This is a genomic window from Paracoccus sp. NFXS7 (assembly GCF_040148865.1).
Classification (GTDB): Bacteria; Pseudomonadota; Alphaproteobacteria; order Rhodobacterales; family Rhodobacteraceae; genus Paracoccus; species Paracoccus marcusii.
In genome coordinates, this window is the sequence record NZ_JAKEKV010000001.1 from 729,625 (window position 1) to 785,370 (window position 55,746).

Genomic DNA, 55,746 nt, shown 5'->3' on the forward strand with positions numbered 1-55,746 from the left:
GCGCTTGGCCTCCTGGACGGACCCGAGGCCGCCGCCGCGACGGCCCGCATGTCCACCGACCCGGATTTCGCCCACATCGTCCACGACTGGTACGAACGCATGGCCGGCATCGCCGAGGCGCTGACCCCGGTCATGGCCCCTGCCCGCGCGCGCCAGGCGATCCGCGAACGGTTGGGCCACGTCACCCCGCCCCTGGCCAACGACCCGACCGAACGGCGGGCCTGGTGGCGCGGTCCGATGGGCGCGCTGGCCGGGTTGCTGGCCGTCGCCGCGACCGCCGCGTTCCTGTGGCTGCCCGGGCTGCAGCAGCCCGCCGCCCCCGCCTATCAGGCACAGCTTGCGACCCAGGATCAGGTCCTGCGCGTCGCTGCCCGCATCGACGGGCGCGACATGGAGATCGCGCTGGAAAGCGGCGCCGCCCCTGATGACCGCGACTGGGAGATCTGGTGGGTAAAACCCGACGGCTCGGCCCCGGTATCGATCGGGCTGGTCCCGCGCGACGGCACCCTGCGCATGACGCTGCCGGATGGACTGGACCCCTCGGCCGACATCCAGATCGCGCTGTCGGACGAACCGGCGGGCGGATCGCCGACCGGCCAGGCGACCGGGCCGGTGGTGGCCATTGCACCGCTCACGTCCTTGTGATCGCGGATTGACCGGGGGGTTGCGCAACTAACCCGCGCCTGCCGCGTGTTTGGTACTGTCGGGCGCAGAAATGCCGCCCAGAACCAAAACCGGAGGAAGTCCATGACCACCCGCTTTACCAAAGTCGGCGCTTCGATCATCGCTGCCACCATCGCGCTTGGCGCACCGGCCTTTGCCCAGAACACCATGGTGGGCGGCGCCGAGATGTTCCCGAACCGCAACATCGTCGAAAACGCCGTGAACTCGGCCGACCACACCACGCTGGTCGCCGCCGTGCAGGCCGCGGGCCTGGTCGAGACGCTGTCGGGCCCCGGCCCCTTCACCGTCTTCGCCCCCACCAACGCGGCCTTCGAAAAGCTGCCCGACGGCACCGTCGAGGACCTGCTGAAGCCCGAGAGCCTGCAGACCCTGCAGACCATCCTGACCTGCCACGTCGTCCCGACCGAGGCGATGTCGTCCGCCGTGGGCCGCATGATCCAGCAGGGCGGCGGTTCGGCCCAGCTTGAGACCGTGGGTGGCTGCACGCTGACCGCCAGCATCCGCGCCAGCGACAATGCCCTGCAGATTACCGACGAGAACGGCAACGTCGCCACCGTGCTGATCCCCGACGTGGACCAGTCGAACGGCGTGATCCACTCGATCGACACCGTGCTGCTGCCGGCGTCCTAAGACGCCCCGCAGGACCTGCCGTCCCCCGACAGGCAGGTCATGGCCCGCGCAGTCCCCTCTGCGCGGGCCTTTTTGCATGCCGATCCGTGAGTGATGGTGAAACCGCTTGCCTCGACGCGCGTTGCCGGGTGCTGATGGGCTGCGGCGCGGCGCCGCATCGGGCCAATTTCCGAAGGGACACTGCATGAGCGGGTTGATCGCGCTTCTTGACGACGTAGCGGCAATTTCAAAGGTGGCGGCGGCATCGATCGACGACGTGGCGGGCCAGGCGGCCAAGGCGGGCGCCAAGGCCGCGGGCGCGGTCATCGACGACGCGGCGGTGACGCCGAAATACGTCCACGGCTTCGACGCCAGCCGCGAGATCCCCATCGTCTGGAAGATCGCCCGCGGATCGCTGTTCAACAAGCTGGTGATCCTGCTGCCGGTCGCGCTGCTGCTGTCGGCCTTTGCGCCTTGGGCCATTCCGCCCCTGCTGATGCTGGGCGGCGCCTATCTGTGCTACGAGGGCGCGCACAAGGTCGCGCACCTGTTCCACAAGACCGACACCCATGACAGCGAAAAGCACACCCATCCCGACACCGACGGTGCCGCGCTGGAGGAGGCCCGCGTCGCCGGCGCCATCAAGACCGACTTCATCCTGTCGGCCGAGATCATGACAATCGCCCTGTCCACCATCCCGACCGACGACAGCCTGCTGATGAAGGCGGTCATCCTGGCGCTGGTCGCCGTGGCGATCACCGTCGCGGTCTATGGGTTCGTGGCGCTGGTGGTGAAGGCCGACGATGTCGGGGTGCACCTGGCACAGCGCCGCACCGGCGCCGTCGCCGCCCTGGGCCGCGGCATCGTCAAGGTCATGCCCGGCTTCATGAAGACGCTGACCGTGGTCGGCACCGCCGCGATGATCTGGGTCGGCGGGCAGATCATCGTGCACGGCCTGGAGCAGCTGGGCTGGGGCGCGCCCTATCACCTGATCCATGACTGGGCCGAGGCCGCCGCCGCCGCCGTGCCCGCGGCCCCCGGCGTGGTCGCATGGGTCGTCACCGCCTTCTGCGACGGCGTCATCGGCCTGATCCTGGGACTGGCCCTGCTGCCGGTGGCGACCAAGGTCATCAACCCGATCATCGGCGCGGTGATGGGGGCATTCGCGCAACTTCGTAAAAAACCGAACGCCAACGAAACCCGTTGACCCAAACCTCCCGACGTCACAAGACTGTCACATGAGCGTTGCGATGCTGTCGTGAACTGCCGATAGGCGGGGTCAGCATCGCAACTCTGTAAGGGAGGGAAGACAACATGATCCGATACGGAACCGCATCCGCGGTGGCGCTGGTGGCGTCGCTGACTGCCGCGCAGGCAGAAACGAACATCGAATGGTGGCACGCCATGGGCGGCGAGCTGGGCGCGAAGCTGGAAGAGATCGCCCAGGGCTTCAACGACAGCCAGGATGAATACACCGTCACCCCCGCCTACAAGGGCACCTACCCCGAGACGATGACCGCCGCGATCGCCGCGTTCCGCGCGAACCAGCAGCCCGCCATCGTCCAGGTGTTCGAGGTCGGCACCGGCACCATGATGGCCGCCCAAGGCGCCATCGTCCCGGTCCACGAACTGATGGAGCAGCACGGCCAGGCCTTCGACCAGGCGGCGTTCCTGCCGGCCGTCGTCGGCTATTACACCGATTCCGACGGCAACATGCTGTCGATGCCCTTCAACAGCTCGACACCGATCCTGTACTACAACAAGACCGTGTTCGAGAAGGCGGGCCTGGACCCGAACACTCCTCCCAAGACCTGGGCCGAGCTGGAGCAGTTCAGCAAGCAGATCATGGAATCGGGCGCCGCGACCTGCGGCTTCACCACGCAATGGATCAGCTGGGCCCAGACCGAGAACCTGTCGGCCTGGCACAACCAGCCGATCGGCACGCTGGAGAATGGCTTTGGCGGTCTGGACGCGCGCCTGTCGCTGAACGGTCCCGTTCAGGTCAAGCACTGGGACAACCTCAAGCGCTGGTCCGACGAAGGCATCTTCAAGTACGGCGGCCCGGTGGGCGCCGACAACGCGGCCCCGATGCTGTACTCGCAGGAATGCGCGATGATGATGGGCAGCTCTGCCAGCCGTGCAGGCGTCATCGCCAACTCGACCGCCTACGAGGTCGGCTATGGCATGCTGCCCTATTACGACGACGTCGAGGGCGCGCCGCAGAACTCGATCATCGGGGGCGCCTCGCTGTGGGTGCTGTCGGGCAAGACGGACGAGGAATACGCGGCGACCGCGGCGTTCTTCGACTACCTGACCCAGCCCGAGGTGCAGGCCGATTGGGCGTCCTTCACCGGCTACCTGCCCATCACCGCCGCCGCGCGTGAGCAGATGGCCGGCTATTATGCCGAGAACCCCGGCGCCGACACCGGCATCAACCAGATCACCCTGAACGAGCCGACCGAGAACTCCAAGGGTCTGCGCTTTGGCAGCTATGTCCAGATCCGCGGCATCATCGACGAAGAGTTCGAACAGCTTCTGTCGGGCGACAAGGACGCGCAGGGCGCGCTGGACGCGGTCGTCAGCCGCGGCGACGCGCTGCTGGAAGAGTTCCAGGCGCAGAACCAGTAACCGCCCCACCTCCTTCGGCCGGGGCCGCGCATCACGCGCGGCCCCGGTCTTTTCCCGTTTTCGCCCCAAGGTCCCGCGATGAAGCGCACCATTTTCCGAAACCAGCTGCTGCCATGGCTGCTGCTGGCCCCCCAGCTGATCATCACCTTCATCTTTTTCCTGTGGCCCGCCGGTCAGGCCATCCGTCAAAGCTTTCTGCGCGAGGATGCCTTCGGCACCCGGACGACCTTTGTCGGACTGGAGAATTTCGCCCGCCTGTGGGGCAGCCCCGAATATCTCAACAGCCTGCAGGTGACGGCGGTCTTCGCCATCTCGGTCACGGTGCTGTCGATGGGGCTGTCGCTGCTGCTGGCGATCGCGGTGGACCGGATGATCCGCAGCACGCGTGTCTATACGACGCTGCTGGTCTGGCCCTATGCGGTGGCGCCTGCGGTCGCGGGCATCCTGTGGTGGTTCATCTTCAACCCGACCATCGGCATCATGCCCTATCTGCTGGGGGGCTTGGGCTATGACTGGAACCACATCCAGGACAAGGGCGACGCCATGACGCTGGTCGTGATCGCCAGCGCGTGGAAACAGATCAGCTACAACTTCCTGTTCTTCCTGGCAGGGCTGCAGGCGATCCCGGCCAGCCTGCGCGAGGCCGCGGCCATCGACGGGGCGGGTCCGGTGCGGCGGTTCTTCGACATCACCTTTCCGCTGCTGTCGCCGACGACGTTCTTCTTGCTGGTGGTCAACATCGTCTATGCGATGTTCGACACGTTCGGCGTGATCGACGCCACGACCGAGGGCGGCCCGGCACAGGCCACCAACATCATGGTCTACAAGGTCTATTTCGACGGCTTCGTCGGGCAGAACCTGGGCTCGTCCGCCGCGCAGTCGGTGGTTCTGATGGCGCTGGTCCTGGTGCTGACGGTGATCCAGTTCCGGTACGTTGAGAAGAAGGTGGCCTACTGATGATCGAGAACCGTCCCTTCCTGAACCTGGCCGCCCACCTGACGCTGATCCTGGGCGTCTGCGTCGTGGCGCTGCCGGTCTGGGTGGCCTTCGTGGCCTCGACCCACAGCGCGACCGCCTTCATGTCGGGCACCATCCCGATGTGGCCGGGCGACCAGATGATCCAGAACTACAGCCAGATGCTGGGCGCGGGCGTGTCCACCAGCGGCACGCCCCCGGTCGGCGTGATGATGTTCAACAGCCTCGTCATGGCGCTGGCCATCGCCATCGGCAAGATCGTCATCTCGGTTCTGTCGGCCTTCGCGGTGGTCTATTTCCGCTTTCCGCTGCGCGGCCTGGCCTTCTGGTGCATCTTCATCACGCTGATGCTGCCGGTCGAGGTGCGCATCGTGCCGACCTTCCAGGTGGTCGCCGACCTGGGCATGCTGAACAGCTATGCCGGCCTGTCGATCCCGCTGATCGCGTCGGCCACGGCCACGTTCCTGTTCCGCCAGGTCTTCCTGACCATCCCGGACGAACTGACCGAGGCCGCCCGCATCGACGGCGCCGGGCCCATGAAGTTCTTTCGCGACATCCTGCTGCCCTTGTCGCGCACCAATATCGCAGCCCTGTTCGTGATCCTGTTCATCTATGGCTGGAACCAGTATCTCTGGCCGCTACTGATCACGACCAGTTCGGATTATTACACCATCGTTGCGGGGATCAAGCGCATGGCGGATGCCGTGGACGGTCTGCCGCAATGGCACCTGGTCATGGCGACCGCGATGCTGGCGATGATCCCACCCGTGATCGTGGTGGTCGCCATGCAGCGCCTGTTCGTCAAAGGTCTTGTCGAGACGGAGAAATAAGATGGCATCCATCACCCTCAACAATGTCGGCAAGGTCTATGCCGGCGGCGCCCGCGCCGTGGGCGGCGTCAATATCGACATCGCGGATGGCGAATTCCTGGTCCTGGTCGGCCCGTCGGGCTGCGGAAAATCCACGCTGCTGCGCATGGTCGCGGGGCTGGAGAGCATCACCGAGGGCGAGGTCCGGATCGGCGACCGCGTGGTCAACGAGATCGAGCCCGCCGATCGCGACATCGCCATGGTGTTCCAGAACTATGCCCTGTACCCGCACATGTCGGTGCGCCAGAACCTGGCATACGGCCTGAAGAACCGCGGCACCCCCAAGGCCGAGATCGAGCGGCGCGTGGGAATCGCCTCGGACATCCTGCAGATCGGCCCGTTCCTGGACCGCAAGCCGCGCGCCCTTTCGGGCGGCCAGCGTCAGCGCGTCGCCATGGGCCGCGCCATCGTGCGCGAACCGGCCGCGTTTCTCTTCGACGAGCCGCTGTCGAACCTGGACGCGAAACTGCGCGTCGCCATGCGCCTTGAGATCAAGGAGCTGCAGAAGCGCCTGCGCACGACCTCGATCTATGTGACCCACGACCAGCTGGAGGCGATGACGCTGGCCGACCGGCTGGTGGTGCTGAACGGCGGGCAGATCGAACAGATCGGCACGCCGCTGGAGGTCTATCGCCGCCCGGCATCGGCCTTCGTCGCCAGCTTCATCGGCAGCCCGGCCATGAACCTGATCGAGGCCAGCGCCGTTCCGCACCTGCCCGGCACCGGGCATGCGGGCCATGTGGGCATCCGCCCCGAGGATCTGAGCGTCACCGCCGACGGCCCGATCGAGATGTCGGTGCTGGCGGTCGAGGAACTGGGCGCGCAGCGGCTGGTCCACGGCAAGACCGGCGATGCCCGCATCACCATCACCCTGCCGTCCGATGCCCCCCTGTCCGATCACATGCGCCTGTCCTATCGCCCCGGCGGGCTGCACCTGTTCGACAAGGTCAGCGGCAAGCGCATGGACTGACGTGAATGAAACGTGAACATCCGACCCTTGCGGGTCGGGCGTTCCGTGCTACCTTGGGGTGAACCAACGCGGAAAGGTCGCCCCATGTGCCTGTCGTTCGGCTGCTCTCACCACAATCCCATCGCCTGCATCGTGCCGCCCTATATGCTGCGGGTGCTGGCGCTGCGGGGTGACCCCGCGACGGCGGACATGGCGCGCACGCTGCTGCGCCATGACGAACAGCTGCGCGGGGAGCGCGCGGCCTGGGCCAGCCTGCCGCCCGCGCCGCAGGGCATCGCCCCCGATCCCGACCTGTGCTGCCCCGACCGCCGCATCCATGACGGTAAATTCCGCGCCGCCCTTCCCGGCCGCCTGGTCCGGGCCGAGGGCGACGCGCCGTCCGGCATCGCGGATGCCGACCTGGCCTATGACAGCGCCGGCCAGGTCTTCGCGATGTTCGCCGAGGAATACGGCCGCAACTCGCTGGACGGACGCGGCATGCCGCTGGTGGCGACGGTCCAGCACCGCCGCAACTACAACAACGCCTTCTGGGACGGGCAGCAGATGGCCTATGGCACGGGCGACGGCAAGATCTTCCGGACCTTCCTGCAGCTGTCGGTCATCGCGCATGAGATGACCCATGGCGTCATCCAGCATTCCGGCGGGCTGATCTACGAGAACCAATCCGGCGCGCTGAACGAACATGTGGCCGACGTCTTCGGCGCGCTGGCCGAACAGCGGGTGCTGGGCCAGACCGCGCATCAGGCCGACTGGCTGATCGGGCGCGGCATCCTGGGCGCGGGCATCAACGGCGTGGCGCTGCGCAGCATGAAGGCACCGGGCACGGCCTATGCCGACGACTTGCTGGGCACCGATCCCCAGCCCTGGCACATGGATCAGTTCAACACCACGACCGATGACAATGGCGGCGTGCACATCAATTCGGGCATTCCGAACCACGCCTTCTACCTGTTCTGCAGCTATCTGGGCGGCAACGCGTGGGAGCTGCCGGGCCGCATCTGGTACCGGACGCTGCAGGACCTGAACAACCCGATGGCCAGCTTTTCCGACTTTGCCGACCAGACCCTGCGCAGCGCGGCGGCACTGGCGGGCGCGGGCAGCCAACAGGCGCTGCTGCTGCGGCGCGCGTGGAAACTTGTGGGAATCGCGGTCTGATCCTATGATCCGCGGACCGGAGGACCGCATGATCATAGAGATCCGCAGCCATGGCGGCTTTGGCGGCATCACTGCCGCCACCTCGCGCCGCATCGACACCGACGCCCAGCCCGAACCCCGGGCGCAGGAGCTGTGCGCGGCCTTCCACCCCAAGGCGTTGGCCGACATGGCGGCCACCCCCTGTCCCGGCTGCCCGGATCGGATGCGCTATGCGATCACCGTGACGGACGCGACCGGCCCGCACGCCATCACCCTCTCCGAGGGCCAGATGCCCCCCGAGATGCTGGACCTGCTGGACGATCTTTAGATCCAGCCCTTCCAACGCAGGAATAGCCATGTCCCCAAGGTCGTCCCGCCCATCAGGATCAGGGCAAAGGCATAGCCCCAGGGCTCGTCCAGTTCCGGCATGTTCGTGAAGTTCATCCCGTAGACGCTGGCGATCAGCGTCGGCGGCAGGAACAGCGCCGCGACGACCGACAGGATGCGGACCGTGTTGTTCTGTTGCAGGTTGATCAGGCCAAGCGTGGTGTCCACCGCCAGGCTGACCCGCCCGCCCAGGAAATCGGCATGCACCTCCAGCGCCTGGATGTCGCGCATCTGGGCACGGGTGGCGGCGCGCAGGCGGCCCTCCTCGGGGCGGTCCTCCAGCGTGGCGGTATAGAACGCCTGCATCCGCTCGACCGTCAGCAGCGCCAGGCGGACGCGTGCCATCGTCTCGGCCTCGCGTCCGACATCCTGCAGCGCGGCCTGCAACCGGTCCGAGGCCGCGGCGACCGCGCGGCGTTCGAACACCGCGGCGGTGGTCTGGTCCAGCGTGCGGCCGGCCCCTTCCAGGATGTCGGCCAGCCGGGCGATGATCTCCTCGACAAGGCCCAGAAACAGGCGGTCGGGCGTGCCGCAGCCCAAGGTCGAGCGTTCGGCGCGTTCGGGATAGGTCAGGAACGGCCGCGGCGAATGGTGGCGCACCGTCACCAGCCGGTCCGTCGACAGGATGAACGTCACCGGCATCGAGATCCGGTCACCCCCGGCGCGCTCTCCCGGCAGCATCGCGGTCATGTAGTCCAGCCCGTCCTCGCGATAGAGGCGGTTGGACAGCTCGATCTCCTCCATCTCGGCCAGGCTGGGAACAGGCACGCCAAGCACGCGCAGCTGCGCGATCTCGGCGTCGTTCGGCTGGATCAGGTCGATCCATGCCGCGTCCGCGACATCGCGTTCTGCGGCAAGGCGCACAAGGCGACCGTTCTCGATGGAATAGGCGTAGTACATGCGACGCTCCGGTCGGTTCGCCCCTGTGGTGCCCTACCGCGGACAAACGATCAAGCGGATGTGGAAAGGGGCGCCCCGGATGGGACGCCCCTGATCAGCCGGTGCGGCAGAGCGATCACTTGTCGCGATAGTAATCGTCGATCTCGCGGTCGGCCTCGTCCTTGGTCCAGCCGTATTTTTCCTGCAGCTTGCCGGCCAGCTTGTCCTTGTTGCCGTCGATCTGATCCAGCTCGTCGTCGGTCAGTTCGCCCCATTTGACCTTGGTCGCGCCTTTCAGCTGCTTCCATTTGCCTTCGATGATATCCCAGTTCATTTCCGCCTCCTTTTCAGACGTTCATATGCCGGAATAACGCCCGCAGCCGTGGCAGGTTCCTAGCGGACAAGGTCCGGCGGAACGCCGCCGTCGATATGGGCCTGCAGGTTCGCCAGCGCGCGCAGGCCCATGCGCGTGCGCGTGTCGTCGGTGGCCGTTCCCAGATGCGGCAGCAGCGTGGCATTGGGGGCATCCAGCAGGGCCTGGGGCACATGAGGCTCCTGCGCATAGACGTCCAGGCCCGCGCCCGCGATGCGGCCGTTCACCAGGGCTGCGATCAGCGCATCCTCGTCCACCACGTCACCGCGGGCGATGTTGACCAGCACGCCCTGCGGGCCCAGGGCCTCCAGTTCGGCCGCGCCGATCAGGCCGCGCGTGGCCGCACCCCCCGGCACGGCGATCACCGCCACGTCGCAGGCCGCCAGCATGGCGCGCAGATCGCCGATCTGGCGGGCCGGAAAGTCCAGCCCCGCGACGGTCGAGCGGTTGAAGAACACCACCTCCATCCCGAAGCCCAGATGCGCGCGCCGCGCGATGGCCTGACCGATCCGGCCCATGCCGACGATGCCCACGGTGCGGCCCGACATCTCGGCGCCCAGCAGCTGCGTGGGGTTCCACCCGGTCCAGCCGCCCGCCCGCAGCAGGCGTTCGCCCTCGGACGCGCGGCGCAGCACCATCAGCATCAGTGTCAGCGCGATGTCGGCGGTCGCGTCCGTCACCACGTCGGGCGTGTTCGTGACCGCCACCCCCGCGGCGCGGGCCGCGGCGATGTCGATATGGTTGAACCCCGCGCCGAAATTGGCCAGCAGCCTGCAGCGCAGATCGCCCTGGAAGGCCTCGGCCCCGAAGGCGTCGCCAAGCGTCGGGATGATCGCGTCATAATCGCGCATCGCCTGGCCCGCCTGATCGACGGTCAGGGGCGTGTTGTCGCGGAATGTCGCGTCGCAGGCCGCGCGGATGGCGGCGGTGGCGCGGTCGGTCATCGGGCGGGTGACAAGAACCTTCAATAGAGACGGCCTCCGTTGGGGACGGTCAGGTCGGGACGGATCAGCACGACCTCTCCGTCGGGGTCGGGCACGCCCAGGACCAGCACCTCGGACATGACGGGGCCGATCTGGCGGGGCGGAAAGTTCACGACGCACAGCACCTGCATGCCGACCAGCGTCTGGGGGTCGTAATGACGGGTGATCTGGGCCGAGGACTTGCGCTCTCCCAGATCGCCCAGGTCCAGCCACAGCTTGATCGCGGGCTTGCGCGCCTCGGGGAAGGGTTCGGCGCGGGTGATGGTGCCGACGCGGATGTCGACCTTCAGGAAATCGTCAAAGGTGATCATCCGCGACCCAGCTCCCGCCCGCGTTCGGTCGCGGCCGCCACGGTGCGCACCATCAGCGGCATCAGGCCGGTGCCTTCGTCCATCAGCACCGCCAGCCCCGCCGCGGTCGTCCCGTTGGGCGAGGTCACATTGCGGCGCAGCACGGCCGGGTCCTCGTCCGCATGGACGGCCAGCGCACCCGCGCCGGCCACGGTCATGCGCGCCAGTTCCAGCGACAGCGCGGGCGACAGGCCCTGCGCCGCGCCCGCGGCGGCCATCGCCTCGATCAGGTGGAACACATAGGCCGGACCGCTGCCCGACAGGCCGGTGACGGCGTCCATCTGGCCCTCATGCTCCAGCCGGACGACGCGGCCCACGGCGCGCATCAGCGCCTCGGCCAGGTCCAGATGAGCGGGCGTTGCGGCACCGTTGCCGATCATCGCGGAAATGCCCTGACCGATGGCCGCGGGCGTGTTGGGCATCACCCGGATCACGGGGGCGCCGGGAAAGGCCGCCTCGAAGGTCGCGATGGTCGTGCCTGCCGCGACCGATATCACCAGGCTGCCCGACAGGTCCGGCATGGCAGACAGCGCGCCGCCCATCATCTGCGGCTTGACCGCCAGCACGACCACGGCCGGATCAGACGGCAGGTCCGCATTCACGCGCAACCCGCGGTCCTGCCATTCCGGTGCCAGGTTCGGGTCGATGACCGTGACCGCGCCCGCGTCCAACCCGCGCGCCAGCCACCCCTGCAGCATCGCCCCGCCCATGCGGCCGCATCCGACCAGGACCAGTCCGCGCGCGTTGATGTCGTCGAAATCGTTCATGTCAGGCCCGTCCGTAGGTTTCGCCCAAGGCAATCTCCAGCGCCGCGGCGGGCGAGGTGCCGCCCCACCCGGCCAACTGGAACGAAGGATAGAACCGCTCGCACGCGGCCAGGGCGGTGCCGATCATCCGGTCCACCTGTTCCGGCAGCGCGATCGCGTCCCCCGCCAGCACCAGCCCGTACCGCCAGACCATCTGCCGCTGCGGCGCGCAGAAGGTGAAGGCCCCGTCCCAGACCCGGTCATTGGCCAGGTTGATCGTCTGATAGATGGCCGGCATGCGGTCCGCCGGCGGGTCCATGTCAAAGCTGCAGATCAGCCGCAGGACCGCGTCGCGGGGCGACCATGCCAGGGTCAGCGCATAGCGGCGCCACTGGCCGTCCACATCCATGACGATCTGATCCTCGGCCAGGCGGTCGAACTCCCAGGCGTGATGCGTGGCCACGGCCTCGACGATGTCGATGGGGTGGATGTCGTCGATGCGCATGGAGGAATCGATCTGCGTCATGGTCTGCCTGTGGCTGCGGTCTTGCGCCGCGGTGGTCCTTGGGTGGCCACACAACACCGGGGGTCGGCGGCCATGGCGCTTACAACATATCGTGGTCCGCTTTACCACTGGTGTAAAGTCCGAATTGCCCCCGCGGCGGTGGTGTCCTAGCAGGGGCGGACAGGACCAAGGGGGCGGCATGGCACGCGATCACGGCGGCAATCTGGATGCGGCGCAGGCACGGTTCGGCACGGGTGACTGGATCGACCTGTCGACCGGCATCAACCGCAGGCCCTGGCCGGTCCAGCCCCTGTCGGACACGGCCTTTCGCGCGCTGCCGATGGCCAGGGCGGAACGGGCGCTGATCCGGGTCGCCGCGGAATGGTTCGGCTGCGCGGACGACCACGTCCTGCCGATGGCGGGGGCCACGGCCGCGATCCAGCTGGTGCCGCGCCTGCGGCCCGCGGGCCACGCGGCGGTGCTGATGCCCAGCTACAACGAACATGCGGCCAGCCTGACCGCTGCGGGCTGGCGCGTCACCCCCGCCCCCGACCTGGACAGGATGGATGGCGCCGACCTGGCCGTCGTCGTGAACCCCAACAACCCCGACGGGCGGGAATGGTCGCCCCTGGTCCTGGCCGCGCTGGCACGGCGGGTCGGCCTGCTGATCGTCGACGAAAGTTTCGCGGATGCGCGCCCCGACCTGTCGCTGGCCCGGTCCCTGCCCGCCAATGCGGTGGTGCTGCGCAGCTTTGGCAAGTTCTGGGGTCTGGCCGGGCTGCGGCTTGGATTTGCGCTGGCGGACCCAGCCCTGCTGTCGCAGCTGCGCGAGGCAGCGGGCCCCTGGTCCGTCAGCGGCCCCGCGCTGGAGATCGCGACCGCCGCCATGGCCGACCGGGCCTGGGCCGACGACACCGTCACCTATCACGCCGAAGCCGCGCTGAACCTGGACCGGCTGGCCGCGCTCGCAGGCTGGCGGCCCTTGGGCGGGACGCACCTGTTCCGCCTGTACGACACACCGGACGCGCAGGCGGCCCAGGACACGCTGGCCCGCGCACATGTCTGGACGCGGCGCTTTCCCTATTCGGACCGCTGGCTGCGGCTTGGCATTCCCGGCAGCCGGGACGAGTTCGCCCGCGTCGGGCAGGCCCTGACCCGCTAGCGCTTGCGCAGAAATTCCGTGCGCAAGACCAGGCCCCTGATGCCGTCGTGGCGACAGTCGACCTCTGCCGGGTCGTCGGTCAGGCGGATGCCGCGGATCACGGTGCCCTGCTTGATCACGGTGCTGCTGCCCTTGACTTTCAGGTCCTTGATGACGACCACCTGGTCGCCGTCGGCCAGCGGCGTGCCCGCGCTGTCGCGCACGATGCCGGCAGCGGCGGCCTCGGCCGCGACCTCGGCGGCGGGGCGCCATTCGCCCGTGGCCTCGTCATAGACATAGTCGTCATCGGCCATGGTCTGCCCTTTCGCGGCTGGCGGCGCAGGGTGCCGCCCGTCACGCCTTAGGCCGCAGGGGCGGGCCGCGCAACCTCTGGCGCAGGGCGCGGGGTTTGGCCATGATGGGCCTGCGAAAAGGATGCCCCCGATGATGCGACTTGCTCTGTTCCTGACGATGCTGGCCGCCCCCGCGGCTTTGGCCGACGCGCCGCTGATGGTGCTGGACCGCACGCAGCTGCCGTTCGACCTGGGGCCCGGGAACCCCGCCAACAGCCCCGCGCGGCCGGGCAATGCGCCCCATGCGGCCTGGAACTCGGCCGGAAACACCGCGAACGCGCCGACCGCACCGGGCAACCGCCCCACCGACCGCGTGAACGAGGGGCGAGTGATCTTCACCTCGGACGGGTCGGTGGTGGGCTATTACGCGCCGAACGCGGTCGGGGTGCTGAACCTGTTCGACACCCAGGGCCGGCGCATCGCCTATCGCCCGGCGCGGGGCACGAAAAGCCTGTTCACCGTGCAGGGCGCCTGGTGCGGCACGGTCGACGGCCTGCGCGACGGCAGTCTGGTGCTGGCGGTCACGCCGGATTGCGCGCGCCAGTTCATGCGCTGACACCCTATCGTCACATTCCGTCCCTAGACCGCAGCAAAGCCACCGGAGACGCAGATGAACGACTACAAGGACTGGCTGCAGGCAGAACTGCAGGAGACCCTGGACGAGGATATCGAGCTGGAGATGGAGGACGCCGCCCTGTCGGCCGAGATCCGGCGCATCTATCGCAGCCACCATCCCGACCAGATGGACCGCAAGCTGTATTTCCGCGAACTGCTGCGCCTTCAATCCGAATTGATCCGCCTTCAGGACTGGGTCAGCCACAACAACGAACGCGTCGTGGTCCTGTTCGAGGGGCGCGACAGCGCCGGCAAGGGCGGCGCCATCAAGCGCATCACGCAGCGGCTGAACCCGCGCGTGGCCCGCGTCGTCGCCCTGCCCGCCCCGTCCGACCGGGAGAAGACGCAGTGGTATTTCCAGCGCTATGTCCCCCACCTGCCGGCGGGCGGAGAGATCGTGCTGTTCGACCGCAGCTGGTACAACCGTGCGGGCGTCGAACGCGTCATGGGCTTTGCCACCGAGGATCAGGTCGAACAGTTCTTCCAGGACGTGCCCGAATTCGAACGCATGCTGGTGCGGTCGGGCATCCGGCTGGTCAAGTACTGGTTCTCGATCACGGACGAGGAGCAGCAGATGCGGTTCCAGATGCGCATCCACGACCCCCTGAAGCAGTGGAAGCTGTCGCCCATGGACCTGCAGTCCCGCGTCCGGTGGGAGGCCTATACCAAGGCCAAGGAGGACATGTTCGAACGCACGAACATCCCCGAGGCGCCCTGGTACATCGTGCCCGGCAACGACAAGAAGCGCGCGCGTCTGAACTGCATCGACCACCTGCTGGGCCTGATCCCCTATGGCGACGTGGACCACGAACAGATCACCCTGCCCGACCGCGTCTTCAACCCCGATTATGAGCGCGACGCGGTCCCCCGCGAGCTGTATGTTCCGCAAAAATACTGAACCGGGGCGATGATGCTAGAATATCATGTCTATGACGTCTTCACCGACCGGCCCTTTGCGGGCAATCCGCTGGCCGTGGTCATGGGGGCCGATGCCCTGAGCACGCGGCAGATGCAGACCATCGCCCGCCAGTTCAACCTGTCCGAGACGATCTTTGTCATGGCGCCGCGCCATCCCGCGCACCGCGCTCGCGTCCGCATCTTCCTGCCGCTGGCAGAGATCCCCTTCGCGGGTCACCCTACCATCGGCTGCGCGCTGCACCTGTCGGCGGGCGACGGCGATCTGGTGCTGGAGGAGGAGGCCGGGCCGGTCCCCGTGACCATCCGCAACGGTCTGGCCGAATTCGCGGCCCCCGTGCTGCCGCAGCTGGGCGATGCGGTTGCCGCTGACCTGGCGGCGGCGGGCCTGGGCCTCGGCGCGGATCAGGTGGGTTTCGACACGCACCGCCCGGTCGTGGCCCATGCGGGTCCGGCCTTCATCTTCTTGCCGCTGCGCGACGCGCAGGCCCTGGCGGATGCCCGCCCGGCCGGGGCCGCATTCGAGGCGCTGACGGCACGGGTCGGCAAGGTCTATGCCTATGCCCCCGACGGCGCAGGGTTTCGCGCGCGCATGTTCGCCCCCGGCAGCGGCGTCCCCGAGGACCCCGCCACCGGATCGGCCACCGCGACCCTGGCCGCCCCCCTGCTGGCCGCAGGCGTCCTGCCCGAGGGAGAGACGCGCCTGTCCCTGCGCCAGGGGGTCGAGATGGGGCGCCCGTCGCAGCTGGGCCTGCGCATCACCGTCAGGGGCGGCGCGCTGGCGCAGGTCCGCGTGTCGGGCCGTGCCGTTCCCGTGGCCCAGGGCCGCATCCGCATTCCGGAGGACACATGACCAAGGCCTATTGGATCGCCCATGTGACGATCGACGACCCCGACGCCTATGATGCCTATCGCCGGGCCAATGCCGCCCCCTTTGCCGGATACGGCGCGCGCTTTCTGGTGCGCGGCGGGCCGCAGCAGGTGGTCGAGGGCCAGGCCCGCCCCCGCAGCGTCGTGATCGAGTTCCCGTCGCTGGAGGCGGCGCAGGCCTGTTACGACAGTCCCGGCTATCAGGCGGCCAAGGCGCTGCGCGAGCCGGTCTCTGCCGCAGATGTGATCATCGTCGAGGGCTGGCCCGGCTAGACCGCGGGCGCCTGCGGGGGCATCCTTCGGCCATGTTCATGGACCTTCTGACACGCCTGATGGGCGATACCGCCGCGCCGATCGACCGCGACGATGCCGAACTGGCCATCGCCGCGCTGCTGGTGCGCGTGGCGCGGGCCGACGATCATTACGATCAGGCCGAACGCGACCGGATCGAGCAGGTCCTGTCCCGCCGCGGCCTGACCGCGGCCGAGGCCGCCGCCCGTCGCGCCCAGGCCGAGGCGCTGGAGTCGGAGGCCAGCGACACCGTCCGCTTCACCCGCCAGATCAAGGACCGCATCGCGCTGGAGGATCGTCGTGCCGTTCTGGCCGCGCTGTGGGAGGTCGCCTATGCCGACAACAGCCGCGGCGCGGATGAGGACAGCCTGATTCGCCTGGTCTCCAGCCTTCTGGGCATGACCGACCGCGAATCGGCCGAGATCCGTCAGCAGGTGCTGGCCCGGACGGGCCTAAAACCCTAACCGGTCGCGCAGCCCGAACCACGCCATCCCCGCCACCAGCAGCGGCTTGCGCAGGGCCGCACCGCCCGGAAAGGGCCGGGTGGGAACGGCGGCCATGGCGTCGAACCGTTCGGCCTGGCCCGCCACGGCCTCGGCCATCAGCCGCCCCGCCAGCGTGGCCATCGCCACGCCATGCCCGGAATAGCCGCTGGCCGACAGGCAGTTCGGCGCGGGCCGGGTGAAGCAGGGCATGCGGTTCATGGTGATGGCCAGCGTCCCGCCCCAGGCATGGGTCAGGGGCACATTCCGCAGCTGCGGATAGACCGACAGCAGATGCGGCCGCACCACCGCCGCGATGTCACGCGGAAAGCGGTAGGTGACCGTCTCTCCACCGCCGAAGACCAGCCGCCGGTCGTCGTCGACGCGCCAGTAGTTCACCACGAACTTCGTGTCTGCCACCGCGATGCGGTCCGGCAGGATCTCGGGGTGATCATCCAGCGGCGGGGTCGCGACGATATAGTTGTTGATGGGCATGACCCGCGCGGCGACGCCCCGGTCCAGATCGCCCAGATAGCCGTTGCAGGCCAGGATGACGTGGTCGGCCCGCAGCACGCCCTGATCGGTGCGGATGATGCTGGGCGCACCATGGGTCAGGCCGGTGACCTGCGCGCGCTCATGGATCACGACGCCCGCATCCCGCGCCAGCCGCGCCATCCCAAGGGCCAGCGCCAGCGGCTGCACATGCCCCGCCCCGCGGTCCAGATCGCCGCCGACATAGGCAGTGCTGCCCAAGGCCGCCGCCAGCCCGTCGCGATCCAGGGGCGTGACCCGGTCGTAGCCGTAATGCCGTGCCAGATGGTCGGCCATGTGGCGGGCGTGATCGACCTCGGACGCGGTACGGCAGGCATGTGCGATGCCGTCGCGGACCCGCACGCCCGCTTCGGCGGCGATGGTGCGGACGGCGGCCTTGGCCTCCTCGGCCAGGTCCCACAGGCGGCGGGCCGTGTCGCGGCCCAGCTGCGCCTCCAGCCAGGCGACCTCCTGCCGCTGGCCGGACCCGATCTGTCCGCCGTTGCGGCCAGAGGCGCCGAACCCCACGCGCTGCGCCTCCAGCACCCGGACCGACAGGCCCCGCCGCGCCAGATGCAGCGCGGCCGACAGGCCGGTATAGCCCGCCCCGATCACCGCAACATCCGCCCGCGCCTCGCCCCGCAGGGGCGGCAGGTCGGGCTGCGGCCCGCACTGGTCGGCATAGAGGCTGGGCGGATAGGCCCCTAGCCCGTCGTTCAGGTGCAGCAGGTTCATACGTTCAGCAGCAGATGTTCGCGTTCCCACGGGCTGATGACCTGCAGGAACTCCTTGTATTCATTGCGCTTGACCGATTCGTAGACGGCGCAGAAATCCTCGCCCAAGACGCCGCGCATGGGCGCGCTCTCCGACATCAGGTCCAGCGCGTCGCCCAGGTTGTAGGGCAGCTCGTCCTCGGACATGTAGGCGTCGCCCAGGCATTCGGCGCGCGGGTTCTCGGCCTCCAGAAGGCCCAGATAGCCGCAGGCCAGGCTGGCCGCGATCCCCAGATAGGGGTTGCAGTCCATGCCCGCCAGCCGGTTCTCCAGCCGCCGCGCCTCCGGCCCCGAGATCGGCACGCGCAGGCCCGTGGTACGGTTGTCGCGCCCCCATTCCAGGTTGATCGGCGCCGCGAAGTCCGGGACATAGCGGCGATAGCTGTTCACATAGGGCGCCAGCAGCGCGATGGCCGCGGGCAGGTGCTTCTGCATGCCGGCGATGAAATGCAGGAAGGCCGGCGTCTCGCGGCCTTTTTCGTCGGAAAAGATGTTCCGGCCCGTTTCGATATCCGTGATCGAATGATGGATGTGCATGGCGCTGCCCGGCTCGCCCTCGATGGGCTTGGCCATGAAGGTCGCGAAGCAGTCGTGGCGCAGCGCGGCCTCACGGATCAGCCGCTTGAAGTAGAAGATCTCGTCGGCCAGGGCCACCGGATCGCCGTGGTTCAGGTTGATCTCGACCTGGCCCGCGCCGCCCTCCTGCAGGATGCCGTCGATCTCGAAACCCTGCGCCTCGGCAAAGTCATAGATGTCGTCGATGACCTTGCCGTATTCGTCCACCGCCGACATGGAATAGGCCTGCTTCGCCGCAGCCCTACGCCCCGTGCGTCCCATGGGCGGGATGATCGGCTGGTTCGGGTCGATGTTGCGGGCGACCAGGAAGAACTCCATCTCGGGCGCCACGACCGGGTTCCAGCCTTTCTCGCGGTACAGCTGCACCACGCGTTTCAGCACGTTGCGCGGTGCGATGGGCATGGGGTTGCCCTGCTGGTCGGTCGCGTCATGGATGACCTGGATGGTCCAGTCCGCGGTCCAAGGCGCGGCGGTGGCGGTGGAATAGTCGGGGACCATCACCATGTCCGGTTCGGTGAAGGCGCCCGACGGGTTGTCGGCCCATTCCCCGGTGATCGTCTGCAGGAAGATCGAATTGGGCAGATAGAACTGGTTCTGACGCGCGAATTTCGACGCGGGCATCGCCTTGCCACGGGCCACGCCCGCCATGTCGGCCACGATGCATTCGACCTCGTCCAGGCGGCGCCCCGACATGAAGTCGCGCGCGGCCTGGGGCAGTTTCTCGGTCCAGTCGCTCATGCGGCACCTTTGTCGGCTCGCGCCAGGGCGCGGGGTTGCTTGAAGAAGGCCTCGATCCGGTCGGCCAGCAGGGACGCGCCATCGGCCTGCCCCATGCGGGCCGCAGCCCCGGCCAGCAGGTCGTCCGGCACGACACCCTTGGCGCGGGTGTCCATCAGGCCTTGGATGAAATCGTCGCCGAATTCCGGATGCGCCTGCACGGTAAAGGCCCGGTCGCCATAGATCAGCGCGGCATTCTCGCAGAACGCGTTCCGGCCCGCGACCTGCGCGCCGGGCGGCAGGGCCACGACCTGATCCTGGTGCCAGGCGTTCAGCGTGACGGGCTGGCCGCCGAAATCGTAATCCTGCGCGCCCACGGCCCAACCGCCGGAATGCTTGACCACGGTGCCACCCAGGGCCTGCGCGATGATCTGATGACCAAAGCAGATGCCGACCATCGGCACGCCTGCGTCATGGACGCGGCGGATGAAATCCTCCAGCGGCGGGATGAAGGCGTGATCCTCATAGGCCCCGTGGCGCGAGCCGGTCAGCAGCCAGCCGTCGGCATCGTGGATGTCCTGTGGAAACTCCATCCCCTCGACATGCCAGGTGGTGAAGTCGAATCCGCGCCCGGCCAGCAGGCGCACGAACATGTCCGGATAGTCGCCCAAATCCCGCTTCAGCTGCGCCGGCGACTGGCCGCATTGAAGGATGCCGATCCGCATGAAAAACCTTGATGTTGCTTGTGTCCGAAGCCTAGTCGCCCCGCAGGGGGGGCCGCAAGGGGGGGCGTTTGCGCCTTTTGGCGGTCTGGCCGCGCGGACCCACAGGCGCTAGGCTGCGCGCAACGGAAAGGATGCACCCATGCCCCATCAACGCCCCGAGATCGACCCGGACGGCCTTGACGAATTCTCGGTCGTGTTCACCGACCGGTCCCTGAACCACATGTCGAAACGCTTTCAGCAGGTCATGCGCGATCTGTCGGCGGGTCTGTGCGAGGTCTATGGCGCCGCCCAGGTGGCGATCGTGCCGGGCGGCGGCAGCTATGCGATGGAATCGGTCGCGCGCCAGTTCGGGCGCGACGCGCATGCGCTGATCGTCAGGAACGGCTGGTTCAGCTATCGCTGGAGCCAGATATTCGACGCGGGCGCATTTGCGCGCGAGGTGACCGTGGTCAAGGCCCGCCCGCAAGGGAACGCGCCCCAGCCCGCCTATGCGCCCCCGCCCATCGACGAGGTCGTGGCCCGCATCCGCGAGACGCGCCCCGACGCGGTCTTTGCCCCGCATGTGGAGACCTCGGCCGGGCTGATCCTGCCCGACGACTATATCACCGCGCTGGCCGATGCCGCGCATGAGGTGGGCGCCCTGATGGTGCTGGACTGCATCGCGTCGGGCGCCATCTGGGTCGACATGCGGGCCACGGGCGTGGACGTGCTGATCTCGGCCCCGCAAAAGGGCTGGTCGGCCTCGCCCGCCGCAGGCCTGGTCATGCTGTCCGATCGCGCCGCCGAACGACTGGCCACCACCGACAGCGACAGCTTTGCGCTGGATCTGAAGAAATGGCGCGCGATCATGCAGGCCTATCTGGATGGCGGCCATGCCTATCACGCGACCATGCCCACCGACGCGCTGCTGGGCCTGCGCGACGCGATGGAGGAGACCCGCGCGATGGGGTTCGCCGCCGCGCGCGACGCGCAATGGCGCCTTGGCCGGGCGGTCCGCGACGAACTGTCCGCGCGCGGCATCCGATCGGTCGCGGCCGAGGGGTTCCAGGCGCCGGGCGTCGTGGTCAGCTATACCGACGACCCCGAGGTCAAGTCCGGCAAGGCCTTTGCCGCCCTCGGCACCCAGATCGCGGCGGGCGTGCCGTTGGCCGTGGATGAGGGGGCCGACTTCTCAACCTTCCGCATCGGGCTGTTCGGTCTGGACAAGCTGCGCGATGTCGACGGCACGATGGCCCGGCTTGTGCCGGTGCTGGACCAGGCGACCGCCCCGCGCGGCTAAGCCTTTGACGCGCGCGTCACGGCGGGATAGTGCCCCGCCGTGACCATGTGGCGACAGGACCCCAACATGACGCTGACGATCGACCTGGAAAGCCCGCTTGGGCCCGACCTGGACCTGCTGTTCCAACGTCACACCGACGAGATGCATGTCGATACCCCGCCGGGATCGATCCACATGATGCCCAAGGAGGCGCTGGAGAACCCCGCCATCGCTTTTTTCGTCGTGCGCGACGCGGGCCAACCTGTCGCCATGGGCGCCATCAAGGATCTGGGCGCATCCGAGGGAGAGCTGAAATCGATGCACGTGCTGTCCGAACAGCGCGGGCGGGGCGTGTCGCGGATGCTGCTGCGGCACATGCTGGGTCACGCGCGGAATGCGGGCTATGCCAAGCTGTCGCTGGAAACCGGCGTGCAGCCGGGATTTGTCGCGGCGCGTGGCCTCTATGCCCGCGAGGGGTTCACGGAATGCCCGCCTTTCGGCAGCTATCGCGCCGACCCGCATTCGGTCTTCATGACGCTGATGCTTTAATGCAAACGGCGCGCATCCTGCGATGCGCGCCGTCGTCTTCCTGTCGAACAATCAGTGCTCGTGCGTGGGCAGAGCCTTCAGATCATCCTTGGTCCAGTTGGTCCGGGCATGCACGGTGCCGCTTTCGTCGCGCATGAAATCCAGGTCAGTCGCCGGAACCATGACCGGTTTGGCGCCGATACCCAGGAATCCGCCAACGTCCAGAACGACCTTGGCCGAAGCGCCCATGCCATGCGTGTGCGACACGCTGCCGACGGTTTCGTCGCCCGGGCCATAGACGGTCGCGCCGTCCAGAACGGCCTCGGTCAGTTCGTCGTGGGTCAGTCGCGTGTGATTTGCGTGGTCCATGTCAACCTCCTTCAGGTGGTGTGGCACATCAACACCGGCCCCGCGGGTGCCGTTCCATGGTCATGGGATGGTCCTGCGCACAAGTTCGTGCTTGCCGAGGCGATTAGCGTCTGGATTGCCGATGCGCCTGCCGCTAAGAAAGGCCAGCCCGCGGGCCCCGTAGCTCAACTGGATAGAGCAATTGACTTCTAATCAATAGGTTGCAGGTTCGAATCCTGCCGGGGTCGCCATTTTCCGTTTACGCTCAACCCCTTACCGCACCAATCGGTGCATCTTTTCCTGTCCATAAGGACAGGATGACGCCGCTGAAGACTTCAGACAAAAGAGGCTTATCGGCCGGGCGTCCTTGGTGGTTGGTTTAAAGAGTTCAGACGCCCGGCCGATCTGTCACCCCTGTGGTCAAGTGCCATCCGCGGGCGTCCCCAGATCCCACCACAGCCCCGCCATGATCGCCAGCGCCTGCCGCGACAGGCCTTGCAATGCATGTTCGTCGGGCGCGTGCTGACAGCAGCCGCGATAGGAATGGGGCACCCAGATCGTCGGTAGGCCCAGGATTTCCGCAAAGCATTCGTTGGGCAGCGACCCGGCCAGGTTCGGCAACAGATGCGGATCCTGCCCGGTCGTCCGCCGGACCGACCCCGCGACCCGGCGCACCCAGTCGTGGTCGGGCATCAGCCGCGTGGCATGGGCGGGATCGCCGTCCCGCGGCACGATGCGCACCGCGTGATGGCCGTGGCGGTCCAGGTGGCGGCGCAGCGCCGGCAGGATGTCGCTCGGATCGGTCCCCACGACATAGCGCAGCTGGCAGGTCGCCCGCGCGCGGCCCGCGATGGCGTTCACGGGTGCGTCGGGCACGCCGGCGGTCATCGCCAGCACCGCAAAGCTGTTCCAGCCAAAGGCGCGTTCGGTGGGTGTCAGCCCGACCTCTCCCCAATCGGCATCGACCTGGGGGCCGCCCGCCTCGATCACCGGCAGGTCGCGCAGGGCGTCGCGCAGCGCGGGCGTCAGGCTGTCGGGACGCCATTCCGGGATCTGGATCTGGCCGCGCCGGTCGCAGATCGTGGCCAGCGCATGGGCCAGGATCATCGCCGGATCGGCCAGAAGGCCGCCCCAGTTGCCCGAATGATGCGCCCCCGACCGCAGCTCCAGCACCAGGTCAAAGGCCAGCGCGGCGCGCGATCCCATGAACAGCGTCGGCACGTCGGCCTGCAGGCGCGGGCCGTCGGACGCGATCAGCACATCGGCCGCCAGCGCATCGGCATGGTCCCGGCAGACCTGGGCCAAGCCGGGCGATCCGGTCTCCTCGGACATCTCGAAGATGATCCGCATGTTGAAGCCCAGATGCCCGCGCGTTTCGATGACCGCCTGCAGCGCGGCCAGGTTGATCAGGTGCTGCCCCTTGTTGTCGGCCGCGCCACGGCCATACAGGCGGTCGCCCTCGGCGGTCAGGACAAAGGGCGACAGCCCGTCGCGCCACTGGTCGGTCTGTGCGCGGACCACGTCGCCATGACCATAGGTCAGGACCGTGGTCAGGGCCGGATCCTCGATCCGTTCCGCGATCAGCAGGGGGCCGCCGCGCGGGTCGGGATTGTCCAGCACCCGCGGGGCGAAACCCAGACCGGACAGGCGCGGTATCATCGCCTCGGTCAGATAGCGGTCCAGATGGGGCCGCTGCGCCGGGTCCTGGCTTTCGGTCGGATGTGCCACCAAGGCTGCCAGATCGGCCTGGAATCCGCCCTGGTCGAAATAACCTTCGGCGCGGGCGACCGCATCCTGTCGCGCATCGGTCATGGGCGAACCTCCGGGCGGTATCCGGCGGACGCCTCGATCAGGTGGGTGGTATAGGGCTGGGCGCCCTGCCCCGCCCGCAGATGGGACGCCGGCAGGATCTCGACGATGCGGCCGCGCTGCATCACGGCCAGCCGGTCGCACATATGGGCGATCACCGACAGGTCGTGGCTGACCATCAGATAGGTCAGCCCGTGTTCGTCGCGCAGATCGGCCAGCAGGTTCAGGATCTCGGCCTGGACGCTGACGTCCAGCGCGCTGGTCGGCTCGTCCAGCAGCAGCAGGCGCGGCTCCGCCGCCAGGGCGCGGGCGATCGCCACGCGCTGACGCTGTCCCCCGGACAGCTGGTGCGGATAGCGGAAGCGGAACCCCCGGCCCAGACCCACGTCGTCCAGCAGCTTGATGATGCGCTGGTCGATCCTGTCCATGCCCTGCAGGCGCAGGGTTTCCGCCAGGACGGCATCGACGGAATGGCGCGGATGCAGGCTGGCATAGGGGTCCTGGAACACCATCTGGACGGTGCGAAAGAACGTCCGGTCGCGCCGCTCTCCCTTCTGGGTCTGACCGTCGACCGCGATGTGGCCGGACCAGCCGGGGATCAGCCCTGCGATGGCGCGCAGGATGGTCGACTTGCCCGAACCGCTTTCGCCGACAAGGCCAAAGCTTTCGCCCTGCGCCACGTCGAAGGCCGCGTCGTGAACGGCGGTGAAGCGGTCGGGCTCCTGCCCGAACCAAACGGTCAGATCGGCAACGCTCAGCATCTCAGGGGCCTTTCACGACGGGGTCGCGCCAGCTGTCCTGGCGCTGGAGGACGGACAGGCGCGACACCGGCGCGTCCAGCCGCGGCAGGCTGTCCAGAAGCCCGCGGGTATAGGGGTGCTGCGCCCGGTGCAGGTCGCGGGCGGGCAGCGTCTCGACCACGCGGCCGGCATACATGATCAGCACGCGGTCGCAGAACTGCGCCACCAGGTTCAGGTCGTGGCTGATGAAGATCAGCCCCATGCCGCGGTCGCGGACCAGCCGGTCCATGATGTGCAGCACCTCGGTCCGGACCGACACGTCCAGCGCGCTGGTCGGTTCGTCCGCGATCAGGATCTGCGGGTCGGGGGCCAGCATCATGGCGATCATGATGCGCTGACCCATGCCGCCCGACACCTCGTGGGGATAGCTGTCCATGACGCGTTCGGGGTCACGGATCTGCACGGCCTCAAGCATCTCCAGGGCCTTCGCGCGGGCGGCGGCGCGGGGCGCGCGGGCGTGCAGGCGATAGGCCTCGATGATCTGCTGTCCCACGGTCATCACAGGGTTCAGGCTGAACTTGGGGTCCTGCATGACCATGCTGATGCGCCCGCCGCGGATGGCGCGCATCTGCCGGTCGGGCAGGTTCAGGATGGACTGGCCCTCCAGCTCCATCCGGGCGGCCTCGACCCGACCGGGCGGACGCACCAGGCCCAGGATCGCGCGGCCGGTCATGGACTTGCCCGACCCGCTTTCGCCCACGACGCCAAGGCGTTCGCGGCCCAGGTCGAAATCGATGCCGCGCACGGCCTGGAATTCGCCCTGCCGGGTCGGGAAGGTGACGCGCAGGTCGCGCACGGACAGAAGGGGTTCGGTCACGACTTGTCTCCCTTGGGGTCCAGCACGTCGCGCAGCCCGTCGCCCAGCAGGTTGAAGGCCATCGACACCAGAAAGATCGCGATGCCCGGCATGGCGGCGACCCACCAGAAGTCCAGGATATAGCCCCGCCCGTCGGATATCATCGCCCCCCATTCGGGCAGCGGCGGTTGTGCACCCAGGCCCAGAAAGCCCAGGCCCGCCGCCGACAGGATGATCCCCGCCATGTCCAGCGCCACCCGCACGATCAGCGACGACAGGCACAGGGGCCAGATGTGGCGGATCAGCAGGCGCAGCCGCCCCGCCCCCTGCAGGCGTGCGGCGGCGATGAAGTCGGCGTTGCGGATGGTCAGCGTTTCGGCCCGCGCCAGGCGCGCATAGGGCGGCCAGGCGGTCAGCGCCAGCGCCAGCACCGCATTGCCGATGCTGGGCCCCAGGGCCGCGACGAAGGCCAGCGCCAGGATCAGCTTGGGGAAGGCCAGGAAAATGTCGGTCACCCGCATCAGCACCTGGTCCACCCAGCCCCCGGCGAACCCCGCCACCGTGCCGATCAGCAGCCCGATGACCGGCGCGACTAGCGCGACCGTGCCCACGATGAACAGGGTGATGCGCGAGCCGTGGATCAGCCGCGAGAGGATGTCGCGCCCCAGGGCGTCGGTACCCAGCCAATGCGCGGCAGACGGCGGCTGTAGCCGGTCGGCCAGGTTCTGGGCATAGGGGTTCTGCGGCGCGATCCAGGGCGCCAGGATCGCCATGCCGATCAGCAGCACCAGGATGATCAGCCCGACCATCGCCAGATTGTTGGCGCGAAAGGTCAGCCACCCCTGATAGATCGCGCCAAGCCGCGCCTGGCGGCGGGTCTGGGGCGCGTCGGACAGCAACCAATCGCGGCGTGTCATGGCGCTCATGTCGACCTCGGATCCAGGAAACGGTACAGGATGTCGCTGAACAGGTTCAGCACGACGAAGCACACGCCCACGACCACCGTTCCGCCCAGCACCGCGTTCATGTCGCCCGACAAAAGGCCGCGGGTGATGTAGCTGCCCAGGCCCGGCCAGCTGAAGATGATCTCGGTCAGGACCGACCCCTCCAGCAGAGAGCCGAAGGACAGTGCGATGACCGTCACCAGCGGGATCGCGATGTTGCGGAAGGCGTGGCCCCAGATGACGGCGCGTTCGGACAGGCCCTTGACGCGGGCGGTGGTGATGTATTCCGCCGACAGCTGTTCCAGCATGAAGCTGCGCGTCATGCGGCTGATATAGGCCAGCGAATAATAGCCCAGCAGGCTGGCCGGCAGGATGATGTGAGAGAACGCGTCGCGGAACGCGCCCCAGTCCCCGGCGATCAGGCTGTCGACCAGGATCATGCCGGTCACGTTCGGCACCATCCCGTCATAGATGATTCCCTGCCGCCCCGGCCCCCCGACCCAACCCAGCATGCCATAGAAGATCAGCAGGCCCATCAGCCCCAGCCAGAAGATCGGCATCGAATAGCCGACCAGCGCCACTACGCGCGCGACCTGGTCGATGACGCCGCCGCGCCGCGCGGCCGCGATCACGCCCAGGGGCACGCCGATCACGACGCCGATGAAGGTCCCCAAGGCCGCCAGTTCGAAGGTCGCGGGAAAGACGCGGGCGATGTCCTGTGCCACCGGCTGCCCGGTGGAGATGGAGCGCCCGAAATCGCCGCGCAGCACATCGCCCACATAGGACAGGAACTGCACGATCAGCGGCTGGTCCAGCCCCATCGCGACATAGGCGGCGTCGTACTGGGCCTGGGTGGCGCGGTCGCCTACCACCTTCAGCACCGGGTCGATCGGCATGACCCGCCCGATGATGAAGGTGACCAGCAGCAGCCCCAAGAGCGTCAGCGCCAGCGACAGGACGGTCCCCGCCACGCTGCGCACGCGCCTGCGGGTCAGAGCGCGGCGCCGCGACGATGCGGTCGCGGCGCCGGTCGGATCGGTCAGGGCCATTTATTCGCCCTTCGTCACCTGACGATACATGACCGACGAAATGGCGCCGCCGCTCCACCAGTTCTGGACGCCGTCGCGCAGGCCGACCTGTTCGATGCGCTGGAACAGCGGAACGATCGGGGCCTCGGCCTGGTACTGGCGCTGGATGTCCTGGTACATCGCGGCGCGGGCGTCGGCGTCCTGCTCCAGGGTGGCGGCGACGGTGGCTTCGTTCATCTCGGCCGGCACCTCATAGGCGTTGCGCCAGGCCAGCAGGCCCACGGCCGCGGCCTCGTCGCTGTTGTCGGGGTTATAGGCGAAGGTCGCGGCATTGGTGTTCGGGTCCGAATAGTCCGGCCCCCATTCGCCCAGGAAGATCGGCACCTCGCGGGCGCGATAGGCGTCCAGCACCTGCGCGCCGGTCATCTGCTCGATCTCGAGCGTCAGGCCGACCTGGGCCATCGATGCCTGCAGGGTCTGGGCCACGTCCACGTATTCGCGCAGGTCGCGCACGCGGGTGGTGATGGTGCCGCCCTCGATCCCTGCATCGGTCAGGATCTGGCGGGCCTTCTCCACGTCATAGGTCCAGGGCTGCTCGTCCAGCACGCCCAGATAGCCCTGGGGCAGGAAGGTCTGGTGGGTGACGAACTGACCCTTCAGGAAGCTGCCGGTGATGCCCTCGTAATCGACGAGGTACTTCATCGCCTCGACCACGGCGGGGTTCGACAGCAGTTCGTCCTTCTGGTTCAGGCCCATGTAGAAGATGCGGCCGCGCGGCTCGTCCTGGATGGTCACGCCCTCGACCGCGGCGATGGATTCCACGTCCGTCGGCGTCAGGTTGCGCGCCACGTCGATGTCGCCCTGCTCCAGCAGCAGCCGTTGCGCGCTGGATTCGGCGACGTTGCGTACGATCACGCGCTTCATCTCGGGGGCGCCCTGCCAGTAATCCTCATAGGCGGTCAGCTGCACCGCCTCGTTCGGACGCCAGGCCGACAGCACATAGGCGCCCGACCCGGCCTCGTTCGTGTTCAGCCAGGCATTGCCCATGTCGCCGTCGACCTCGTTGGCCATGACGGTCTCCATGTCGACCACGCTGGCGATGTTGGCGGTCAGGCAGTTCAGCACGAAGGTCGGCGCATAGGGCTTGTCCATCGTCAGCATCAGCGTGTTGCCGTCGGCGGTGATCATCTGATCGACGTTGTCGGCGGTAAAACCGAACTGGGTCAGGATGAAGGCCGGGGTCTTGTCCAGCTTGACCGCGCGCTGCAGCGACCAGGCGGCGTCCGTGGCGCGCACGGGGTTGCCCGAATGGAAGGTCGCATCCTCGCGCAGCGTGAAGGTGATGGACAGGCCGTCCTCGGACACCGCCCATTCGGTCGCAAGGCTGGGCTGGAAGCCCGCGTCGGGGTCCAGCGGGTTGAAATCGACCAGCCGGTCATAGGTGTTGTTGTTGACGTCGTTGCCCGCGAATTCGAAGCTTACCGCCGGGTCCAGGCTGATGATGTCGTCGATCGTGTGGGCCACGACCAGGGTGTCGGCCGGCGTCTCGGCCCAGGCCGCAGGTGCAAGCGCCAGCGCCGAGGCCAGAAGCATGGCGCGCATGGTCAGGGGATATGTCATGTGAGGTTCCTGTCGGTGATCGGCCCCCGCTGTGTCGCGGGGTTGCATGTCATGCAGCCTGCCGCAGGCCCGTCCGGCATTCAATGCCAATCTGACGGCCTGCGCGACGGGAAGGGCCTAGCCCGCCCTGACATCCCCGACGACCGGCCCGTCCAGCGCGGACGCGTCGCGCAGCGGGTGATCGGCGCTCATCACCTGTCCGCTGACGCGGTTCCGCCCGGCCAGCTTGCTGCGATACAGCATCCGGTCGGCCCCGGTCAGCCAGAAGGCATTGTCGCTGCCCATGTCGCAACGCCCCGACGCGACGCCGATGCTGATCGTCACCACCTGCCCCACCTGCGACGCGCGGTGCGGGATGGCCAGCGCCTCGACGCCGGCGCGCATCGTCTCGGCAAGGTGAAGGGCGCCGTCCAGGTCGGTGCCGGGCAAGATGCAGGCGAACTCCTCGCCGCCGTAGCGCGCGCACAGGTCGCCCGACCGGCGGATCGCCTGCGCCAGCGCCTGCGACACGGCCTTGAGGCAGATGTCCCCCTCGGGGTGGCCATAGCTGTCGTTGAAGCCCTTGAAGTGATCGATATCCAGCATCAGCACCGCGATCAGGCCGCCGTCGCGCGCCTGCCGGTGCAGCTCCGCCTGCAGGCGGCGTTCCAGCATGCGCCGGTTGGCCAGCCCCGTCAGCGGATCGCGCAGCGCCTGTTCGGTCAACTGGTCGCGCATCCGCTTCATCTGGACGTGGTTGCGCACGCGCCGCTGCAGGGCGGCCGGGCGGATCGGCTTGGTGACATAGTCGATCGCACCGACGGCCAACCCGCGCAACTCGGCCTCGTCATCGCCCAGGGCGGTGGCGAAGATCACCGGAATGTCGCTGAGCAGCGGATCGGCCTTGAAGATGCGGCACAGCTGATAGCCGTCCATGCCGGGCATCACCACGTCCAGCAGGATCAGGTCCGGCCTGCTTTCGCGGGCCACCTGCACGGCCTGTTCGCCGGACAGGGCAAAGCAGATCTCGTATTCGTCCTCCAGCACGGCGGTGACGATCTCGATGTTGGCGGGTTCGTCGTCGATCACAAGGATGACGGGGCGGTTGTCCATGTTCATATCCCTGGTTGACCGGTGTCGGGGTGGGGGCCGTTCAGCAGCGCATCCGCCGCGGCATAATCCAGCCGCAGCAGCGCGCGGCGCACGGGGTGGTCGTCCATCGCCATGCGGTCCAGCTGCAGCGCCTCGGCCAGCGCGTCAAAGCTGGCACGGGCGGCCATGCTGCGACGGCGGACCTGGTCGCGCAGATGGCCGCGCAGCTGGGCGATCCGCGCGCTGTCGCCGGCCGGGGCGGGCGACGACGCGGCCGCATGGGGCGTGCCCGCCCCGGCGGTCAGGCTGTCGGCGGCGGCGATCGCCGCAGCCAGCGGGCCGGACAGCTGCGCCAACAGCGCGTCGATGCCGGTCGTGTCATCGGCCTGCAGAAACGCCTCGATCTGCCCGGCAAGGGCCGCGATCCGGGGCAGCTCCAGCGAGGCCGCGACCCCCTTCAGGGTATGGGCGGCGCGATGCGCGTCTTGGCGTCGTCCGTCGGCGATCAGCTGTGCGATCTGCGCGACAGCATCGCGGTTCCCCTCGGCAAAGGACAGGATCAGGCGGCGCAGCAGCGGCCGCTTGCCGTTCACCCGCGCCAGCGCGGCGGGGATGTCGAAGGGCGGCAGGTGGTCGGGCAGGTCCGCGGCGCCCACACCCTCGGCCCGCGGGGCCGGTGCGGCGGCGGTGGGCACGATCCGCATGTGCCGTGCCAGCACCGCGATCAGACGCGCGGGATCGACGGGCTTGGTCACGTGATCGCACATCCCCGCCTGCATGCAGGCGCGGCGTTCGTCGTCATAGGCATGCGCGGTCAGCGCGATGATGGGCAGGGCCTCGGCCGTGTGCGTCAGGCGGATCTGCCGCGTGGCGGTCAGCCCGTCCATCTCCGGCATCTGCATGTCCATCAGCACGGCGGCATAGCCCGCCGCACCGGCCTCGACCATCCGGCAGGCGACAAGCCCGTTCTCGGCGCAATCGACCAGCAGGCCCGCGTCGCCCAAAAGCGCGACCGCGATCTCCTGGTTGATCGGATTGTCCTCGACCAGCAGCACGCGTTGACCGCGCATCGCCTCGGGCAGAAGGGGGGCGGCGGGCAGGTCGGGCGCGACCTCGGGGACATGGCGTTCGGCCAGCCCGGGCAGCTGCTTGAGCGCATCCAGCAGGTTGCGCGCGTTGATGGGCTTGGCCAGGAACAGGTCGATCGTCTCTCCGCCGGCCTCGGCCATGACGGCGTCGACGCCGTGCGCGGTCATCACCATCGTGGCGGGCATCCTCCGCAGACCCACCCGCCGCAGCGCGCGCAGCGTCTGCAGCCCGTCCAGATCGGGCATCTTCCAGTCCAGGATCACCAGGTCATAGGGATGGCCCCGCTGATCCGCCGCCTGCACCATGTCCAGCGCCGCGCGGCCCGAGGGCGCCAAGATCACCCGGATCTGCCAGCGGGCAAAGATCGCCTCCAGCATCTTCAGCGCGATGGGGCTGTCATCCGCGATCAGGATGCGCAGGGCGCGGATCGCGCTGCAGGGCAGGATCGCTTCGGCGGCGTCTACCTGTCCGATCCCCAGGCACAGCGAGAAGGTGAACCGGCTGCCCTGCCCCGGCACGCTCTCCGCGCGGATCCAGCCGTCCATCTGCTGGACGATCTGCTTGCAGATCGCCAGCCCCAGCCCCGTCCCCCCGAACCGCCGCGTGGTCGAGCTGTCGGCCTGCGTGAACGGCGTGAACAGCCGGCCCACCTGGTCGGGCGTCATGCCGATGCCGCAATCGCTGACCGAGATCTCGACCCGGGCCTGGTCGTCCTGCCGTTCGACCAGGCGGGCGGTCAGCACGATCTCTCCATCCTCGCTGAACTTGGTGGCGTTGCTCAACAGGTTGAGCAGCACCTGGTTCAGGCGCAGCTCGTCCCCGACCAGCATCTCAGGCAGGCGTTCGTCGATCTCCTGGCGCAAGGTCAGGCGGCGGGCGGCCATGGTGTCGGCCACCATCTGGACCTGGCACGACATCGCCGAACGCAGGTCGAAGGGCCGCGCCTCCAGGGTCAGTGCCCCCGCCTCGTTCTTGGAAAAGTCCAGCAGGTCGTTGATCAGACGCAACAGGACGCCCCCCGCGGTGCTGATCCGGCTGACATGCTCGCGCTGGCGCGGTTCCAGCGTGGTTCTCTGGACCAGGTGGCAAAAGCCCAGGATGGCGTTGATGGGGGTGCGGATCTCGTGGCTCATGTTGGCCAGGAACATGCTCTTGGTGCGGTTCGCCTCCTCGGCTTCGCGGGTGCGTTCCTCCAGCGCGGCGCTTTTTGCCACGATCTCGTCGCTCATTTTGCCGATGCGGTCGAAGGACTGGACGACCTTGTCGCTGACCCAGACCAGAACAGCGGTCTGAAACGCCACGATGGCCCCGTGCAGCAGCACCCGCGCCACGTCGCCGTCGGTCGAGAACACGGCATTCGGCAGCAGATAGAACAGCACCAGATGATGCACAGTGATCGCCGCCGCCGACATGATCAGGGCCGACCGGTCGAACCATGCCAGGTTCAGCGCCAGCACGGCATAGAAATACATGTGCATGTCCATCTGCCAGGCGTGCCCCTCGAACACCAGCAGGAACAGCGCAGGCTCGCCCACCAGGGCCACAGCGGCGATGTTGCGCGCCACCGGACGGGTGCGGCGCAGCCTCCACAGCAGGTGATAAAGCGCGGCAAGCCCCCCGGCCAGCGCCATCGCCGTAAGCGGTGACATGCTGCCCACCCACGCCGCAGCCAGGCCGATCACCGGGACATGCGCCCAGAACAGCGTGACCAGCATCCGGCCATAGCGCGCCCGCAGCGCGTTCAGTTCGACGTTCATCGTGCCCCCTCCGCGTCCGACGCGACGCATCCCAAAGATCCCGGCGCGGGCAGCACCAGCCATGCACCCCGCTGGCGGACGCGGTCCTCGAACCCCTCGTCGCCCGACAGCACGATCGACAGGCCGGGCAGCGCGCCAAAGGCGATCACCCCGCCCCCGGCGGCATGGACCAGGTCCAGAACCTGCGCCCGATGCAGGCCGGGACGGGTCATGACAAGGAACTGTCCCGGCGCGCCCGGGCGGGTCAATGCATGGCCCGCCAGCGCGACCAGCCCCGCCAGCGCCAGCGCCAGCGCCGGCAAAAGCGCGCTCAACGCACCCCCCTCGCTTTCGGGCGCCGTCATGTCGGCACCGGTTCCAGATGTCACGATGTGCTCCTGCCCTATCCTTAAAGTGCACAATATCCCGCAACGCGTCGTCCGTCCGCAGACCGGTCGAATGCAAGAATGTCCAAAACGATGCGGTTCATACGGAACCACTGGCGTCACCGTGCACCCACGGGGGGTCCGGGGGCGCGCAGCCCCCTGACCCCCCGTGGGACGCAATCCGCGTGCAACGGCCCTCGCAGACGGGCCGCCGAACCTCGTCCCCGCCCGGCGCTGCCATTTCTGCCTAAAGATCATGGGACAAACCGGATCAGTCGCCCCGCACGACTGTATTTCCCTATTCTGAGATGGGGCAATAGCGGCAGGCCAGTCGATCGTCGCTGCATCTTGAAGTGTGTGATCTCAAAAGCATTGCCCACCCGCGGGGTCGTGTGATCGACCGGCCCTTGCTTCCTGCGTGCTGCTCGTGCCCAGTACTCCCTCCACGGGATGCCATACGTGACAGTGCCGCCCCGCCCATCGCTTTCCGTGACGATGATTGCGGAATCTACGCGCGGTGCTCCGCTTAGGCGGTGGTCGGGCAATCAAGGATGTACAGCCCCGGACATCTCCGCGTCCCGGGCATTCCGGTCGAACGCGACACCTGACTGGCACTTCATCCGGACGAGGGCTTTCGACGCCGTGCAGCTTTGAAGACGCGGGTCAGGCCATGGACCTGTCGGCCTATCCGACCTAGGGTCCTTGCGCCGGCACTTTACACGCGCCCCGTCACCGGCCATGCGGCGGCTCCGGACAGGCACGGTCCGGATCAACCGCCATGGTCGCTGGTGCGATCATGCTCTGCCGGCCAGGGACTGCGGGTAACCGGGCATCGGCAGCGATCCGGGCTGCACGGCCTGTCGCGAACGTGGCCAACACAAGACCGTGCCGAATGAAATCTGAGGAGCCTTCCATGACCCACCGCATCGCCCTGATCCCCGGAGACGGCATCGGCATTCCCGTGACCGAGGCCGCCCTGCGCGTCATGGAGGCCAGCGGCGCCGACATCGCGACCGAGAGCTTTCCCTGGTCCTGCGATCATTACCTGCAGCACGGCCGCATGATGCCCGAGGACGGCATCGCGACCTTGCGCGGCTTCGACGCCATCTTCCTGGGCGCCGTGGGCTGGCCCGCCCGCGTGCCCGATGCCGTGTCGCTGCACGGGCTGCTGCTGCCCATCCGCAAGGCCTTCGTCCAATACGCCAACATCCGCCCGCACCGCCTGCTGCCCGGCGTCGAGGGTCCGCTGAAGACCCGCGATTTCGACATTCTCTGCATCCGCGAGAACACCGAAGGCGAATATTCCGGCGCTGGCGGCCGCGTCCACCAGGGCACCCCGGACGAGGTCGCGGTCGAGACCTCGATCTTCACCCGCGCGGGCGTCGAACGCATCCTGCGCTTCGGCTTCGAACAGGCGCAGGCGCGGCGGGGCAAGCTGGCCTCGGTCACCAAGTCGAACGCACAGCGCCACAGCATGGTCTTCTGGGACGAGGTCACCGACGAACTGGCCGCCGACTATCCGGACGTCGCTGTCACCCGCTACCACATCGACGCAATGTGCGCACGGATGGTCATGGCCCCCGAGAGCCTGGACGTGGTGGTCGCCTCGAACCTCTTCGGCGACATCCTGACCGATCTGGGCGCGGCCATCCAGGGCGGCCTGGGCTTCGCGGCCTCGGCCAACATCGACCCGACGCGCCGCAACCCCTCAATGTTCGAACCGGTCCACGGCTCTGCCCCCGACATCGCGGACAAGGGCATCGCCAACCCGATGGCGGCGTTCTGGTCGGCGGCGATGATGCTGGACCACCTGGGCCAGACGGCCCCCGCCGCCCGCATCATGGCCGCACTGGAGGCCGCCACCATCCGCGGCATCGGCACCCGCCCCGGCCGCGACACCACCGACGCCATCACCACGGCCGTTCTGGCGCAGCTGTAAGGACCGCACCGACCCGCGCTCCCCGTCGGTCTCTACCTACCCAAGCCCGGCGCTCCGGCGAGCGCTGACAGATGCGTGGGTCGGTGCAGATACCAGCGCCACAAAAGATCCTGACCTCGCGCCGGGAATTCCTTGGGCACAGTCGCGGTTATTGAACGGTCCATGGTTGAACGACGATGACTGGTGCCGCCCGTGCCAGCAGTCGCATATCTATGCAACACGCCGTTCTGCAGATGCTTTTGCGAGACACTATAGCGGTGATTCCTAGCCGCCCTGCATTGGATCCGGCGCTGCAGAAAAGCAAGTCAGCATCTGAATTCCGGGTCTGGATTGTTGCTGATGCTAATCTCACGCCTTGGTTCGCTGAGGTGACCCATCGACGGGCAGCCAGTTCCGTCCAGCCAAGGTACTACGGCCTAAGCGCGGTTTTACAGTAGGACCGTGACCAACGTAATGATAACGACAAGATTGCTCCGGTCGTGCGTCGATAATGTCAAGACAGTATGCTGCCCTGACAAACGGACGTTATGGCAGTTGTAATTGTGCTTTTGGTGAAACGACGGAACACGACGTCCGGCGTCGTCGCACGTCGTGACAAACCTGCCAGAGGGCCTTGCCTTCATTCGGGCCGACAGTATGCAGCCAATAAACCGCTTTCGTCGGATTGACCTGTGTAAAGGCACGGTGGTGAACGATCAACGGATGCCTTCATTCCTACGCCTCTCGGCAGAGAAAGCATTCACGTTCTTGTCGAGGCGAGACTAGTCAGTCGCACGGAGACCATGGCAGCGTAGCCGTCCTAACGACGCGACATGCATGCATATCACTTTTTTGGATAGCATGCTCTGTAGGCCTAACCAGCAAATCCCTGCATGGTTCGCGCGTTCCTCTCTCCCATCGCAAAACCGACAAAAGGGCTGAATTTAAAGAAAGCGGAACAGGAAAAAGCGCCGATGGAAACGTGTCTTATCCCATGATGCCGTCACCGGTTATCATCGAATTGTGCCGCAGCATCCATACTCAATCCGCGGTCTTGCTGGCGTCCAGCTACGGACGCGCGAGAGGACACTGACTTGTCGGAACTCGGATGTCGCCCGATAGCGTCACGAGTACGACTTACTTTGACGCCGAGAATGAAGCCTGGACCAGGGACGAAGCCAATCATCATGCTCGGAACCGATGCGACCGATTAAAGGCGATCTAAAATTACTGCCTAATGACGGCGGGATGAAATTTTTTCCCGGCTCGGTAATCTTGACGATTAGACTACATGGTACGATCACCCATGTGCGCCTTCTCTGCGTCCAAGACAGGTCACTGTGCGCGTTCGGAATGTTTCGTCATCACGCTATGGGAACAGCGGAACTTGCGCCGGCGGCCTTTCGGGCGCCGACGCGGAAAGCAGATGGTCCGGGTCAGTTCCGGTTCTCGCCGAAGGACAGCGGTTCGGGAGACTGGCCGCGGGTCTTGGCCAGCGACACGACCACGCCCACCGTCAGGATGAAGAACGTGATCCCAAGCGACCAGGACGGCGGGAACTTCTCCCAGCCCATCAGGTCCGCGATGAAGATCTTGGAACCGATGAAGATCAGCAGGATCGACAGGGCGTATTTCAGATAGGCGAAGCGGTGCAGGATCGCGGCCAACGCGAAGTACAGCGCCCGCAGGCCCAGGATCGCGAAGATGTTCGAGGTGTAAACCAGGTACGGGTCCGTGGTGATGGTGAACACCGCGGGAACCGAATCGACGGCGAAGACAAGGTCCGCGATCTCGATCACGATCAGCGCCAGCAGCAGGGGCGTGGCCCAGCGGACAAGCTTGCCGGTCTTGGGATCGGGAATCTTGACCGTGAAGGCATGGCCGTGAAGCTCGTCCGTGACGCGCATGCGGCGGCGCAGCCAGTTCAGCGCCTTGTTGTCGGCCATGTCCGTGTGATCGTCGCTGGCAAACAGCATCTTGATGCCGGTGAAGATCAGGAAGGCCGCGAACAGGTACAGAACCCAGTGATAGTTCTCGACGATGGTCGCGCCCAAGCCGATCATGATGCCGCGCAGCAGGATCACGCCCAAGATGCCCCAGAACAGCACGCGGTGCTGGTATTCGCGCGGAATCGCGAAAAAGCTGAAGATCAGCGCGATGACGAAGATGTTGTCCATCGCCAATGTCTTCTCGACGATGAACGCGGTCAGGTACTGCGCCGTGGCCTCCCCGCCCATCGTCCAGTAGATGAAGCCCGAAAAGGCGATGCCCAAGGTGATGTACATGGCCGACAGCTTGAGGCTTTCGGCGATCCCGATCTCATGGTCGTCCTTGTTCAGGACCCCCAGGTCGAAGACCAGCAGGGCGATGACCAGCCCCATGAAAAGCAGCCACATCCAGATGGGCTTGCCCAAGAATTCGCTTAGAAGAAGTTCCACGATGCCCTCGCAAGACTGAAAATGTGCGGGGCAAGGGACGACGGAAGGGCCACCGATGCACCGAGCACGCTCGATGCGGTCCGACATCGCAGCCGATCGTGACGATCATGCTGCCAGAGGGGCCCGGTCCGCAGGTCGGCGCATACCACGAATCGCCCGCCCGCACAAGCATGCGCTTATGCGGGCGGCGTCGCGCGGCATTAGAACTCCAGCATCTGCCCTCGACCGGCCGGGGCCGCGACCCGGATCGGGCGCGCCTCGACCGCAAAGTCCGGTGCAAGAGACGGGCGTTGGGCGGGCGGTGCCTGGTCGGTCACGGTAAATGCCCCCATCTCGGTCGACAGGACCTGGGCCTGCTGGCGCAGCGACATGGACGCCGCCGTCGCCTGTTCCGCCACCGCGGCATTCTGCTGGGTCACCTGGTCCAACTGGTTCACGCCGCTGTTGATCTCGGACAGGCCGATGGACTGTTCGGCGGTCGCCAGGGCGATGGCCGCGATCTGTTCGGACACGTCCGACGCCTTCTGCAGGATGATCCCCAGGCTGTCGCCCGTCCGGCCCACAAGATCGGACCCGGTCCTGACCTGCGCCGCGCTTTGCGAGATCAGGCCACGTACCTCGCGCGCGGATTCCGCCGCGCGCTGCGCAAGGCCCCGCACCTCGGAGGCCACGACTGCAAAGCCGCGACCCGCCTCTCCGGCACGAGCAGCCTCGACGCCCGCGTTCAGGGCCAACAGGTTGGTCTGGAACGCGATGTCGTCGATGACGCCGATGATGCGGGTGATCTGTTCCGACGACCGCTGGATGCCCTGCATGGCGGTGACCGCATCGGCCACGACGGCCGCGCTGGTCCGGGCGATGTCGCGGTTCTGGCCGCTGGCGCGCTCCGCCTCTCGGGCGCGTTCGGCGGTCTGGCGCAGGCTCTCGTTCATCTGGTTCAGGGCCGCGGCGGACTGTTCCAGCGTGGCGGCTTGGGTCTCGGCGCGGCTGGACAGCTCTCCGGCGGCCATGTTGATCTCGTCCGCGCCGCCGCGCACCTGGTTGGCGACGTCGGTGATGCGTCGGATCGTGTCCGACAGCCCGCCCACGACACCATTGAACGCCAGGCGCAGCGAATCATAGCCTTGCGGAAAGGGATCATGCGCGGGGCTGGCGATCTGATGCGTCATATCGCCAGCCGCCAGCCGGTCCAGCCCGGTGCCGATCTCGCGCACGACGCGGGCCTGACGCTCGGCCTCGGCGCGGGCGTCGCGGTCGCGGGCGTCGCGCGCGGCCTCGGCCTCGGCCTCCAGACGCCGGGCAGTCAGCGCCCGGTCGCGGAACACCTGCATCGCCCCGGCCATCGCCCCGATCTCGTCGCCGCGGCCGGCATGGGGGACCGGCGTCTCCAGATCACCATCCGCCAGACGGGTCATCGCCGCCGTCATCCCCTCGATCGGACGAGAGATGATCTGCGCGCCGAACCAGACGACGACCAGCGTTCCCAGCAGCATCAGCGCCGCGGTCAGCACCGCCCGGTCGCGCGTCTGGGTGACATGCGCCATCACGGTCGCGCGCGGCACATGCATCATCAGGGTCCAGCTTTCGTCCATGCCGGGAAAGGCGACAGACCCTGTCAGGACCATCGACTGTTGCCCGTCCACCTCGGCGTAGTGCATCGGTCCCGCCGCCATCAACGCCTGGTCCGCAGCCTGCACCGGCTGGCCCAGCAGCGCGCGGTCCTCATGCGCGATCCACAGCCCCCCGGAGCTGGCCAGCCGCACGCGACCGTCGCCAAAGGGACGCAGCTGCTCGATCCGCGCCGACAGCCGGTACAGCGATACGTCGCCGGTCAGCACGCCCACCAGCCGCGTGCCGTCGCGGACGACGCCGCTGACGGTGGTCATCAGGACCTCGGCGCCGTTCACGGGGTACAGATAGGGCGGCGTGATCAGGCTGCGATCCTCGCGCAGCGGCCGGTCGTACCAGCTGTCGGTCCCGGCCTCGGGGCGCATGTCCAACTGTTCGATGCCGATGCTTCCGTCAGGAGCGTAGAAGAAATACGGCACGAACCGCCCGGCGGCATCCGCATAGGGGCTGCCCAGATGGGCGCCATCCGGCCCAAGCGCGTCGGGTTCCAGCGCCAGCGTCATGCCGACCAGATCGGGACGCGTGCGCAGGATCGTCGTGACGATGGACGCCAGTGCGTCGCGATTTGCGGGATCGTCGGCGATCGCCCCCTCGATCCCGGCGACGCCGGTGCGGACGGTGTCGATGACGCTGCCGACCTCCTGCGCGATGGTCGCGGCATAGCTGGTCATCAGCGCGCCGGCATGCGCCTCGGATTCGCGGGCCGAATCGCGCGTCATCAGGCTTGTCGTCAGCGCGATCACGGCGACGATGGCAAAGGCGGTCAGCGCGGCGGCGGACAGGGCCAGCTTGGCGCGGATGGAGATGGAACGGAACGGCATGCTTGCCCCTCTCTTGGGGTTTGGTCGGGAAAGAGGTCTGTCCCGCCGGGATAGCAGCCACAGGTTTCCGATCCGTTACCGCGCCGCCGTCGAACGTGACCAAATCGATCGATCCCGACGGCCGTCGACGGGCTAGCCCTTCAGGCGCGCCATGAACCCCCGGTCGATCCGGTCCTTGACCCGCCACAGCCAGCGGCCCTGCAGGACGATGCCGTGCCACTGGGCCAGCGCCTCCTGTCCGCCAAGCGAGATGATCTTTAGATAATCCCGCTGCGGCCGGAACGCCCGGCCGGGGCGGCCCAGGTGCCGCGCGGCCAGGTTCGCCGCCAGCACGGGCGCCTGGCGCACGGCAAAGACACCGGCCTTTGGGCGCGGGGCATGGGTCATGAAGGCACAGTCGCCGGCCGCGAACAGGTCGGGATGGCCAGGCACCTGCAGGCAAGGCCCCACGCAAACAAAGCCCGCCTCGTCCACCGGCAGATCGCGTGCCAGCCAGTCCGGCGCACGTGCGCCGGCGATGCCCAGGGTCAGGGCGCTGTCGATCCGCCGTCCGTCGGCCAGCACCACGTGATCGGCCGCGACCCGATGCACGCGCGCCTCCGTCAGGACCGCGATTCCTGCCCTGTCCAGGGCGCGGCGCAGTAGGGTACGGGCGCGTGGCGTCAAAGCTGCGGCGATGCGGGGCCCGGTCTCGACCAAAGTGACGGGCGCGCGCTGGCGATGGGACAGGGCAAGCGCGATCTCGGCCCCCGCTACGCCGCCGCCGATCACGACCGACGGCAAGCCCCGGTCGGGCAACGGCAGATCGGCGCGCAGCGGCTTGACGGCGAGCGCGTGGTCACGAAACCCCGCGATTTCAGGCATGCCGCCGTGGCTGCCCACATCCAGCGCGGCCTGGGCATAGTCCAGACGCTGCGCCGTGCCGCAGGGCTGCACGGCCGTCACCTGGCGCGCGACCGGGTCGATTCCGGTGATACGCGCGCGCAGAAAACCCGCCCCGTGCCCCGCGGCGAAATCCGCCAGCCCGATGCTCAGCTGGTCGGCGCGGTAATGGCCTGCGATCAGGCCGGGATACATGCCCGAATAGGTCGCGTGCTCGGCCATGTCTACCAGCAGAACGGCCGCCTCCGGCAGCGCGGCCCGCAGCGGCGGCAGCGCCAGCAGATTGGCATGCCCCGCCCCCAACAGCAGGATGGGCGCCCCGCTCACCCCTGGGCGTTCTGATGCGCGTAAAGACCCACCGACCGGTCCAGATGCGCCTGCATCGCGGCGACCGCGCCTTCCGCGTCGCGGGCGGCGATCAGGTCGGTGATGGCCGCGTGCTCGCGCAGGGTGACCTGTTCGTTGCCCGACCAGTGCAGCAGCACGCCGTGATACTGAAACAGCCAGCGCAGCATCGACTGGCTGGTGGCGACCAGGATCGGATTGCCCGAGATCGCCGCGATGCGGGCGTGGAACGCCATGTCCTGGGTGACGAAGCGCGGCGCATCGCCCAGACAGTCGCGCTGCGCCGCGATCAGGGCGCACAGCTCGGCCACGTCGGCCTCTGTCGCGGTCTGGGCGGCCATGCGCACCAGCCCGCATTCGAACATCCGCCGCGCCTGCTTCAGATGGTCCAGCTGGTCGGGTTCCGACGACAGCAGCATCCGCGCCACGTCGTCCACGCGGCTGAGGACGCTGTCGGCGCTCAGCGCGTTGACGCGGCTGCGCTCGCCGTGACTGATGGTGATCAGGCCCATGGTGTGCAGGTGCTGCAGCGCCTCGCGCACGGCGGGGCGGCCGGTGCCGAACCGCTCCATCAGGTCGCGCTCCGAGGGCAGCGGCGCGCCGGGCGGCAGCTCTCCGCTGGCGATCATGTCGCGCAGGCGGTCGAACACCTGGTCGGACAGCTTGCGCCGGACGATTCGGTCGGAAGGGTCGGTCGGTTGCATCATGCCCATGGTTTAGGACGCCCCGCGCCCGCCTGCAAATCCGGCGCGTCGTCCTGATCCCAGCCCCAGGGCGCCAGCCCCGCCCGCGCATCGGGCGTCAGGTTCGCGCGCAGGACGCGCCCGCCCAGATGCAGCCGCGCCAGATCGCCCCACTGCGCGTCATGCACGCGCGCACCGGCCAGCACCGCCAGCGCGGCCACGACCCCCGCCACCGGGCGCGGACGGCCGTCCGCCGCGAAGAGGCCGCGCGGGCCAAGGACCTCGGCCGGGGTCCACACCGCCAGGCCCGCAGGCGCGATGGCCGCGGCCAGCCCACAGGCCCAGGCCGCCGCGAAGCCGGTGTCCTGGCGCGGATCGTCATCGGTCATGCAGACGCGCCCGCGCCCCGGATTGGGGATGGTGCGGCTGCCATAGGGGTTGTGGCGCATGGCGATGGTCGAGGGCCCCAGCCAATAGTCCGCATCCCCTGCAAGGGCGCGCCCCGAGGCCAGGATATGCGGCACCGTCTCCAGCACCTCGACCACCGACAGATCGTCGGCGGCATGCACGATGGGACACAGCCCATGCGTCACGACCGCCACCCCCGGCGGCGGTGGCTTGCGGTTCAGTTCGGGAAAGAAGGTGGCCACGCCCCCGCCCACCGGGTGCCCCGCGAAGGCCGCGCGCGCCGCCGCATGGACCTGCGCCAGGGGCGCGCAGGGCGGCCAGTCCGACCCCGGCGGCGTCGATTGCCGGTCGGGTCGGGCATGGACCAGCACCGTGGCCGCGACCAGCCCCGATGCCGCCAGCGCCGCGGCATGGCGGGCGAATTCCTCCTGCGGGTCGACCTGAGGGTCGCACAGCGCCAGCAGCGCCAGATCATAGGCCGGGCCGGGCAACGCCGCCTGCAGCGCGGCAAAACCGGCCAGGTCGCGCGCGATGTTACCCGCCGCATCCAGATGGCACAGCAGGCGCTGCGCCCCGATCGCGGCCAGATCCTGCGGCGCGCGGGCCAGATGCGCCGCATCCGCCCCGGTCAGGGCCAGGGCCGTCTGCGGAAAGCTCGTCTTTGCCACCCGGGTCTGCGGGCCGGGGACCGGGGCCATGGGCGCGGCCGGGGACCAGCGGATAGTGACCGTCTGAGTGGTCTCACCCTCCAGACGATAGGGCCAGGGCTGCGCCAGGGGGCGGTTGTAGGTCTTGAATGAGGCATCGCCCCATTGGCGCTGATCCTCCATCTCGAAGATGTCGCCGTCGAAGCGGCAATGGACGCGCCAGCCGCCTGCCTGATGGGTCAGGCCGGTGATCTCCATGAAGGGCTGCCACGGCGCGATCAGCGCCGGAAACCGCGCCTGCTCCGGCGGGCCGTCCGCATGGTCGACCGTGACCGGCGCCCCCGCGACACCGGTGATCGGATGCAGCAGCGTGAAGCCGGTGCGGTTCGTCCAGACCTGCCCCTCAGCCCCAATCACCGCCCGCGCGGTCAATCCGTCGGGCGTCAGATCGACCGTCAGCGCGGCGCGCACGCTGCCCGTGCCCATGTCATACCGCGCCGTCCAGGTGATGCGCGGGCCGTCTGGCCCGTCGGACAGGCGCAGATCGTCGATGCGGGGCGCGACGGTGCCCCAATCGCGGTCACGGACCAGGAAGGACAGGCCGCGGATCGCCTCGACCCCGTCCAGATGCAGGTGGCGCAGGCGGTCACCCTCCAGCACCAGCCGCGCCGGCCCGCAGGAGAGCGTCCGCGTCACGGCCGGACCCGGCTGCCGTTCCGGGCCGAGGCATAGGCGGCCTCGACCAGGGCCAGCGTGGCCAGGTTGTCGCGCCCCGAGGTCTCGGGCACCCGGCCCTCGTGCAGGCAGGCCACGAAGTCCTGCTGGATCAGCGCGACGCTTTCCTGGATGTTGTGCCAGGGCCGTTCGGCCCAGGGCAGCAGCGAGGGCGAGACGTCGCGCACCTGCCGGTCGCCGCCGCGGTCGACGACCAGCCGGTATCCGGCCTCCAGCCGCAGCGTGCCCTCGGTGCCGTCGATCTCGATCAGGGTCTGGGGAAAGGTCTCCTCCCGCCGCGTCGCATAGGAACAGTCCACGACCGAGGTGACCCCGCCTGCGTGATCCATCAGGATCGTCGCCACGTCCTCTCCGCGGATCGCGGGGTTGATGCGCGCGGTGCTGGCCGACAGGCGATCCACCTCTCCGAAGAGGGCGCGGGCGATGTCCAGGATATGGATGCCCAGATCCTGGATGATGAAGCGCGGATCGGTCGCCAGATAGGGCTGCCCCGAGAAGACGTCATAGCCCGACCGGAAGCTGACCCGCCCGAAGAAGGGCCGGCCCACCGCCCCCTCGCGCAGCGCGGCCAGCACGGCGCGGATCGGCGACTGCCAGCGGAAGTTCTCGTGCACCATCAGGACGCGGCCCGCGCGATCCATCGCGTCGACCATGGCGCGGGCATCCTCCAGCGTCTCGGCGAAGGGCTTCTGGCAGATGGCGTGCAGGCCGGCCTCGGCCGCCGCCATCACCAGCGGGCGGTGCGAGGGCAGGGTCGTGGCGATGTCGACCACGTCCAGATCCGCCTCGCGCATCATCCGCGCCGCGTCGTCAAAGCGCTGCGCGATGCCGAAGCGCGCGCCCATCGCGGCCAGCCGGTCCGGGTCGCGGTCGCAGATCGCGGTGACGCAGGCCCCTTCGGCATCGGCCCAGCCCTGCATCTGGTTCACCGCGAAGAAGCCGCAGCCGATCAGTCCGACCTTGATCATGGCATCATCCACCAGCCCAGCCCCAGGGAGATGGCGGGAACATAGGTGATCGCCGCCAGCATCACCAGAACCGTGGCGATGGGCCAGACCAGCGACCGGAACAGCGCCTGCACCGGAACCTTCGCCACGGCGGCTGCCGCAAAGAGGTTCACCCCCAGGGGCGGCGTGATCATGCCCAGCGCCAGGTTCACCACGATGACGATGCCGAAATGCACCGGGTCGATGCCGAAGCTGATCGCCACCGGCGTCAGGATCGGGGCCAGCACCAGGATCGCGGCGCTGGTCTCGATGAACATGCCCACGACCAGCAGCAGCAGGTTGACGCCCAGAAGGAAGGTCAGCGCGCTGCCGAAATTCTCCTGGGCCCAGGTGCCGACGGCGCCGGGCAGGCCCGACAGGCTGATCAGGAAGCTGAACAGCGCCGCCGCCGAGATGATCAGCATGACCGCCCCGGACGACACCGCCGCCGCGCGGAAGATGCCCGGCAGGTCCGACCAGGACAGCTCGCGATAGACGAAGATCGACAGGATCAGCGCATAGATGACCGACACGGCGGCGGCCTCGGTCGGCGTGAAGACGCCGCCATAGATGCCGCCCACGATGATGATCGGCATCATCAGCGCCCCGAAGGCGCGGCGCGCGGCGGGCAGGATGGCCTGGCGGCCCTCGCCGTCCCGCTTGCCGTGGCCCTTCACCCGGCACCAGATCTGGACCATCACGACCAGCGCGGCGGCGATCATCAGCCCTGGCACCATGCCCGCCAGGAACAGCCGCGTGATCGAGGTCTCGGTCGAGACCGCATAGAGGATCAGCGGCACCGAGGGCGGGATGATCACGCCAAGTTCGGCGGATGACGCCTGGATCGCGCCGGCCATGCCCACCGGATAGCCGTGGCGCAGCATCGCCGGGATCAGGATCGAGCCGACCGCGAAGGTCGTGGCCACCGACGACCCCGAGATGGCCGCGAACAGCATGCAGGTCAGCACGCAGCTGCTGGCCAGACCGCCCTGGATGTTGCCGACCATGGATTTCACCAGATCGACCAGCCGGGCCGAAATACCCCCCTGGGTCATGATCGCGCCCGCCAGGATGAAGAACGGCACCGCCATCAGCGGAAAGCTGTCCAGCCCGGTGAACATCTTCTGCGGCACGACCAGCAGCGGCAGGTTCGAGAAGAAGTGGATCGCGATGATCGAAGCCAGCGCGATGGACACCGCCACCGGCACGGACAGCGCGAAAAGGCCCACCAAGCCTGCGGCAAGAGCGGCGTTCACGGACGTTCCCTTTCCTGTTCGACATGGCGCAGCAGCACGCCCGGAATGGCCATCAGCGCGCCCAGGGGGATCGCCGCATAGAACCAGCTCATCGAGGTGCCCAGCATCGCCACCCGCTGCGCCTGCACCCGCAGCGTCATGGACCAGCCCTGCCAGACCAGCACCGCCAGCAGGGTCAGCGTCAGCAGCGTGACCAGCCGGATCACCCAGATCTGCGCGCGGGCGGGCAGCAGCCCGCGGATGAAGTCGATGGGGATCATCGCGCCAAGACGGAAGCCCGCCGCCGCGACCAGCAGCGTGGACCAGATGATCAGCCCGCGGGCCAGGATCTCGGACCAGCCTGCGGCATGGCCCAGGCCGAAGCGCGTGACGACCTGGAAGAAGACCAGCCCCGTCGCCACCGCCAGCAGCAGCGCGGCCAGGTTGTGGGCCAGCCGGACGACGCCCTCGGCCCAGGCTTCGACATGTCTCATGATGGTGTCCCCGTTCGCAAGACGGGGCCGCGGACGGCCCCGCCGGACGCCCTAGTCCTGCGCCGCGCGGATGCGCGCGATCAGCTCGGGCGCATAGCGGTCGGCGAACTCGTCATAGGCGGGCTGAACCGCGGCGGCGAAGGCGGCCTTGTCGATGCCGTCGATCACCTCCATCCCGTTCTCGCGCATCAGGGCGATGCCCGATTCCTCGTTCGCGGCGACGGTCTGGCGCGATGCGGCGGCGGCGGCCTGGGCGGCCTCCACGAACCAGCCCTGCTGCTCCTCGGTAAGGCCGTCCCAGTGGATGGCGGACATGGCCACCACGGCGGGCGAATAGACATGGCCCGTCAGGGTGATGTTGTCCTGGATCTCCCACATGTTGTTGGCGGTGACGATGGGAATGGGGTTCTCCTGCCCGTCGATGGTGCCCTGCTGCAGCGAGGTCAGCACCTCGGTCCAGCTCATCGGCGTGGGGGCCGCCCCGGCGGCGCGGAAGGCCGCGATATGGACCTCGTTCTCCATCGTGCGCAGCTTCAGCCCGGCCAGGTCGGCCGGCTCGCGGATCGGACGGACCGAGTTGGTGATGTGGCGGAACCCGTTCTCGGCCCAGGCCAGGCCCACGATGCCGTGCGGCTGGAAGCTGGCCAGCAGCTCCTGCCCGATCTCTCCGTCCAGGACCGCGTGCGCGCTGGCGTAGTCATTGAACAGGAACGGGAAATCCAACGCATAGACCTCGGGGACGAAATTGCCGATGGGTCCGGTCGAGGAAATCGCCAGCTCGACCGTGCCGATCTGCATCCCCTCGATCACGTCGCGTTCGCCGCCCAGGGCGCCCGCCGGGCGCAGCGCGATCTCGAAGGCGCCGTCCGAGCGTTCCGCGATGGTCTCGGCAAAGGCGCGGGCCGCGTCGCCGTAATGGCTGTCGGCGGGCGGGGTGAAGGCCAGGTTCATCACCTTGGCCTGGGCCAGCGCCGGTCCCGCGCCCAGCAGCATGGCCAGCATCGACGCGGCGGTCATCATCTTGGTCATCGAAGGTCTCCTCCCTTGTGTTGGTGATCGCGGCGGACGCTCCCCCGCCCGCCGCGCGATGTCAGGTGATGCGGTGGATGCTGGCCTCGACCTCGTCCCAGTCGAAGACGCGCTTCCAGTCGTCGCGCATCAGCATCGGCTTGCCGAACTCGATCGCCTTGTTGCAGGCGTCCGAGAAGGCGCCCTCGCGCTCGTTGAACAGCACCGCGCCCAGGATGTTCATGTGGCCCAGCAGAAAGTCGCGGGCACAGTCGTGGCTGACGCCGCTGCGCGCGACGCATTCGTCCAGCGCCTCGCGCATCACCGCCAGCAGCGAGGCGCAGACCGTCTCGGACAGGCCCGGCTCCAGCATGGCCATCTGCTTGACGGTCACCTCATGGCTGCGGGCGACGGGGGCATAGATCGCGCGGGCGATGCTGTCGCCCAGGGCGTAATGCGCGCGCGGGCCCTGCATCAGCGCGTTGACCACGCCCTGCTTGGCCGCGACGCCCCCGAAATGGTCGGCCCGGCCCTCGGGCGTGTCCTCGTCGTTCCAGATTGGCGGGTGGCAAGGGTGGGTCACGAAATAGGTGATGTCGGCCCGTTCGGGCAGATGGCCCGCAAAGGGCGCGGCCGCGTCCAGCACCACGACCATCGTGCCCGGCGCCAGCTGCGGCACGACCGCGCCCGCAACCTTGCCGATCACCGTGTCCGGCACCGCCAGGATCACCACCTCGGCCCCCGCCAGCGCCGCCTCCTGCGGGACGCAGTCCAGCCCCGTCTCGGCCTTCAGCCGGGCCTGTCCGGCGGGGCTGACCTCGACATGGGCCACCTCGAAATCGGTCCGGGCCAGGTTCGTCGCCAGACGCACCCCCATCTTTCCGCCCGCCCCCAGCAGCGCCACCTTGGTCATCTCGGTCTCCTCCGGCCTTCGGGAATCACTTGCCTAACTGGTATGATGAGGTGATAATTATTCCGTGACGTCAAGAGGGGATGCGAATGACCGATCTGCGGCTGGCCTGGCTGGGCGACGACTTCACCGGCGCCGCCGCGGTGATGGAGGTGCTGACGTTCGCCGGCCTGCCATCGGTCCTGTTCACCGAACCGCCCTCCAGTGCGCTCATGGCGCGGTTCGCGGATTGCGCGGCAGTGGGGCTGGCCACGACCGCCCGCGCGCAGGGACCGGCCTGGATGGCCGAACACCTGCCGCCGCTCTTCGCCGCGCTGGACGCGCTGCAGCCGCAGATCCTGCATTACAAGATCTGCTCGACCTTCGACTCGGCGCCGCATCTGGGCTCGATCGGCGCGGCCATCGCGGCGGGGCTGTCGGTGCGCCCGTCCCGGGCCGTGCCCCTGCTGACCGCCGCCCCCGCGATGCGCCGCTATCAGGCATTCGGGCATCTCTTCGCGGGCAGCCCGCAGGGGGTGTTCCGGCTGGACCGGCACCCGGTCATGGCGCACCACCCCGCGACGCCCATGGCCGAATCCGACCTGCTGGCCCATCTGGCCGGGCAGACCGACCTGCCCGGCGCGCTGATCGACTTGGAGGCGCTGGCCACGGACCCGCAGGCCCGGCTGGAGGAGGCACTGACCCAGGGCGCGCGCATCCTGTCCATCGACAGCATGGACCCGGCATCCGAGGCCGCGGCGGGCGCGCTGATCTGGCGGAACCGCGCGCGGATGGGCCTTGTCGCGGGCAGCCAGGGGGTCGAATACGCGCTGGTGCGCCACTGGCAGCAGACGGGCGCCCTGCCCGCGCCGCCCCCGCCCGCCTCGGCCGGGCGCGTGGCGCGGATCGCGGCGGTGTCGGGCTCGGTGTCGCCGGTGACGGCGGCGCAGCTGGAGTGGGCTGGGCGGCACGGATTTGCGCTGCTGCCCTTCGACGCGCGCGCCGCCTGCGGGTCCGAGGCCGATCTGGCGGCGGAGGTCGCGCGGCTGACCACCGCCGCCTTGCGCGCCGCAAGTGACGGCGCCAGCCCGCTGAGCCATTCGGCGGCGGGCCATGACGGCGCACAGGTCGGCGCGTTCCGCCACGCGCTGGCCGCCTCCGGCATGGCGCCCGAAACCGCCACCCGGCGCATCGGAGAGGGGCTGGGCCGCATCCTGGACGGGGTGCTGCGCGGGTCGGGCATCCGCCGCGCGGTGATTTCGGGGGGCGACACCTCGGGCCATGCGATGCGGCAGCTGGGCCTGACGGCCCTGACCGCGCTGGCCCCCACCATCCCCGGCGCGGCGCTGTGCCGGGCTTATGGAGACGGCCCGCATGACGGGCTGGAGATCGCGTTGAAGGGCGGGCAGATGGGCTCGACCGATTATTTCGGCTGGATCCGCGACGGCGGCGGCCCCCGACATCAGGAGCAGCCATGATCCGCGTCACCTATCTGCTGGAGACCCCGGGCGACCCGCGCGCCATGGCCGAGACGATCGCGGCCGACCAGTCCACCGGCACCTTCACCGACCTGCCCGGAGAGACCGACGCCCTGCGCGCCCGCCACGCCGCCCGGGTCGAGGACGTGACCCTGCTGGAGCCCCTGCCCCAGCCCTCGCTGCCCGAAGGCTCGGGGCCGGTGCGGCGCGCCCGCGCGACCATCGCCTTTTCGCCCGACAGCATCGGCGGCGACATCGCGGCGCTGCTGACGGTCACCACGGGGGGCCTCTTCGCGGCGCGCGGCCTGACCGGCATGCGGGTGCTGGATTTTGACCTGACGCCCGATTTCGCGGCCCATCCGGGCCCGCAATTCGGCATCGAAGGCTCTCGCCGCCTGACCGGGGTCGCAGAAGGGCCGATCATCGCGTCGATCATCAAGCCCTCGCTTGGCCTGACCCCCGATCAGACGGCCGAGGTCGTGCGCGCGCTGTGCGAGGCCGGGGTCGATTTCATCAAGGACGACGAAAAGATGATGTCGCCCGCCTATTCCCCCTTCGAGGCGCGGGTCGATGCCGTCATGGCGGTGATCCGCGATCACGAACAGCGGACGGGCAAGCGGGTGATGTATGCCTTTGGCCTGTCATCCGCGGACCCGGACGTGATGATGCGACGCCACGATCACGTCGTGGCACGGGGCGGCAATGCGGCGGTGGTGAACATCAATTCGATCGGGCCGGGGGCGATGGCCTTCCTGCGAAAGCGGTCGGCGTTGTGCCTGCATGCGCATCGCAACGGGTGGGACCTGCTGACGCGCCATCCGGGCCTGGGCTTCGACTTTCGCGCCTGGCAGAAGATCTGGCGTCTTCTGGGCGTCGATCAGTTCCAGATCAACGGCATCGGCGCAAAATACTGGGAGGGCGACGACAGCTTCGTGCGGTCCTTTGCGGACGTCACGACGCCGATCTTCTCGGAGGCGGACCGGGCGCTGCCGGTGGTCTGTTCGGGGCAATGGGGCGGCCAGGCGTTCCAGACCTGGGCGCGCACGGGCGGCACGCTGGACCTGATGTATCTGGGCGGCGGCGGCATCCACGGTCATCCGAACGGACCGGCCGCGGGGGTGCGCGCCATTCGCCATGCCTGGGCCGCGGCCGGCGCGGGCCTGACGCCCGCCCAGGCCGCAGCCGATTGCCCTGACCTGGCCGCCAGTTTTCAGCGGTGGGGCATGCCCGCGACATAGGCCGCCAGCGTCGCCCGCACCCCGTCCCGGCGCAACGCGGCCAGCGCGTCGCCGAAGGCCGCGACCAAGGGCGCGGACCCCGCCAGATCGCCAAAGATCGCGTGCTGGGACAGGAACGCCTGCGGATCGTCCTTTGCCGCCAGCGCATGGTCGCGCAGCGTCGCATGGGCGTCGTCATTGGGTGCGATCGGCGCGCCCGCCTCGGTCGTGCCTTCGCAATAGCGGCACCACAGCGCCAGCTCCAGGGCCAGCCCGCCGATGGGCGCGCCCGCCGTCAGCCGGTCGCGCAGCGTCGGCAGGATGAATTTCGGTTGGCGGTTCGACCCGTCCAGGCACAGGCGCGGAATGGTGTCGCCGATTTCCGGGTTCGAGAAGCGGCTGACGATCAGCGCCAGGTATTCGTCATAGCTGACGCCCGGAATGGGCTGCAGGGTCGGGATGATCTCGCGCGTCTCCAGCGCGCGCAGCCAGGCGGCGATGTCCCCGTCCGCCATCGCGTCATGCACGAAGTGATGCCCCAGCAGCGCCGAGGCATAGGCGATGGCCGCATGACCGCCGTTCAGGATGCGCAGCTTCATCAGCTCGTGGCGGCTGACATCCGCGACGAATTCGGCGCCCACGGCCTCCAGCGCGGGGCGGCCTTGGGGGAAGTTGTCCTCCAGCACCCATTGGCGGAAGGGCTCGCAGACGACGGGGGCGGCGTCCTGGATGCCGAAGCGGTCGCGGACCAGGGCGCGCTCGCGGTCGCTGGTCGCCGGGGTGATGCAATCGACCATGCTGTTCGGAAAGGCCACGTTGGCCTGAACCCAGTCGGCCAGCGCGGGGTCCTGCGCGCGGGCCAGCCCCGTCAGGGTGCGCGCGCAGACATGGCCGTTTTCCGGCAGGTTGTCGCAGGACAGGACGGTGAAGGGCGCATGCCCCGCCGCGCGCCGCGCCCGCAGCGCAGCCAGGATCATGCCGAACACGGTGCGCGGCGCATCCGGCGCGCTTGCGTCATGGACCATGTCGGGGTGACCGGCATCGAAGCCGTCGGTCTTGGCGTCGACGTAATAACCGCCCTCGGTGATGGTCAGCGAGACGATGCGGATCGCCGGATCGGCCATCGCGGCGATGGTGGCGGCGGGGTCCACGGCCACGAAATCGACCATCGAGCCCAGCACCTGTGCGGACAGGCCCGCGGGGTCCAGCTCGACCAGCGTGGTCAGCCAGTCCTGGGCGGCCAGCCGCTCACGCATCGCGGCATCGCCCGGGCGCACGCCCGCGCCGATCAGCGCCCAAGTCTGGTCGCGGCCTTGGGCGAACAGCCGGTCCAGATACCAGGCCATATGCGCGCGGTGAAAATTGCCCACGCCCACATGTAGGATGCCCGCCGTCAGGGCGCTGCGGTCATAGGCGGGGCGTGCCACGGTGTCGGGCAGCCCGGCCAGCGCGGATTGAGTCAGTTGGATGGCCATGATCGGACCTTTCGTCAAATCGCCCCGTGGCCGCGGCGCAGGATGCGCGCGGGGGGCCGGGAATTGCAGGGGGTGCGGCAGTCAGCTGAGCCAGTTGCCGCCGTCGACATTGTAGGTCTGGGCCACGATGTAGTCGGCCCCGTCGGATGCCAGGAACACCGCCATGCCGGTCAGGTCGGCCGCAGTGCCCATGCGGCCGAAGGGGACGGCGGCGCCGACCTCGGCCTTTTTCTGGCCGGGGGCCTTGCCTTCGTATTTCGCGAAGAACGCGTCCACGCCGTCCCAATGTTCGCCGTCGACGACGCCGGGCGCGATGGCATTCACGTTGATGCCGTGGGCGATCAGGTTCAGGCCCGCCGATTGCGTCAGGCTGATCACCGCGGCCTTGCTGGCGCAATAGACCGCGACCAGCGCCTCGCCCCGGCGGCCGGCCTGGGACGCCATGTTGATGATCCGCCCGCCCTTACCGCGCGCGATCATGGACCGCGCGACGGCCTGCATCATGAACAGCGTGCCCGACACGTTGACCGCCATGATGCGGTCGTAATCGGGGCGGGTGATCTCGGCGATGGGGGCGGCGGTGAACAGGGCCGCGTTGTTGATCAGGATGTCGATGCCGCCAAACTGCTGTTCCACGGAGGCCACGCAGGCGTCGATGCTGGCCTGATCGGTCACGTCCAGCGCCACCGCGATGGCACCCTCGCCCAGACCCGCGGCCGCCGCGCGGGCGGCCTCCAGATTGATGTCGCAGATGGCGACGCGCGCGCCCTGATCCAGATAGGCGCGGGCGAATGCCAGCCCGATGCCGCGCGCGGCCCCGGTGATCAGGGCGGTCTTTTCCGACAGCATCATGCCACCCGCGCCCCCGTGGCATCAAAACGGTGCATCTGCGCGTCGTCCGGGGTCAGCCAGACGGTGTCGCCGTGATGCAGGTCGATGTTGCCGCCCGCACGCACCGTGATGGTGTCGGCCAGACCCGTGTCCTCGACATAGAAGAACGTGTCCGATCCCAGATGCTCGCTGACGCCGACGCGCCCGCGCCACTTGCCGTGATCGGGCGACACCGCGATGTGTTCGGGCCGGATGCCGATGGTGTGGGCACCGTATTCCGCGGCCGCCGCCCCGTCGATCAGGTTCATCTTGGGGCTGCCGATGAAGCCCGCGACGAACAGGTTCCTGGGCGCGCGGTACAGCTCCATCGGGCTGCCCACCTGTTCGATGTTGCCGGCGCGCAGGACCACGATCTTGTCGGCCATGGTCATCGCCTCGACCTGGTCATGGGTGACGTAGATCATCGTGGTCTTCAGGCGGTTGTGCAGCTCGCTGATCTCAAGGCGCATGCCGACGCGCAGGGCGGCGTCCAGGTTCGACAGCGGCTCGTCGAACAGGAACGCGGCCGGTTCGCGCACGATCGCCCGCCCGATGGCCACGCGCTGGCGCTGGCCGCCCGACAGCTGGCCCGGCTTGCGGTCCAGGTAATCGGTCAGGTTCAGCGCCTTGGCGGCCGCCGTGATGCGGCGGTCCTGTTCGTCCTGCGGCACACCCGCCATGCGCATCGGAAAGGCGATGTTCTTTCTGACCGACATGTGCGGGTACAGCGCATAGGACTGAAACACCATCGCCAGGCCGCGCTTGGCCGGGGGCGTGTCGGTGGCATCCTTGCCGTCGATCAGGATGCGCCCGCCCGACGTGTCCTCCAGCCCCGCGATCAGGCGCAGAAGGGTGGATTTCCCGCAGCCCGAGGGGCCGACGAAGACCACGAACTCTCCGTCGTTGATGTCCAGGTTCAGGGGCGGGATGACCTCGACGTCTCCGAACCGCTTGGTCACTGCTTCAAGGGTAATGCGTCCCATGATGGTCCCCTTATTTCACCGCGCCGAAGGTCAGGCCGCGGACAAGTTGTTTCTGGCTGAACCAGCCCATGATCAGGATCGGCGCGATGGCCATGACGGAGGCCGCCGAGAGTTTCGCCCAGAATAGCCCCTGCGGGCTGGAGAAGCTGGCGATGAAGGCCGACAAGGGCGCGGCGTTGGTGGTGGTCAGCTGGATGGTCCAGAACGCCTCGTTCCAGGCCAGGATAACGTTCAGCAGCATGGTCGACGCGATGCCCGGCACCGCCATGGGCGTCAGCACGTACAGGATCTCGTCCTTGAGCGTGGCGCCGTCCATGCGCGCGGCCTCCAGGATCTCTCCGGGGATCTCGCGGAAATAGGTGTAGAGCATCCAGACCACGATCGGCAGGTTGATCAGCATCAGCATGACCGTCAGGCCGATCCGCGTGTCCATCAGCCCGGTGCGCAGGAAGATCAGATAGATCGGCACCAGCACCGCGACCGCGGGCATCATCTTTGTGGACAGCATCCACATCAGGATGTCCTTGGTGTGCTTGGTGGGAGAGAACGCCATAGCCCAGGCCGCCGGGATCGCGACGATCAGCGCCAGGATGGTCGAACCCACCGCCAGGATCACCGAATTGGTGAAGGGCTTCCAGTAGTTGTTCTGGGTCTGCACCGCCTCGAAGCTGGACAGGGTGAAGGACGGGATCAGGCTGAAGCCCGAAATGGCCTCCTGTTCCGTCTTGAGGCTGGTGATGATCGTGTAGAGGATCGGGAAGAAGATCACCAAGGCCACGATCCAAGCGGCAATGGTATAGCCGACCTTGGTGCGGGTGCTTACTGCGCGTGCCATGGGATGCTCCTCAATCCAGGTTCTTGCCGACGGCGCGCATCAGGAAGAACGCGACGATGTTGGCCAGGATGACCGCGATGATGCCGCCCGCGGCCGCACCGCCGATGTCGAAGTTCAGACGGGCCGCGCGATAGATCAGATAGGTCAGGTTCGTGCTGGCATTGCCCGGACCGCCATTGGTGGTCACCAGGATCTCGGCATAGATGCCCAAAAGGAAGATGGTCTGGATCAGCACCACGACGGTGATGGCGCGTGCCATGTGCGGCAGGGTCAGGT

55 protein-coding genes and 1 tRNA gene (2 of these 56 cut by a window edge) are annotated in these 55,746 nt (G+C 68.2%); 21 read left to right on the top strand and 35 right to left on the bottom strand.

What is annotated here, in order from left to right; genetic code table 11:
• The 9 genes from LZ686_RS03595 to LZ686_RS03635 form a co-directional block, all read left to right on the top strand.
• On the top strand, window positions 1-645 hold the 3' portion of the coding sequence (locus LZ686_RS03595) for an anti-sigma factor (protein WP_349547002.1). The gene continues 60 nt to the left of window position 1, outside the view; only the last 645 of its 705 coding nucleotides appear in the window; its start codon lies off the left edge, out of view; its stop codon occupies window positions 643-645.
• 102 nt (window positions 646-747) lie between these two features.
• On the top strand, window positions 748-1,314 hold the full coding sequence (locus LZ686_RS03600) for a fasciclin domain-containing protein (protein WP_349547003.1): 567 nt from the start codon (window positions 748-750) through the stop codon (window positions 1,312-1,314).
• A gap of 184 nt (window positions 1,315-1,498) precedes the next feature.
• Window positions 1,499-2,500 (top strand): DUF808 domain-containing protein, encoded by a 1,002-nt coding sequence (locus tag LZ686_RS03605; RefSeq protein ID WP_045981618.1) that lies wholly within the window; start codon window positions 1,499-1,501, stop codon window positions 2,498-2,500.
• A 107-nt stretch (window positions 2,501-2,607) separates the two neighbouring features.
• Window positions 2,608-3,921, top strand: coding sequence for a sn-glycerol-3-phosphate ABC transporter substrate-binding protein UgpB (gene ugpB, locus LZ686_RS03610; protein WP_349547004.1), 1,314 nt, complete (start codon window positions 2,608-2,610; stop codon window positions 3,919-3,921).
• 78 nt (window positions 3,922-3,999) lie between these two features.
• Window positions 4,000-4,878 carry a sn-glycerol-3-phosphate ABC transporter permease UgpA gene (ugpA, locus tag LZ686_RS03615; protein ID WP_349547005.1) on the top strand — a complete coding sequence of 293 codons (879 nt, stop codon included), beginning with the start codon at window positions 4,000-4,002 and terminating at the stop codon, window positions 4,876-4,878.
• Window positions 4,878-5,726 (top strand): sn-glycerol-3-phosphate ABC transporter permease UgpE, encoded by an 849-nt coding sequence (ugpE, locus tag LZ686_RS03620; RefSeq protein WP_046000989.1) that lies wholly within the window; start codon window positions 4,878-4,880, stop codon window positions 5,724-5,726. The genes ugpA and ugpE overlap by 1 nt, the downstream gene beginning before the upstream one ends.
• Window position 5,727: 1 nt before the next feature.
• A complete protein-coding gene (locus LZ686_RS03625; RefSeq protein WP_045981622.1) occupies window positions 5,728-6,735 on the top strand; it encodes a sn-glycerol-3-phosphate import ATP-binding protein UgpC in 1,008 nt (335 codons plus the stop codon).
• 84 nt (window positions 6,736-6,819) lie between these two features.
• Complete coding sequence (locus tag LZ686_RS03630; protein WP_349547006.1) at window positions 6,820-7,890, top strand: M4 family metallopeptidase; 1,071 nt, start codon at window positions 6,820-6,822, stop codon at window positions 7,888-7,890.
• Window positions 7,891-7,918: 28 nt separating this feature from the next.
• Window positions 7,919-8,197, top strand: a complete 279-nt coding sequence (locus tag LZ686_RS03635; RefSeq protein ID WP_045981624.1) for a protealysin inhibitor emfourin — start codon at window positions 7,919-7,921, stop codon at window positions 8,195-8,197.
• Here the strand turns inward: LZ686_RS03635 and LZ686_RS03640 are convergent.
• From LZ686_RS03640 to LZ686_RS03665, 6 genes are all read right to left on the bottom strand, one after another.
• On the bottom strand, window positions 8,194-9,156 hold the full coding sequence (locus tag LZ686_RS03640; protein WP_045981625.1) for a magnesium transporter CorA family protein: 963 nt from the start codon (window positions 9,154-9,156) through the stop codon (window positions 8,194-8,196). The two genes, LZ686_RS03635 and LZ686_RS03640, sit on opposite strands and share 4 nt — an antisense overlap.
• 115 nt (window positions 9,157-9,271) lie before the next feature.
• Window positions 9,272-9,469, bottom strand: a complete 198-nt coding sequence (locus tag LZ686_RS03645; RefSeq protein WP_046000993.1) for a CsbD family protein — start codon at window positions 9,467-9,469, stop codon at window positions 9,272-9,274.
• Between the two features lie 59 nt (window positions 9,470-9,528).
• Complete coding sequence (locus LZ686_RS03650) at window positions 9,529-10,476, bottom strand: 2-hydroxyacid dehydrogenase (protein WP_349547007.1); 948 nt, start codon at window positions 10,474-10,476, stop codon at window positions 9,529-9,531.
• On the bottom strand, window positions 10,473-10,802 hold the full coding sequence (locus LZ686_RS03655; protein ID WP_349547008.1) for a tRNA-binding protein: 330 nt from the start codon (window positions 10,800-10,802) through the stop codon (window positions 10,473-10,475). Before LZ686_RS03655 ends, LZ686_RS03650 begins: the two co-directional genes overlap by 4 nt.
• Entirely contained in the window at window positions 10,799-11,608 is an 810-nt protein-coding gene (gene proC / locus LZ686_RS03660; protein ID WP_349547010.1) for a pyrroline-5-carboxylate reductase, read from the bottom strand. Before proC ends, LZ686_RS03655 begins: the two co-directional genes overlap by 4 nt.
• A 1-nt stretch (window position 11,609) precedes the next feature.
• A complete protein-coding gene (locus LZ686_RS03665; protein ID WP_046000997.1) occupies window positions 11,610-12,113 on the bottom strand; it encodes a type III secretion system chaperone family protein in 504 nt (167 codons plus the stop codon).
• Between the two features lie 178 nt (window positions 12,114-12,291).
• On the opposite strand from LZ686_RS03665, the gene cobD reads away from it, so the two are divergent.
• Window positions 12,292-13,254 carry a threonine-phosphate decarboxylase CobD gene (gene cobD / locus LZ686_RS03670; RefSeq protein WP_349547011.1) on the top strand — a complete coding sequence of 321 codons (963 nt, stop codon included), beginning with the start codon at window positions 12,292-12,294 and terminating at the stop codon, window positions 13,252-13,254.
• Here the strand turns inward: cobD and LZ686_RS03675 are convergent.
• Window positions 13,251-13,547 carry an alkylphosphonate utilization protein gene (locus LZ686_RS03675; protein ID WP_045981632.1) on the bottom strand — a complete coding sequence of 99 codons (297 nt, stop codon included), beginning with the start codon at window positions 13,545-13,547 and terminating at the stop codon, window positions 13,251-13,253. The genes cobD and LZ686_RS03675 overlap by 4 nt on opposite strands.
• A 130-nt stretch (window positions 13,548-13,677) precedes the next feature.
• Here LZ686_RS03675 and LZ686_RS03680 point away from each other — a divergent pair, with 130 nt between their 5' ends.
• The 5 genes from LZ686_RS03680 to LZ686_RS03700 are packed head-to-tail and all read left to right on the top strand — an operon-like array spanning window position 13,678 to window position 16,741.
• Window positions 13,678-14,142 (top strand): hypothetical protein, encoded by a 465-nt coding sequence (locus LZ686_RS03680; protein ID WP_064503567.1) that lies wholly within the window; start codon window positions 13,678-13,680, stop codon window positions 14,140-14,142.
• Window positions 14,143-14,196: 54 nt separating this feature from the next.
• On the top strand, window positions 14,197-15,099 hold the full coding sequence (gene ppk2, locus LZ686_RS03685; protein ID WP_045981633.1) for a polyphosphate kinase 2: 903 nt from the start codon (window positions 14,197-14,199) through the stop codon (window positions 15,097-15,099).
• A 9-nt stretch (window positions 15,100-15,108) separates the two neighbouring features.
• Entirely contained in the window at window positions 15,109-15,969 is an 861-nt protein-coding gene (locus tag LZ686_RS03690; protein ID WP_349547013.1) for a PhzF family phenazine biosynthesis protein, read from the top strand.
• Window positions 15,966-16,259: a DUF1330 domain-containing protein gene (locus tag LZ686_RS03695; RefSeq protein WP_127898942.1), complete on the top strand. Its 294-nt coding sequence runs from the start codon at window positions 15,966-15,968 to the stop codon at window positions 16,257-16,259. Before LZ686_RS03690 ends, LZ686_RS03695 begins: the two co-directional genes overlap by 4 nt.
• A gap of 38 nt (window positions 16,260-16,297) precedes the next feature.
• The gene (locus LZ686_RS03700; RefSeq protein WP_349547015.1) at window positions 16,298-16,741 is read left to right on the top strand and encodes a tellurite resistance TerB family protein; all 444 of its coding nucleotides are present in this window, start codon (window positions 16,298-16,300) and stop codon (window positions 16,739-16,741) included.
• On the opposite strand, the gene LZ686_RS03705 is transcribed toward LZ686_RS03700, so the two are convergent.
• The 3 genes from LZ686_RS03705 to LZ686_RS03715 are packed head-to-tail and all read right to left on the bottom strand — an operon-like array spanning window position 16,730 to window position 20,081.
• The gene (locus tag LZ686_RS03705) at window positions 16,730-18,025 is read right to left on the bottom strand and encodes an NAD(P)/FAD-dependent oxidoreductase (RefSeq protein ID WP_349547016.1); all 1,296 of its coding nucleotides are present in this window, start codon (window positions 18,023-18,025) and stop codon (window positions 16,730-16,732) included. The genes LZ686_RS03700 and LZ686_RS03705 overlap by 12 nt on opposite strands.
• Window positions 18,022-19,377, bottom strand: coding sequence for a glutamine synthetase family protein (locus LZ686_RS03710; protein ID WP_045981637.1), 1,356 nt, complete (start codon window positions 19,375-19,377; stop codon window positions 18,022-18,024). The genes LZ686_RS03705 and LZ686_RS03710 overlap by 4 nt, the downstream gene beginning before the upstream one ends.
• Window positions 19,374-20,081 (bottom strand): type 1 glutamine amidotransferase, encoded by a 708-nt coding sequence (locus LZ686_RS03715; RefSeq protein ID WP_282028699.1) that lies wholly within the window; start codon window positions 20,079-20,081, stop codon window positions 19,374-19,376. Before LZ686_RS03715 ends, LZ686_RS03710 begins: the two co-directional genes overlap by 4 nt.
• A gap of 139 nt (window positions 20,082-20,220) precedes the next feature.
• On the opposite strand from LZ686_RS03715, the gene LZ686_RS03720 reads away from it, so the two are divergent.
• Both LZ686_RS03720 and LZ686_RS03725 read left to right on the top strand, forming a co-directional pair.
• The gene (locus LZ686_RS03720; RefSeq protein ID WP_295168949.1) at window positions 20,221-21,360 is read left to right on the top strand and encodes an aminotransferase class V-fold PLP-dependent enzyme; all 1,140 of its coding nucleotides are present in this window, start codon (window positions 20,221-20,223) and stop codon (window positions 21,358-21,360) included.
• Between the two features lie 66 nt (window positions 21,361-21,426).
• Window positions 21,427-21,888: a GNAT family N-acetyltransferase gene (locus tag LZ686_RS03725; RefSeq protein WP_349547017.1), complete on the top strand. Its 462-nt coding sequence runs from the start codon at window positions 21,427-21,429 to the stop codon at window positions 21,886-21,888.
• Between the two features lie 51 nt (window positions 21,889-21,939).
• Here the strand turns inward: LZ686_RS03725 and LZ686_RS03730 are convergent, their stop codons facing one another.
• Entirely contained in the window at window positions 21,940-22,236 is a 297-nt protein-coding gene (locus tag LZ686_RS03730) for a hypothetical protein (protein ID WP_045981641.1), read from the bottom strand.
• Window positions 22,237-22,389: 153 nt separating this feature from the next.
• Here LZ686_RS03730 and LZ686_RS03735 point away from each other — a divergent pair.
• Window positions 22,390-22,466, top strand: a tRNA-Arg gene (locus tag LZ686_RS03735).
• A gap of 169 nt (window positions 22,467-22,635) precedes the next feature.
• Here LZ686_RS03735 and LZ686_RS03740 read toward each other — a convergent pair.
• The 9 genes from LZ686_RS03740 to LZ686_RS03780 all read right to left on the bottom strand — a co-directional run bounded on the left by LZ686_RS03740 (window position 22,636) and on the right by LZ686_RS03780 (window position 33,497).
• Window positions 22,636-24,027 (bottom strand): M20 family metallopeptidase, encoded by a 1,392-nt coding sequence (locus tag LZ686_RS03740; RefSeq protein ID WP_349547018.1) that lies wholly within the window; start codon window positions 24,025-24,027, stop codon window positions 22,636-22,638.
• The gene (locus tag LZ686_RS03745; protein WP_349547019.1) at window positions 24,024-24,785 is read right to left on the bottom strand and encodes an ABC transporter ATP-binding protein; all 762 of its coding nucleotides are present in this window, start codon (window positions 24,783-24,785) and stop codon (window positions 24,024-24,026) included. The genes LZ686_RS03740 and LZ686_RS03745 overlap by 4 nt, the downstream gene beginning before the upstream one ends.
• Before the next feature lies 1 nt (window position 24,786).
• The gene (locus LZ686_RS03750; protein WP_045981644.1) at window positions 24,787-25,641 is read right to left on the bottom strand and encodes an ABC transporter ATP-binding protein; all 855 of its coding nucleotides are present in this window, start codon (window positions 25,639-25,641) and stop codon (window positions 24,787-24,789) included.
• A complete protein-coding gene (nikC, locus tag LZ686_RS03755) occupies window positions 25,638-26,546 on the bottom strand; it encodes a nickel transporter permease (RefSeq protein WP_349547020.1) in 909 nt (302 codons plus the stop codon). Before nikC ends, LZ686_RS03750 begins: the two co-directional genes overlap by 4 nt.
• Entirely contained in the window at window positions 26,543-27,613 is a 1,071-nt protein-coding gene (locus tag LZ686_RS03760) for an ABC transporter permease (protein WP_148912015.1), read from the bottom strand. The genes nikC and LZ686_RS03760 overlap by 4 nt, the downstream gene beginning before the upstream one ends.
• Complete coding sequence (locus tag LZ686_RS03765; protein ID WP_349547021.1) at window positions 27,614-29,212, bottom strand: ABC transporter substrate-binding protein; 1,599 nt, start codon at window positions 29,210-29,212, stop codon at window positions 27,614-27,616.
• A gap of 117 nt (window positions 29,213-29,329) precedes the next feature.
• Window positions 29,330-30,304 carry a diguanylate cyclase gene (locus tag LZ686_RS03770; protein ID WP_218062288.1) on the bottom strand — a complete coding sequence of 325 codons (975 nt, stop codon included), beginning with the start codon at window positions 30,302-30,304 and terminating at the stop codon, window positions 29,330-29,332.
• Between the two features lie 2 nt (window positions 30,305-30,306).
• A complete protein-coding gene (locus LZ686_RS03775; RefSeq protein ID WP_349547023.1) occupies window positions 30,307-33,129 on the bottom strand; it encodes a response regulator in 2,823 nt (940 codons plus the stop codon).
• Window positions 33,126-33,497 (bottom strand): hypothetical protein, encoded by a 372-nt coding sequence (locus LZ686_RS03780; RefSeq protein ID WP_148912012.1) that lies wholly within the window; start codon window positions 33,495-33,497, stop codon window positions 33,126-33,128. Before LZ686_RS03780 ends, LZ686_RS03775 begins: the two co-directional genes overlap by 4 nt.
• A 910-nt stretch (window positions 33,498-34,407) precedes the next feature.
• On the opposite strand from LZ686_RS03780, the gene LZ686_RS03785 reads away from it, so the two are divergent.
• The gene (locus LZ686_RS03785) at window positions 34,408-35,433 is read left to right on the top strand and encodes a tartrate dehydrogenase (RefSeq protein ID WP_349547024.1); all 1,026 of its coding nucleotides are present in this window, start codon (window positions 34,408-34,410) and stop codon (window positions 35,431-35,433) included.
• Between the two features lie 1,415 nt (window positions 35,434-36,848).
• Here the strand turns inward: LZ686_RS03785 and LZ686_RS03790 are convergent.
• The 10 genes from LZ686_RS03790 to LZ686_RS03835 form a co-directional block, all read right to left on the bottom strand.
• The gene (locus tag LZ686_RS03790; protein ID WP_349547025.1) at window positions 36,849-37,850 is read right to left on the bottom strand and encodes a TerC family protein; all 1,002 of its coding nucleotides are present in this window, start codon (window positions 37,848-37,850) and stop codon (window positions 36,849-36,851) included.
• A 200-nt stretch (window positions 37,851-38,050) separates the two neighbouring features.
• On the bottom strand, window positions 38,051-40,300 hold the full coding sequence (locus LZ686_RS03795) for a methyl-accepting chemotaxis protein (protein ID WP_349547027.1): 2,250 nt from the start codon (window positions 40,298-40,300) through the stop codon (window positions 38,051-38,053).
• Between the two features lie 132 nt (window positions 40,301-40,432).
• Window positions 40,433-41,509, bottom strand: coding sequence for an FAD-dependent oxidoreductase (locus tag LZ686_RS03800; RefSeq protein WP_349547028.1), 1,077 nt, complete (start codon window positions 41,507-41,509; stop codon window positions 40,433-40,435).
• Entirely contained in the window at window positions 41,506-42,240 is a 735-nt protein-coding gene (locus LZ686_RS03805) for a transcriptional regulator NanR (RefSeq protein ID WP_349547029.1), read from the bottom strand. Before LZ686_RS03805 ends, LZ686_RS03800 begins: the two co-directional genes overlap by 4 nt.
• Window positions 42,231-43,961, bottom strand: a complete 1,731-nt coding sequence (locus tag LZ686_RS03810; RefSeq protein WP_349547030.1) for a D-apionate lactonase family protein — start codon at window positions 43,959-43,961, stop codon at window positions 42,231-42,233. The genes LZ686_RS03805 and LZ686_RS03810 overlap by 10 nt, the downstream gene beginning before the upstream one ends.
• Window positions 43,958-44,968 carry a Gfo/Idh/MocA family protein gene (locus tag LZ686_RS03815; protein WP_349547031.1) on the bottom strand — a complete coding sequence of 337 codons (1,011 nt, stop codon included), beginning with the start codon at window positions 44,966-44,968 and terminating at the stop codon, window positions 43,958-43,960. The genes LZ686_RS03810 and LZ686_RS03815 overlap by 4 nt, the downstream gene beginning before the upstream one ends.
• Window positions 44,965-46,242 (bottom strand): TRAP transporter large permease, encoded by a 1,278-nt coding sequence (locus tag LZ686_RS03820; RefSeq protein WP_349547032.1) that lies wholly within the window; start codon window positions 46,240-46,242, stop codon window positions 44,965-44,967. Before LZ686_RS03820 ends, LZ686_RS03815 begins: the two co-directional genes overlap by 4 nt.
• A complete protein-coding gene (locus tag LZ686_RS03825; RefSeq protein WP_349547033.1) occupies window positions 46,239-46,715 on the bottom strand; it encodes a TRAP transporter small permease in 477 nt (158 codons plus the stop codon). Before LZ686_RS03825 ends, LZ686_RS03820 begins: the two co-directional genes overlap by 4 nt.
• A gap of 51 nt (window positions 46,716-46,766) precedes the next feature.
• A complete protein-coding gene (locus tag LZ686_RS03830) occupies window positions 46,767-47,744 on the bottom strand; it encodes a TRAP transporter substrate-binding protein (RefSeq protein WP_349547034.1) in 978 nt (325 codons plus the stop codon).
• Window positions 47,745-47,805: 61 nt separating this feature from the next.
• Entirely contained in the window at window positions 47,806-48,636 is an 831-nt protein-coding gene (locus LZ686_RS03835) for a phosphogluconate dehydrogenase C-terminal domain-containing protein (RefSeq protein ID WP_349547035.1), read from the bottom strand.
• An 86-nt stretch (window positions 48,637-48,722) separates the two neighbouring features.
• Between LZ686_RS03835 and LZ686_RS03840 the strand changes: the two genes are divergently transcribed.
• Both LZ686_RS03840 and oiaX read left to right on the top strand, forming a co-directional pair.
• Window positions 48,723-50,090, top strand: coding sequence for a four-carbon acid sugar kinase family protein (locus LZ686_RS03840; RefSeq protein ID WP_349547036.1), 1,368 nt, complete (start codon window positions 48,723-48,725; stop codon window positions 50,088-50,090).
• Window positions 50,087-51,328 carry a 3-oxo-isoapionate-4-phosphate decarboxylase OiaX gene (gene oiaX / locus LZ686_RS03845; RefSeq protein ID WP_349547038.1) on the top strand — a complete coding sequence of 414 codons (1,242 nt, stop codon included), beginning with the start codon at window positions 50,087-50,089 and terminating at the stop codon, window positions 51,326-51,328. The genes LZ686_RS03840 and oiaX overlap by 4 nt, the downstream gene beginning before the upstream one ends.
• Here oiaX and LZ686_RS03850 read toward each other — a convergent pair.
• The 5 genes from LZ686_RS03850 to LZ686_RS03870 all read right to left on the bottom strand — a co-directional run.
• The gene (locus LZ686_RS03850; protein WP_349547039.1) at window positions 51,301-52,782 is read right to left on the bottom strand and encodes a mannitol dehydrogenase family protein; all 1,482 of its coding nucleotides are present in this window, start codon (window positions 52,780-52,782) and stop codon (window positions 51,301-51,303) included. The genes oiaX and LZ686_RS03850 overlap by 28 nt on opposite strands.
• An 81-nt stretch (window positions 52,783-52,863) precedes the next feature.
• A complete protein-coding gene (locus LZ686_RS03855) occupies window positions 52,864-53,634 on the bottom strand; it encodes an L-iditol 2-dehydrogenase (RefSeq protein ID WP_349547040.1) in 771 nt (256 codons plus the stop codon).
• Window positions 53,631-54,635, bottom strand: a complete 1,005-nt coding sequence (locus tag LZ686_RS03860; protein WP_045982118.1) for an ABC transporter ATP-binding protein — start codon at window positions 54,633-54,635, stop codon at window positions 53,631-53,633. The genes LZ686_RS03855 and LZ686_RS03860 overlap by 4 nt, the downstream gene beginning before the upstream one ends.
• A gap of 10 nt (window positions 54,636-54,645) precedes the next feature.
• On the bottom strand, window positions 54,646-55,470 hold the full coding sequence (locus LZ686_RS03865) for a carbohydrate ABC transporter permease (RefSeq protein ID WP_045982117.1): 825 nt from the start codon (window positions 55,468-55,470) through the stop codon (window positions 54,646-54,648).
• Window positions 55,471-55,480: 10 nt separating this feature from the next.
• Window positions 55,481-55,746, bottom strand: the 3' end of a protein-coding gene (locus LZ686_RS03870) for a carbohydrate ABC transporter permease (RefSeq protein ID WP_046001028.1). Its footprint extends 604 nt past the window's final position; 266 of the gene's 870 nt are visible here — the last part of the coding sequence; the start codon falls outside the window, past its right edge; it ends in the stop codon at window positions 55,481-55,483.

What these genes read in the sequence shown, in the direction of transcription:
- LZ686_RS03740 (WP_349547018.1), bottom strand. Translation starts at nt 24,027, where the DNA reads ATGACCGATGCGCGACAGGATGCGGTCGCCCGCGCCGAAGGTTATTTC.
- LZ686_RS03760 (WP_148912015.1), bottom strand. Translation starts at nt 27,613, where the DNA reads ATGGCCCTGACCGATCCGACCGGCGCCGCGACCGCATCGTCGCGGCGC.
- LZ686_RS03695 (WP_127898942.1), top strand. Translation starts at nt 15,966, where the DNA reads ATGACCAAGGCCTATTGGATCGCCCATGTGACGATCGACGACCCCGAC.
- LZ686_RS03645 (WP_046000993.1), bottom strand. Translation starts at nt 9,469, where the DNA reads ATGAACTGGGATATCATCGAAGGCAAATGGAAGCAGCTGAAAGGCGCG.
- LZ686_RS03795 (WP_349547027.1), bottom strand. Translation starts at nt 40,300, where the DNA reads ATGCCGTTCCGTTCCATCTCCATCCGCGCCAAGCTGGCCCTGTCCGCC.
- LZ686_RS03765 (WP_349547021.1), bottom strand. Translation starts at nt 29,212, where the DNA reads ATGACATATCCCCTGACCATGCGCGCCATGCTTCTGGCCTCGGCGCTG.
- LZ686_RS03835 (WP_349547035.1), bottom strand. Translation starts at nt 48,636, where the DNA reads ATGACCAAGGTGGCGCTGCTGGGGGCGGGCGGAAAGATGGGGGTGCGT.
- LZ686_RS03785 (WP_349547024.1), top strand. Translation starts at nt 34,408, where the DNA reads ATGACCCACCGCATCGCCCTGATCCCCGGAGACGGCATCGGCATTCCC.
- LZ686_RS03655 (WP_349547008.1), bottom strand. Translation starts at nt 10,802, where the DNA reads ATGATCACCTTTGACGATTTCCTGAAGGTCGACATCCGCGTCGGCACC.
- LZ686_RS03715 (WP_282028699.1), bottom strand. Translation starts at nt 20,081, where the DNA reads ATGCGGATCGGCATCCTTCAATGCGGCCAGTCGCCGGCGCAGCTGAAG.
- LZ686_RS03855 (WP_349547040.1), bottom strand. Translation starts at nt 53,634, where the DNA reads ATGATGCTGTCGGAAAAGACCGCCCTGATCACCGGGGCCGCGCGCGGC.
- LZ686_RS03710 (WP_045981637.1), bottom strand. Translation starts at nt 19,377, where the DNA reads ATGAGCGACTGGACCGAGAAACTGCCCCAGGCCGCGCGCGACTTCATG.
- proC (WP_349547010.1), bottom strand. Translation starts at nt 11,608, where the DNA reads ATGAACGATTTCGACGACATCAACGCGCGCGGACTGGTCCTGGTCGGA.
- LZ686_RS03700 (WP_349547015.1), top strand. Translation starts at nt 16,298, where the DNA reads ATGGACCTTCTGACACGCCTGATGGGCGATACCGCCGCGCCGATCGAC.
- LZ686_RS03730 (WP_045981641.1), bottom strand. Translation starts at nt 22,236, where the DNA reads ATGGACCACGCAAATCACACGCGACTGACCCACGACGAACTGACCGAG.
- LZ686_RS03865 (WP_045982117.1), bottom strand. Translation starts at nt 55,470, where the DNA reads ATGGCACGCGCAGTAAGCACCCGCACCAAGGTCGGCTATACCATTGCC.
- LZ686_RS03725 (WP_349547017.1), top strand. Translation starts at nt 21,427, where the DNA reads ATGACGCTGACGATCGACCTGGAAAGCCCGCTTGGGCCCGACCTGGAC.
- LZ686_RS03625 (WP_045981622.1), top strand. Translation starts at nt 5,728, where the DNA reads ATGGCATCCATCACCCTCAACAATGTCGGCAAGGTCTATGCCGGCGGC.
- ugpE (WP_046000989.1), top strand. Translation starts at nt 4,878, where the DNA reads ATGATCGAGAACCGTCCCTTCCTGAACCTGGCCGCCCACCTGACGCTG.
- LZ686_RS03850 (WP_349547039.1), bottom strand. Translation starts at nt 52,782, where the DNA reads ATGGCCATCCAACTGACTCAATCCGCGCTGGCCGGGCTGCCCGACACC.
- LZ686_RS03640 (WP_045981625.1), bottom strand. Translation starts at nt 9,156, where the DNA reads ATGTACTACGCCTATTCCATCGAGAACGGTCGCCTTGTGCGCCTTGCC.
- LZ686_RS03690 (WP_349547013.1), top strand. Translation starts at nt 15,109, where the DNA reads ATGATGCTAGAATATCATGTCTATGACGTCTTCACCGACCGGCCCTTT.
- cobD (WP_349547011.1), top strand. Translation starts at nt 12,292, where the DNA reads ATGGCACGCGATCACGGCGGCAATCTGGATGCGGCGCAGGCACGGTTC.
- oiaX (WP_349547038.1), top strand. Translation starts at nt 50,087, where the DNA reads ATGATCCGCGTCACCTATCTGCTGGAGACCCCGGGCGACCCGCGCGCC.
- LZ686_RS03720 (WP_295168949.1), top strand. Translation starts at nt 20,221, where the DNA reads ATGCCCCATCAACGCCCCGAGATCGACCCGGACGGCCTTGACGAATTC.
- LZ686_RS03605 (WP_045981618.1), top strand. Translation starts at nt 1,499, where the DNA reads ATGAGCGGGTTGATCGCGCTTCTTGACGACGTAGCGGCAATTTCAAAG.
- LZ686_RS03770 (WP_218062288.1), bottom strand. Translation starts at nt 30,304, where the DNA reads ATGGACAACCGCCCCGTCATCCTTGTGATCGACGACGAACCCGCCAAC.
- LZ686_RS03805 (WP_349547029.1), bottom strand. Translation starts at nt 42,240, where the DNA reads ATGGGCATGATGCAACCGACCGACCCTTCCGACCGAATCGTCCGGCGC.
- LZ686_RS03600 (WP_349547003.1), top strand. Translation starts at nt 748, where the DNA reads ATGACCACCCGCTTTACCAAAGTCGGCGCTTCGATCATCGCTGCCACC.
- ppk2 (WP_045981633.1), top strand. Translation starts at nt 14,197, where the DNA reads ATGAACGACTACAAGGACTGGCTGCAGGCAGAACTGCAGGAGACCCTG.
- LZ686_RS03825 (WP_349547033.1), bottom strand. Translation starts at nt 46,715, where the DNA reads ATGAGACATGTCGAAGCCTGGGCCGAGGGCGTCGTCCGGCTGGCCCAC.
- LZ686_RS03665 (WP_046000997.1), bottom strand. Translation starts at nt 12,113, where the DNA reads ATGACGCAGATCGATTCCTCCATGCGCATCGACGACATCCACCCCATC.
- LZ686_RS03830 (WP_349547034.1), bottom strand. Translation starts at nt 47,744, where the DNA reads ATGACCAAGATGATGACCGCCGCGTCGATGCTGGCCATGCTGCTGGGC.
- LZ686_RS03635 (WP_045981624.1), top strand. Translation starts at nt 7,919, where the DNA reads ATGATCATAGAGATCCGCAGCCATGGCGGCTTTGGCGGCATCACTGCC.
- LZ686_RS03745 (WP_349547019.1), bottom strand. Translation starts at nt 24,785, where the DNA reads ATGCTGAGCGTTGCCGATCTGACCGTTTGGTTCGGGCAGGAGCCCGAC.
- LZ686_RS03675 (WP_045981632.1), bottom strand. Translation starts at nt 13,547, where the DNA reads ATGGCCGATGACGACTATGTCTATGACGAGGCCACGGGCGAATGGCGC.
- ugpA (WP_349547005.1), top strand. Translation starts at nt 4,000, where the DNA reads ATGAAGCGCACCATTTTCCGAAACCAGCTGCTGCCATGGCTGCTGCTG.
- LZ686_RS03705 (WP_349547016.1), bottom strand. Translation starts at nt 18,025, where the DNA reads ATGAACCTGCTGCACCTGAACGACGGGCTAGGGGCCTATCCGCCCAGC.
- LZ686_RS03815 (WP_349547031.1), bottom strand. Translation starts at nt 44,968, where the DNA reads ATGATCAAGGTCGGACTGATCGGCTGCGGCTTCTTCGCGGTGAACCAG.
- LZ686_RS03860 (WP_045982118.1), bottom strand. Translation starts at nt 54,635, where the DNA reads ATGGGACGCATTACCCTTGAAGCAGTGACCAAGCGGTTCGGAGACGTC.
- nikC (WP_349547020.1), bottom strand. Translation starts at nt 26,546, where the DNA reads ATGAGCGCCATGACACGCCGCGATTGGTTGCTGTCCGACGCGCCCCAG.
- ugpB (WP_349547004.1), top strand. Translation starts at nt 2,608, where the DNA reads ATGATCCGATACGGAACCGCATCCGCGGTGGCGCTGGTGGCGTCGCTG.
- LZ686_RS03630 (WP_349547006.1), top strand. Translation starts at nt 6,820, where the DNA reads ATGTGCCTGTCGTTCGGCTGCTCTCACCACAATCCCATCGCCTGCATC.
- LZ686_RS03775 (WP_349547023.1), bottom strand. Translation starts at nt 33,129, where the DNA reads ATGAACGTCGAACTGAACGCGCTGCGGGCGCGCTATGGCCGGATGCTG.
- LZ686_RS03680 (WP_064503567.1), top strand. Translation starts at nt 13,678, where the DNA reads ATGATGCGACTTGCTCTGTTCCTGACGATGCTGGCCGCCCCCGCGGCT.
- LZ686_RS03840 (WP_349547036.1), top strand. Translation starts at nt 48,723, where the DNA reads ATGACCGATCTGCGGCTGGCCTGGCTGGGCGACGACTTCACCGGCGCC.